Genomic DNA, 57,671 nt, shown 5'->3' on the forward strand with positions numbered 1-57,671 from the left:
AAGGCAATGGGATTTGATGGCTTTGAAATTGATGGCAAGCTCCTGGTCAATCACCTGGAAGAGGTGAAAGCGGCAATAGCCCAAACCGGCCTGCCGGTGACCACCGCCTGTGGCGGCTATGACGGCTGGATTGGCGATTTTATTGAAGAGCGTCGTCTTAACGGTTTACAGCAAATAACCCGCATCCTTGAAGCACTGGCGGAAGCAGGCGGTAAAGGCATCGTCGTACCCGCCGCCTGGGGCATGTTTACTTTCCGCCTGCCGCCAATGACGTCACCCCGGAGTCTGGCAGGCGATCGTAAAGCGATCAGCGACTCGCTGATCTACCTGGATAAGGTCGCAGAACGCACCGGAACGGTGGTCTATCTGGAACCGCTCAACCGCTACCAGGACCATATGATCAACACCCTCGCTGACGCGCGCCGCTATATCGTGGAAAACCAGCTGCAACACGTGCAGATCATCGGTGATTTCTACCATATGAACATTGAAGAGGACGATATAGCGCAGGCGCTGCATGAAAACCGCGATCTGCTCGGCCATGTGCACATTGCGGATAACCATCGTTATCAGCCGGGTAGCGGCTCGCTGAATTTCAGCGCACTCTTTGACCAGTTGCGTCAGGATAACTATCAGGGGTACGTGGTCTACGAAGGTCGCGTAAGAGCGGATAACCCCGCCGAAGCGTATCGTCAGTCGCTGGCCTGGCTGCGTACCTGCTAAGAGGGATCCCGTGAAAAGTGCAACGATAACTTCGCCGCTGCGCGTCGCCATTATCGGCGCCGGGCAGGTGGCGGATAAGGTTCATGCTTCTTACTACAGCACACGTGCGGATCTGCAACTGGTGGCTGTCTGTGACAGCCGTCTGGAGCAGGCCCAGGCTTTCGCGCACAAATACGGAATACCACTGATCCGGGACGATGTTCAGGCGATGCTACTTGAGGCGAAGCCGGACATCGTCAGCGTCTGTTCCCCTAATCGTTTTCACTATGAACACGTCATGCAGGCCTTAAAAGCTGGTTGCCACGTCATGTGCGAGAAGCCACCGGCTATGTCACCCGACGAAGCGCTGGAGATGCGTAATACCGCGCGACGGATGAATAAGGTTCTCGCTTATGACTTCCATCACCGTTTTGCGCTGGATACGCGAATACTGCGTGAAAAGGTAATGGATGGTGCACTGGGTGAAATCTACGTGACGAACGCCCGTGCCTTGCGTCGATGTGGCGTACCTGGCTGGGGCGTGTTTACCAGTAAAGCGTTACAGGGGGGAGGCCCGCTCATTGATATTGGTATTCATATGCTGGATGCCGCCCTGTATGTGCTGGGATTCCCGGCGGTAAAAGGCGTTTACGCCCACAGTTTTCAAAAAATAGGCACACGCAAGAAAAGCGGGCAGTTTGGTGAGTGGGACCCCGCCGCTTACTCCGTGGAAGATGCCTTATTCGGCACTATTGAATTTCGCAATGGCGGCATTCTGCGCCTTGAAACCTCATTCGCGCTCAATATTCCTGAGCAGTCCATCATGAACGTGAACTTTTGTGGTGAAAAAGCGGGCGCAACGTTATTTCCCCTTCAAATCTATACCGACAACGACGGGCAACTGGACGTGCAGTTTCAGCGCGAGGCGGCGGACGATAATCGCCATTTTCAAAGTATGAAAGCCTTTGTCGATCACCTTTACGGCGAACCCATTGCGCTGGCTGATGCGGAGCAAGGCTTCCTTATCCAGCAGTTGGTAGCCGCGCTTTATCAGTCCGCTGAAACAGGAAGATATGTGGAATTATGAATAAGCCAGTAAAGCTGACTGAGCCGGCCTTTTGCCTCCACAGTCTTAATAAATATGCCTCGTTGATGACCACGGGTAATGGCTATATGGGCATCCGTGCTACTCATGAAGAAGCCTACACTCAGCAGACACGCGGAATGTATCTGGCTGGTCTTTACCACCGGGCAGGTCAGGATGAAAGCACCGAACTGGTCAATCTCCCGGACGTGGTGGGGATGGAACTTACCCTTAATGGCGAGGTTTTTTCCCTGCAACGCGGTGTTATTGAAAGCTGGCGGCGAGAGTTAGATGTCGCCACCGGGGAACTGTCACGCGCGGTAATCTGGCAATCGCCAGACGGGGCAAGGTTTGCGCTGGAAAGTCGGCGCTTTGCCTCGGTTGAGAAGCTGCCCTTACTGGCACTGGAGGTGTCCATAACCCCTCTGGATGCGGATGCCAGCATATCAATCACCACCGGAATCGATGCCACCATGACCAATCATGGTCGCCAGCATCTTGATGAAGTGCAGGTGCGGGTCTTTGGTCAACATCTTTTACAGGGCATTTACCGCACCCAGGACGGACGAAACGATGTCGCCATCTCCTCTTATTGCCATCTCGATGGCGACGTCCAGCGTAGTTTTACCGCAAAGGAGCGCCGTCTGCTGCAGCACAACAGCGTGCATGCACGGGCCGGGCAGCGTATCACCCTGCAGAAGATCAACTGGATTACGTGGACAGAGGAGCGTCTGGTCTCAGTTGAGACCTGGGGTAAACAGTCGCTGGCAAAACTTGAAGCCAGTGTGCAGCAGGGTTACGACGCGTTGCTGGAGGAATCTGCTAACAACTGGGGTGAGTGGTGGAAACGCAGTCGCGTAGAGGTGACCAGCGTCGCCGCCACCCGGGATCAGCAGGCGCTGGATTTTGCGCTTTACCAGCTTCGGGCCATGACCCCAGCTCACGATGAACGCAGCAGCATAGGGGCTAAGGGGCTGACGGGGGAAGGGTACAAAGGTCATGTTTTCTGGGATACCGAGGTGTTTCTGCTGCCGTTTCACCTGTTTACCCGCCCGGATATCGCCCGACGCCTGCTGCGCTACCGCTGGCATAATTTGTCTCAGGCCCGGGAAAAAGCCCGTCGCAATGGCTGGCAGGGGGCACTGTTTCCGTGGGAGAGTGCGCGTAGTGGTGAAGAAGAGACGCCTGAGTTCGCCGCCATTAACATCCGCACCGGGCTGCGGCAGAAAGTGGCCTCAGCGCAGGCGGAACACCATCTCGTGGCCGACATCGCGTGGGCCGTGGTGAGTTACTGGCATGCCACCGGCGATATGGGCTTTATGGCTCATGAGGGAATGGCGCTACTGCTGGAGACGGCGATGTTCTGGATCAGTCGTGCCGTAATGGTGAAGGGGCGGCTGGAGATCCACGATGTTATTGGCCCGGATGAATACACTGAGCATGTGAACAATAATGCGTTTACCAACTACATGGCTTACTACAACGTCGAGCAGGCACTCTGGTTCGCGCGCTTTCTGAAGTGCAGTGACGAAGCCTTTATCCACCGCGCCGGGCACTTTTTACAGCACCTGTGGCGACCCGAGCCAGGGGAGGATGGGATCCTGCCTCAGGATGACGCCTTCCTCAGCAAGCCCACCATTGACCTGGCGAAATATAAAGCGAACGCCGGCAAGCAGACCATTTTACTGGATTATTCACGGTCTGAAGTCAATGAGATGCAGATCCTGAAGCAGGCGGATGTGGTCATGCTGGCCTACATGTTGCCCGAGCAGTTTAGCCGACAGGCGTGCCTTGCGAATCTGCGTTTTTATGAACCGCGAACTATTCATGACTCGTCGCTGAGCAAAGCGATTCACGGCATTGTGGCCGCACGCTGTCAGGAGCGTGAGATGAGCTACAGATTCTGGCAGGAGGGGGCACTTATCGATCTTGGTGTCGATCCGCACAGTTGTGATGACGGTATTCATGCTGCTGCAACCGGCGCTATCTGGCTGGGGGCAATCCAGGGATTTGCCGGAGTGAGCGTACGCCACGGTGAGCTGCATGTGGATCCGGTTTTACCGGTGCACTGGCAGAGTCTGAGGTTCCCTCTTTGCTGGCAGAACAGCGATCTGCTCATCACCATAAATGAAACGGAGATACGGATTAACGCCGGGGCGGTAGTGCATCTTTGGGTCGAGGGAAAAAAACGCATCCTCCAAAGGGGGGATACTGTCATTCAACGCGCATTTTTTTCGCTTGATAATGGGACCGCTACCACATGGAGGGGAGACGAATGAAAAAGCAACCACAGGCCATTATTTTTGATCTGGACGGTGTCATTACCGATACCGCACACCTGCATTTTTCTGCATGGCGGCAAATTGCCGGCGATATCGGCATTGAGATAGATGAAGCATTTAACGACACCCTAAAAGGGATCAGTCGCAGCGAATCACTCAGACGCATCCTGCAGTACGGCGCTAAGGAGAGTGCATTTAGCGAGGAGGCAAGGGCCGCTCTTGCTGCCCGCAAAAACAGCCTCTATGTCGGGTCGCTCAGGCAATTAACGGCGCAGTCGGTACTGCCCGGTATTCGTGAACTGCTCTCCACCTTAAAAGCGTTAACGATCCCGACTGCTCTGGCGTCGGTATCGCTCAATGCGCCTGCGATTGTGCAGGCCCTGGAACTCGACACTTATTTCGATTTTTGCGCCGATGCAGCTCAAATCAGCCATTCGAAACCGGATCCAGAAATTTTTCTCGCCGCCTGCAAAGGCCTTGGGGTGGATCCACGTGACTGTATCGGGGTAGAGGATGCGCAGGCAGGGATCGACGCTATTAATGCCTGTGGCATGCGTTCCGTGGGGATTGGCCGGGGGCTCATTCATGCAGATTTACTGCTTTCAGGGACCGAATTACTGACGTGGCCGCGCTTATCGGCTTTCTGGCAAAACGACAAGTAAGGGATTCAATATGGCACAGCTTTCTTTGCAACATATTCAAAAAATATACGATAACCAGGTACAGGTCGTGAAAGACTTCAATCTGGAAATTGAAGACAAAGAATTTATTGTTTTTGTCGGGCCGTCAGGCTGCGGAAAATCAACCACATTGCGCATGATTGCCGGGCTCGAAGAGATCAGCGGCGGCGATTTACTGATAGATGGTAAGCGAATGAATGATGTACCGGCCAAATCACGCAATATTGCGATGGTGTTTCAGAATTATGCGTTATATCCGCATATGTCCGTCTACGACAACATGGCTTTTGGCCTGAAGATGCAGAAAATCAGCCAGCAAGTCATTGACGAGCGGGTTAACTGGGCAGCGCAAATCCTGGGGCTACGTGACTACCTGAAGCGTAAGCCCGGTGCGCTCTCCGGTGGTCAACGTCAGCGTGTGGCGCTGGGGCGGGCGATTGTCCGTGAAGCGGGGGTATTCCTGATGGATGAACCTCTGTCCAACCTCGATGCCAAACTGCGAGTGCAGATGCGGGCGGAAATCAGCAAGCTTCATCAGAAGCTTAACACCACCATGATTTATGTTACCCATGATCAAACCGAAGCCATGACCATGGCGACGCGCATTGTCATCATGAAGGCCTGTATTATTCAGCAGGTTGGTGCACCTAAAGACGTTTATAATCACCCGGCAAATATTTTTGTCGCAGGTTTTATTGGCTCACCCGCAATGAACTTTATTCGCGGCACGATTGATGCAGACCAGTTTGTTACGGAAACCCTTAAATTAACAATTCCGTCATCCATGCTGAGTGCATTAAAGACGCGCGGATATGAACATAAAGCCGTAATCATGGGTATTCGTCCCGAGGATATTCATCCTCGGCAAGATAATGTTCAAGGTGTGATAGCAAAAATAAGTGTTGCCGAATTAACGGGTGCAGAATTTATGCTTTATACCACTGTTGGGGGGCACGAACTGGTTGTTCGTGCCGGTGCAATGAATGATTTTCATGCGGGGGATACTATTCAGATTCATTTTGATATGGAAAAAAGCCATTTCTTTGATGCTGAGTCCGAGATTGCAATTCAATAATTTCACACTCCACAAACGCCTGTTTTCGGAGTGAGGTGCATTTTTTAGTGATTTAACAAGGAATAAAAATGAAAAAATTATTGTCCTCTACTGCGCTGGTCATGTGCGCGGGAATGGCCTGCGTACAGGCTGCAGAAAACAATGACTGGCATTTTAATATCGGTGCCATGTATGAAATAGAAAACGTCGAGGGTTACGCCGAAGACATGGATGGTCTGTATGAGCCCTCCATCTGGTTTAATGCGTCCACCGGCCCCTGGAAAATCGCGCTGGCTTATTATCAGGAGGGGCCTGTTGATTACAGCAGTGGTACACGAGGCAGCTGGTTTGATCGACCGGAACTGGAAGTTCGGTATCAGTTTACCGAAAGCGAGGATTTTGCTTTCGGTTTAACGGGCGGCGTGCGTAACTACGGTTATCATTTCAAAGATGAGCACGGCGCTGATGCAGGAACAGCAAATATGCAACGCTGGAAAATTCAGCCTGACTGGGATGCAAAAATTAATGATGAGTGGCGTTTTAGTGGCTGGCTTTCCATGTACCGTTTTGCCAATGATTTAGATAAAACCGGTTATGCCGATAGTCGCCTGGAAGGCGAGATGGGTTTTTCATATAAAATAAATGAAACCGTCTCGGTCACCACAAATTATTATTTTGAACGTGGTTTTAACATGGATGACTCAAAAAATAATGGTGAATTCTCAACCCAGGAGATCCGCGCCTATGTTCCAGTCTCATTAGGCAACTCAACAATAACGCCCTATGGACGCATTGGGCTTGACCGTTGGTCTAACTGGGACTGGCGGGATGATATAGAGCGTGAAGGCCATGATTTTAACAGGGTCGGACTGCTCTACGCGTACGACTTTCAGAACGGCTTTTCTGCCTCACTTGAATACGCCTTCGAATGGCAGCACCATGATGAAGGGGATAGCGATAAGTTCCATTATGCGGGAGTGGGAATTAACTACGCATTCTGATAAACCGTGGCGCCCTCTGGGCGCCTTTGCGCTTAAATTGATTGCGATAGAAAAATGTGGGTGTCAATAATCGTGTTTTTCTGGGTGAGCTTGCCGGCAATAAGCTGGAATAAGGTTTCGCAACTTTTTACGCCGAGCGCTTGCGTGGGGATTTCAATTCCCCCAGGTGGAGGATTCAGGATGAAGGAGAGCATCTCATTACCATAACCGACAACGGCAAGTTGTTTAGGTATGTTGATTTTTTTATCCGCCGCCACTTTGTATAAACTCACCAGTTTTAATCCATCAGTAGCGAATACCGCATCGGGTAGCTCAGGAAGACTAAGCAATTTATTTGCCGCGACCATAGCGCTTTCGTGGGTATAACCGCCATCCATTATCCAGTCATCATTTATTGAAAGAACATGGGCTTTGAGGCTTGCTTTATAACCATTTACCCGATCCACCGAAACATGATAATTCAAAGGCGCATGCAGACAGGCAATTTTTCGATGGCCGCTCTCAATCAGGGTGTTTGTCAGAATAATACTGTCCTGATAATTGTCAGTATCGACTGAATATACGTGCTGGTACTCGCCTTCAACTTTGCCGATGACAACAACAGGAACTTCATATTTATCAAGTCTGGCAAAAAAAGATTCATCAGCCGGTGAGCTAAGCAGAATAATGCCTTTAATCATTTTTTGCTTAATTTTACTCTCGCATTTCTGCAGATCATCTTCGGTACTTCGGGAGGTTTGTAATATGACGTCAAAGCCCTTCTCCTCAGCTTTAGCCATAATAGCGTGCAGCACTTCAGAGAAAAAAGGATTGCCTGCGGTGGTTTTTGCCGAGCGGGTGGAGATGACCATTATGGCATCGAAGCCTGAAGATGTCAGGGCGCGGGCTAATTTATTGGGCTGATATTGTAGTTCGTCTATTGCGCGCAGCACTTTTTCACGGGCTTCTGGTGAAATATTGGTTTGCTTATTGAGAACCCGCGATACCGTCGATTTTGATACGCCTGCAATACGTGCAATATCATAAATGGTTGGTGACATAATCCTTGAACCCCGCAGAAGCTAATGCCGCATATCTTAAGAAGTTAGATTGGGGATGACAACACAAGTTAATTGATTATCAGCAACCTGACCCAATATCTTACCCTGTAGGTTATAATTTTTGCGAACTTCAGGCATAACGGGATGGCAATGAAGCGATTTAAAAATGAACTGAGTGCGCTCGTCAACCGGGGCATGGACCGTCATTTGCGGCTGGCAGTCACCGGTCTTAGCCGAAGCGGGAAAACGGCCTTTATTACGGCGATGGTTAATCAGTTATTAACCCTTCACGCCGGGGCGAGGTTGCCTTTACTTAGCGCCGTTCGCGAAGAGCGACTGCTGGGTGTGAAGCGCGTGCCGCAGCGGGATTTTGGTATTCCACGTTTTACTTACGACGAAGGCCTGGCGCAGCTCTACGGTACGCCGCCCGCATGGCCGACCCCCACGCGCGGTGTGAGCGAAATTCGCCTCGCACTGCGTTTTCGCCAGCAGGATTCGCTGCTTCGCCACTTCAAAGATACTTCCACGTTATATCTCGAAATTGTGGATTACCCTGGCGAATGGCTGCTGGATCTGCCGATGCTGGCTCAGGACTATTTAAGCTGGTCAAGGCAGATGACCGGCCTGCTGCAGGGGCCGCGTAGCGACTGGTCAGCAGCGTGGCGGGAACTGGCTAACGGCTTAGATCCGCTGGCCCCAGCTGATGAAAACCGACTCGCTGAGATTGCTGCCGCCTGGACTGATTATCTGCACCAGTGCAAACGGGAAGGGCTTCATTTCATTCAGCCCGGCCGTTTTGTGCTGCCGGGGGAGATGGCCGGCGCGCCCGCTCTGCAGTTTTTCCCGTGGCCGGACGTGGAGGGCAGTGGGGAAGCCAGGCTGGCGCAGGCAGGAAAACAGACCAACGTCGGCATGTTGCGTGAACGTTTCAATTACTACTGCGAACACGTGGTGAAAGATTTTTATAAAAACCACTTCTTACGGTTTGACCGTCAGATTGTGCTGGTGGACTGCCTGCAGCCGCTGAACAGTGGCCCCCAGGCCTTTAATGATATGCGTCTGGCGCTTACGCAGCTGATGCAAAGCTTCCATTACGGTCAGCGTACCCTCTTCAGGCGACTGTTTTCTCCCGTGATAGACAGGCTGCTGTTTGCAGCGACCAAAGCCGATCACGTGACGGTGGATCAGCATGGCAACATGGTGTCACTGCTGCAGCAACTGATTCAGGATGCCTGGCAAAACGCGGCCTTTGAAGGTATTCGCATGGAGTGTGTGGGGCTGGCCTCGGTGCAGGCCACCCAAAGCGGTCTGATTGATGTGAACGGTGAAAAGATCCCGGCGCTTCGCGGTCACCGCCTCAGCGATGGCGAACCGCTAACGGTTTATCCCGGCGAAGTACCCGCCAGACTACCGGGTCAGGCGTTCTGGGATAAACAGGGTTTTCAGTTTGAATCCTTCCGTCCTCAGGCGCTGGACGTGGATAAACCGTTGCCGCATATCCGGCTGGATGCCGCGCTGGAGTTTTTACTGGGAGATAAATTGCGATGACCGAACCACTAAAACCGCGTATTGATTTTGCCGGACCGCTGGAAGAAGAAAGCCATGTCCAGTTTAAGGCCGCACAGACTTTTGGGGCGGAGCAGGCTGAACATTTTTCTCCCGTTCGCGCTGAAGAGAGATCGGAAGAGGGGCCGGCTGAGGCCATCGTTGCCTCTGCGCTTCGCCCCAAACGCAGCCTGTGGCGCAAAATGGTCTTTGCCGGTGTGGCATTGCTGGGGGCAAGCGTCGTCGGGCAGGGGGTGCAGTGGGCAATAAATGCCTGGCAGACGCAGGACTGGGTGGCGATGGGAGGATGTGCCGCCGGGGCATTGATCATCGGCGCCGGGGCGGGTTCCATTGCAACGGAGTGGCGACGCCTGTGGCGTTTACGCCAGCGGGCGCATGCGCGGGATGACGCCCGCGAACTGCTTCATAGTCATGGGAGCGGAAAAGGACGTGCTTTTTGTGAACATCTGGCGCGCCAGGCGGGTATCGATCATGCTCACCCGGCACTGCAACGCTGGTATGCCGCTATCCATGAAACCCAGAACGATCGTGAAGTCGTCTCGCTTTATGCCCATCTTGTTCAGCCGGTGCTCGACAGTCAGGCACGGCGGGAAATCAGTCGTTCGGCCGCTGAGTCAACCATGATGATTGCCGTCAGCCCGCTGGCGCTGGTCGACATGGCATTTATTGCCTGGCGTAATTTACGCCTCATCAACCGTATTGCTGCGCTTTACGGCATTGAACTTGGCTACTACAGCCGACTGCGATTGTTCCGCCTGGTACTGCTGAACATTGCTTTTGCGGGTGCCAGTGAGATGGTGCGTGAGGTGGGACTGGACTGGATGTCGCAGGATCTGGCTGCACGATTATCTGCCCGTGCTGCGCAGGGGATCGGTGCCGGATTACTCACCGCACGGCTGGGTATTAAAGCCATGGAGCTCTGCCGACCGCTTCCCTGGATGGACGATGATAAACCGCGTCTGGGCGATTTCCGGCGCGAGCTTATCGTGCAGGTCAAAGAGACGTTACAGAAGAGTAAGAGTACATAAGCCGCGGCGCTGCCCATTTCACTTTACGGCGCAGCGCCCGTTTTTCCAGCAAACTGTCAATATTTGTTGACAGACATCTTCCTGCCAGCCTGTAACTGACATATCATCGCGGCATCAGTGGTTAATGTAGGGTGAAATTTCCATGCGTCTTGAAGTATTTTGTGAAGACCGGCTGGGTCTGACTCGCGAACTCCTTGATTTACTGGTGTTACGCGGTATCGACTTACGTGGCATTGAGATCGATCCTATCGGGCGAATCTACCTTAATTTCGCGGCGCTGGCCTTTGATGCATTCAGCAGTTTAATGGCTGAAATCCGGCGCATCCCTGGCGTCACTGATGTGCGCACAGTCCTCTGGATGCCCTCCGAACGTGAGCACCGCGCCATGAGTGCGGTACTTGAAGCCTTACCGGAGCCGGTACTGTCGCTGGACATGAAAAGTAAAATCGAACTGGCTAACCCCGCCAGCAGCCAGTTGTTTGGTCAGGATCAGGATAAGCTGCGCAACTTTAACGCCACACAGCTTATCTCGGGTTTTAACTTTACCCGTTGGCTTGAAAGCAATCCTCACCTCTCCCAGAGCGAGCATGTCGCGATTAATGGGCAGAACTTCCTGATGGAGATAACCCCGGTGCACCTGGAAGGGGAAACCGGTGAATCCGTACTTACAGGTGCGGTGGTGATGCTGCGTTCTACCGCCAGGATGGGTCGCCAGTTGCAGAACCTTTCTCAGCAGGATCTGAGCGCTTTCAGCCAGATTGTGGCGGTCAGCCCAAGGATGCGTCAGGTACTTGAGCAGGCCCGTAAGCTGGCCAATCTTACTGCGCCTTTGCTCATTGTAGGCGATACCGGTACCGGAAAAGATCTGCTTGCCCATGCCTGCCACCTCGCCAGCCCGCGCGCGGCAAAACCCTATCTCGCCCTGAACTGCGCCTCAATTCCGGAAGATGCTGTTGAAAGCGAGCTTTTTGGTCATGCGCCGGAAGGCAAAAAGGGATTCTTTGAGCAGGCAAACGGTGGTTCCGTGCTGCTTGATGAGATCGGTGAAATGTCACCGCGGATGCAGGTTAAACTACTGCGTTTCCTGAATGACGGGACCTTCCGCCGGGTAGGTGAAGATCATGAAGTCCACGTTGATGTGCGCGTGATTTGCGCGACCCAGCGTAATCTGGTGGATCTCGTGCAAAAAGGGGTGTTCCGCGAAGATCTCTATTACCGTCTGAATGTCCTGACCCTCAATTTACCGCCTCTGCGTGACCGTCCGCAGGACATCATGCCGCTGACGGAGCTGTTTGTGGCCCGTTTTGCTGATGAGCAGGGCGTACCGCGTCCGAAACTTGCGCATGAACTGAATCAGGTCCTGAGCCGTTATAACTGGCCGGGTAACGTTCGTCAGCTGAAGAACGCTGTCTACCGTGCGCTGACCCAGCTCGAAGGCTATGAACTGCGACCCCAGGACATCCTGTTACCGGATTACGATGCCGCGACCCTGGCCGTCGGCGAGGAGGCGATGGAAGGCACGCTGGATGAGATAACCAGTCGCTTTGAGCGCTCGGTCCTTATTCAGCTTTACAGTAATTTCCCAAGCACGCGTAAACTGGCAAAACGTCTGGGCGTGTCGCATACGGCGATTGCCAATAAGCTGCGGGAATATGGCTTAAGTCAGAAGAAGGGCGAGGAGTAAAACTGTGCCCGGTAATGGCTTACCGGGCAACGGGTGAGATTACGCCTTCAGCACGTTCAGTGCAGAGGCGTAGTCTGGTTCATTAGTGATTTCATTAACCAGTTGGCTGAAGATCACATTGTCATTCTCATCAATTACCACCACGGCGCGCGCGGCAAGGCCTTTAAGTGCGCCTTCGGCGATGCCAACGCCATAGTCTTCGAGAAACTCCGGGTTGCGCAGGGTAGAGAGAGTAATGACATTGCTCAGGCCTTCAGCGCCGCAGAAGCGGGACTGGGCGAACGGCAGGTCTGCAGAAATGCACAGCACTACGGTGTCATTAATTTCGGTCGCCAGTTCGTTGAACTTGCGAACGGAGGCGGCGCAGACGCCGGTATCGATGCTTGGGAAAATATTCAGCACTTTACGTTTACCGGCAAACTGACTTAATGCAACGTCTGACAGATCTTTTGCGACCAGTGAAAACGCGGCAGCTTTGCTACCGGTTGCCGGGATCTGGCCTGCGACGGAAACTGGATTACCCTGGAAATGAACAAGCTGTGACATATATCTTCCTGTTTACATATAGTTAACTTCGGCGCTAGTTTATGCTGAAAGCAAGGAACACGGCAATGCCATTTTCGCCACTATACTCGTAAGGACAACGCCACAGGAGTAAGGGATGAGAAGTGTGAAGGTGTACGAAGAAACCTGGCCGTTACATTCGCCATTTGTTATCTCGCGCGGCAGCCGTAACGAAGCGCGGGTAGTGGTTGTGGAGCTGGAAGAAGATGGCGTAAAGGCAGTGGGTGAGTGTACACCCTATCCCCGATATGGTGAAAGCGAGGCCTCGGTTATCGCGCAAATCATGACCCATATTGCTCGTCTGGAAAACAACCTCAGTCGTGATGAATTGCAGACGTTATTGCCGCCGGGTGCCGCGCGCAATGCCGTTGACTGCGCGCTCTGGGATCTGGAGGCCCGCCGTCTCAATCAGTCTCTGGTTGCCCGTACAGGGGTGGTATTACCCCCGGTGGTGACGACGGCGCAAACCGTAGTCATTGGCACGCCGGATCAAATGGCGGCAAGTGCTGCAGCGCTGGTGGAAACCGGTGCCAGGCTGCTTAAAGTCAAACTTGACGATCACCTTATCAGCGAAAGAATGGTGGCTATCCGCGCCGCTGCCCCCGATGCGACAATAATCGTTGATGCGAATGAAGCCTGGCATAGCGAGGGGCTGGCCGCGCGCTGCCAGCTGCTGGCGGATCTGGGGGTGGCGATGCTGGAGCAGCCACTGCCGGTGGCTGAAGATGACGCGCTGGCGAATTTCATCCATCCGCTTCCCATTTGCGCTGATGAGAGTTGCCATACACGCGCAGACTTACCGCGACTGGTGGGCCGTTATGACATGGTCAACATCAAACTCGACAAAACCGGCGGGCTTACGGAAGCACTGGCGCTTGCCGACGACGCTCGCGCCCGCGGGTTCGGTTTAATGCTCGGCTGCATGATCTGCACTTCACGCGCCATCAGCGCTGCGCTTCCGCTTGCTGCTGATGTTCGTTTTGCCGATCTTGACGGACCGACCTGGCTTGCGGTGGACGTCGAGCCCGCGCTGCGCTTCACGCCTGGTCAGCTTCATCTGTCGGCGTTGTGATGTAAGAGGGCGATCATCGCACCGAGATATTTCTCGCTGGCTTCATCAGCCGAAACCGGCGGGAACTCAAGGGTAATACAGTGCAGTTGCATATCGGCACACCAGCTGCCGAAGGAGCCTGGGGTTTCGTAGCCAACGCTGGTCACCAGTGGCAGGGCAAACTGTGTTGACAGCCACTGGCCGAGTGCACTGCGGCGGGGATCTTCCACACATCCCAGCGGATCGTGAAAAGAGACCACCCAGGCCGGGCGGATGCGATGGATAAGCCGGCAAAGGGCCTGCGTTTCAGGCTCTGAACCGGGATGTTCACCCGTTGATAACACGACATCCCGTTCGGTTGCCGCACTGTTCCAGCGGTAGACGGTCTCACCCGCTTTCCAGTTTGCCGCCGGGAAGTTTCGGTTCAGGTCAACACCGCTGGCACTGGCTCTTAGTCCTAACTGGCAGCCATCGGGATTAACGGCCAGTACCACATGATGGCGTCGAAGTTCTGGTTTGAGTGTCCGCAGGGCGCAGGAGAGGGTGACCACAGACGAATTTTCGTCACCGTGAGTACCCGCAATAATCAGCCCACTGGCATGCGACGCCTCTGCAGCCGGGAACCAGATAAGGGGGGCCCCTAACAATGAGTGGCCATAGATATCGCTCCCCGAAGGGAAAGCACCGCGTTCCTGACGTGGTCGTGAGACGGGCATAGGTTTCCTTGAGTTAAGTGCAGTCATAGTAAGTGTTAAGCATTTTGTTCAACCCGGCAACGTGCAGGGCGGGTATAAACAGGATTACTGTCAACATTCCGTTGACTTGAATTTGCATTCCTTCTTTTTAAAACAAATAATTACCGCATCTTTCGCTTTGCTACAAAACTAAAAGGGGATCACATGAAGCATCCTGTGACGCGGATCGGTTGTGCGCTTTATTTGTGCGGTTTCACTTCACTGGCCTGGGCTGCCGACGTGCCAAAAGGTACTGAACTTGCGCAGAAGCAGGAGCTGGTTCGCCACATCAAAGATGAGCCCGCAACCCTTGATCCGGCAAAAGCCGTGGGATTGCCTGAGATTCAGGTGATACGCGATCTGTATGAAGGGCTGGTGAACCAGGATGAGAAAGGTGAGATTGTGCCTGGTGTCGCCACGAAGTGGCAGAGCAGTGATAACCGTAGCTGGACATTCACCCTGCGCAGTGATGCCAGATGGTCAGACGGTACGCCGGTTACGGCGCAGGATTTTGTCTATAGCTGGCAGCGTCTGGTAGATCCCAAAACCACCTCTCCCTTTGCCTCTTTTGCCTCGCTGGCGGGCATCGCGCAGGCACAGGCGATCATTGATGGCAAAGTATCGCCCGAAAAACTTGGGGTGACCGCGGTAGATGATCACACGTTGCGGGTTCAGTTAGATAAACCGCTACCCTGGTTTGCCAATATGGCGGCAAGCTTCGCCTTTTACCCGGTTAAAAAGGCAAATGTTGAGAGCGGGCAGGACTGGACGCGTCCCGGTAATCTGGTCGGTAATGGCGCCTATGTGCTGGCCAACCGTGTTGTGAATGAGAAGCTGGAGTTCACGCCGAATACGCATTACTGGGATAACGCTAAAACCGTTATTCAGAAAGTGACCTTCGTGCCGATTAACCAGGAGACGGCGGCCACCAATCGTTACCTGGCAGGGGATATCGATATTACCGAATCCTTCCCGAAAAGCCTGTACCAGAAACTTTTGAAAGATATTCCCGGTCAGGTTTATACCCCGCCGCAGCTGGGAACCTACTATTACGCGCTGAATACACAAAAAGGGCCTACGGCTGACCCGCGCGTGCGCCTCGCGCTGAGCATGACCGTCGACCGTCGCATCATGGCCGAAAAAGTGCTGGGGACCGGCGAGAAACCGGCCTGGCGCTTTACCCCGGATGTCACGGCAGGATTCAAACCTCAGCCTTCAATACTGGAACGTCAGAGCCAGGCAGAGCTCAATGCTCAGGCTAAAACCTTGCTTCAGGCGGCAGGTTATGGGCCCCAGCGTCCTCTGAAACTGACGCTGCTCTATAACACCTCTGAAACGCACCAGAAAATTGCCATTGCGGTGGCATCCATGTGGAAAAAGAACCTGGGCATTGATGTGAAGCTGCAAAATCAGGAGTGGAAAACCTATATCGACAGCCGCAACACCGGCAATTTCGATGTAATCCGGGCCTCCTGGGTTGGCGATTACAACGAACCTTCCACCTTTTTGTCCCTGCTGACTTCGGGTCATAGCGGTAATATCACCCGCTTTAACGACCCGGCATATGACAAGGTGATGAGTCAGGCATCAGTGGAAACCCAGGCCAGCGCCAGAAATGCGGATTACAATGAAGCTGAAAAAATCATTGCCGAGAAGGCCCCTCTTATTCCTATTTATCAGTACACCAATGGCCGCCTGATTAAACCCTGGCTTAAAGGCTACCCCATTAACAACCCGGAAGATGTGGCCTACACCCGCACCATGTATGTGATTAAGCATTAAGACGCAAGGGCGCATGCCGTGCATGGTTTCGGTTAGTCTTTTTTGCAGTTCATAAAGAGGAAGGAAGAATGTTAGAAGAATATTTTGGTACCGCTGCGACGGATGAAGAAAAGAAGCGACTTCTTGCTGTACAGGCGGCCTTAGAAATTTCCAAAGCGGCGGTTTCTTCATCCACCTCGAACACAGGTATCCGTAGTCAGATGGACCTGCGTAATGTTTCACAGGAAGTGTCGGCGCTGGCGGATGCCATCCAGGATGCGCTGGAAGACTATGCCTGACCCGCTGAAAAAAAGCCCGCTTCAGTGAAGCGGGCAAGTCATACTGGAAGCAATGTGAGCAATGTCGTACTGAATACCAGACTATTTAAGTCAACTATTCAGTAATGAGAAAGATAATCTTTATCATCCCTTCGATCAACCCCTTTTTATCTGCGCCAACCGACCCGGTTGCGGGTAACAAAAAATCCTCTGTGTATTCCCGTGGTTGGAAATGCATTTTTAACTTATTGAAGGTAAAGCTTTGTTGTGTGAATCCACTCCTGAACAGGCGTAACGGTGACCCTGCGGGAAACTGGCTAAGGTCAAAAATTGTGCAGCATTATGTGTTATAGTGGTTATTCCTTAACCACAAAAGAGGATGTTATGCAGAGTGAATTAGACCCCACCCAACTGGCCATCGAATACTTACGCCGTGACAAAAGCGCCATGACCCCCGCGCAATATCTGAAGAGATTAAAACAGCTGAGCCTGGAATTTGCCGACCTGCTCACCCTGTCGCACAATGAACTGAAAGAAGAAATCGATTTTGCCGGGCGGTTGGGCATCCACTGATCCCTCAAAGGCAAAAGACGCGCCCCTGCAGGGCGCTTTTTTTTACCTCTCTTCAGGGCAGAACCACCCTGTAAGCGCTTCGTCAATACGCTTATCCCTACCCTTGTGGGGCAGGCGCAGAGCATAATAAGTACGCCCGTTGCTTTCGGGCTGTGTATATTGGCCGAATATCCCCGTTGCCGCTCAGTTGTTCAGAAGGTCAGCAGGCAGCGTGAGCGCGCATTCGCCTATACTGAGTGCGCGCATTATCGCAGCGGATTTAATAACCAAAAATAATGGCTTCCCTCATACATAAAACAGAGTGCTGACACGTTAAAGATGCAGCGAACAACATCCTTACGTTTTAACTATCAGGCGGAATTAAAAAATGCCGGTTAAATATAATTCTTTTCTGGCGATTATTTATAATTACGCATAATGGTTATCGACCATTATGGGATGAACTTTAAAAAAATCTCGATTTAAGCTGCGCTTAACTATAATTTAGGACCTGTCATTTAATGATGCAGCCGTTTATTAAGGGGCGTTTTTATTATTTTGTTGTTTAGGTTTTTTATAAAAAACATAGTTTTTTATGCTAAAATATTTGGTAAGTGATTATTTTAATCTACATTATTTACACTTAAGCTAAACTTGCAGTGTCATCGCCTAAAGATGCTCGGCCGTTATTTTGGTAGTGAAAAAGTGTATTCCGAATGCTATAAGAATATTACCTCTCTGAGTTGTAATTCTGGTGTCGCTATGTTTAGAAATATGAGTGTAAGAACATTTTTATTAGTGTTCCTGCTGTCTTTTTTTGTAATTATCGATATTTTAGTGACAGTCGTCGCAAAAAATATGGCGCTCACTGTGGCGGTCACAGCTCTCTTATTGGCTACGCTAGGATTTCTTTGGTTATATTTAACCTGGTATCTGGTGACGCCTATCAACACGGTTAAAAAAAGTATTGAAGAGGTGACCTCCGGTAATCTCTCAATAACTATTCCGTTATTTGGTAACAACTGTGCTGGCAGATTAATACCTGGCATCAATAGCCTGTCGGAAAGTATTGCTATTCTGGTGAAAGAGATCCGTTTGTCGTCGCAAAACGCGCTTGATCTCTCTGACGAGCTGGCTTCCCGCAGCGGGGAGCTTTCGGTAAAAACGGAAGAGCAATCAGCAGCCCTGGTTCAGACGGCAGCCAGCATGGAACAGATGGCCAGCAGCACGAAAAATAATGCCGAAAACACGCGTCTTGCCAGCTCGCGTGCGAGCGATGCCAGTATCAGCGCCCGTAAGGGCGGCGATCTGATGGGGCAGGTAGCCCATAACATGCAGTCGATTACAGACTGCGCTAACCAGATGACGGACATTATTGCCATCATCGATGGTATTGCCTTCCAGACGAATATTCTGGCACTGAATGCCGCAGTGGAAGCTGCCAGGGCCGGAGATCATGGTAAAGGTTTTTCTGTGGTTGCCGGAGAAGTGCGTAGCCTGGCCCACCGAAGCGCAGAAGCCGCCAAAAATATTAAATCCCTGATCGCTGTCACCACCAATAACGTGACTCAGGGGGCGACGGTCGTGTCTGAAGCCGAACGAAATATGCAGGAAATTGTCTCCGGTGCGAGCGTAGTGAGTAAGTTAATGGATGAAATTGCGGTGTCGACGCTTGAACAGGAAAAGGGCATTTCGCAAATTACTCTTGCGCTTTCGGAGCTGGAAAAAGTCACCCAAAGTAACGTCAGTATGGTAGATGAGCTGGCGGGTTCGTCAGACATTCTTAAAAATCGGGTCCTTGAGCTGCAGCAACGCACCGCTAAATACCGTCTTGCTACAGAAACGCCCACCGCGCAGGTAAATCCGGAGCCTCGTGGCCTGCAGCACAAGGGCTCATCCCGCCCGGCAAGACCCGTTTTGCCAAACCAGGAAAATTACTGGCACTCGTTCTGAACCGGTTCTTCGCTTTTCTTTTCTTATCGGCCCGTTTAGCGGGCCTTTTTTACATTTATTAATGAATTCAGCATGATGGTTGATTAACCCGTGCGGAGAGCTAGACTGACACCATGCCTGAGTGGAGTGTGGAGTCTTTGTGGAAGCGATTAAAGGGTCAGACATTAATATCCCGGATGCCGTGTATGCGTGGCAACTGGATGGTAAAGGCGGCGTTAAGCCGCTTGAGGATGAGGATATTATTGATGCGCAGCATCCCTGCTGGCTGCACCTTAATTACACAAGTCCGGAGAGCGCAGAATGGCTGGAAACCACGCCTCTTTTGCCCAATACCGTCCGCAATGCGCTGGCAGGCGAGAGTCTGCGTCCCCGCGTGTCGCGTATGGGGGAAGGCACCCTCATAACTCTCCGGTGCATCAATGGCAGCACCGATGAACGCCCGGATCAACTGGTCGCCGTTCGTCTGTATATGGATGAGCGCATGATTATCTCAACGCGTCAGCGCAAAGTGCTCGCGCTGGATGATGTGGTCTCTGATTTAGAGGAAGGAACCGGCCCTACCGACTGCGGTGGCTGGCTGGTGGATGTGTGCGACGCCCTGACCGATCACGCCAGTGAATTCATCGAAGTGCTGCACGATAAAATTATCGATCTGGAAGATAATCTGCTGGATCAGGAGATCCCGCCGCGCGGCTTTTTAGCCCTGCTGCGAAAGCAGTTAATCGTGATGCGTCGCTACATGGCTCCTCAGCGTGATGTGTTTGCACGCCTTGCCAGTGAGCGGCTGCCCTGGATGAATGACGATATGCGGCGCCGGATGCAGGACATTGCCGACCGTCTCGGACGGGGACTGGATGAAATCGACTCCTGTATTGCCCGTACCGGCGTAATGACGGATGAAATTACTCAGGTGATGCAGGAGTCCTTATCGCGCAGAACCTATACCATGTCGCTGATGGCCATGGTTTTTCTTCCGAGTACCTTCCTGACAGGGTTATTTGGCGTGAATCTGGGCGGCATTCCGGGAGGGGAGTACCGATTCGGCTTTTCACTCTTCTGCATTATGTTGGTTGTTCTGATAGGTGGTGTTGCCTGGTGGTTACATCGCAGTAAATGGCTGTAAAATTTCACTTTTTTAACAAAAAATGAACATAATTTCGCGGTGTAAATTGAGCAATATCAATATAAGCAGCCTCAGGAAAAGGCAATATTCATCTCGCAGGTGAATGCAACGTCAAGCGATGGGCGTTGCGCTCCATATTGTCTTACTTCCTTTTTTGAATTACTGCATAGCACAATTGATTCGTACGACGCCGACTTAGAATAGTCGGCTTTTTTTTGCCTCCTGTTCAGCACGGACTACCCTTAAAGAACAGTAACCCTTTACTGGAGGCTAATATGTCGAATGCTAACACTCTGCGAGTGAGTGACCCGATTCCTTCCGATCCCGTTCCGGTTCCTGACCCGATCCCGCAGCCCCAACCGTTACCCGATCCGCCGGACCCGGACCCGCATCCTGTTATCGATCCCCCACAGCATCGCTAAAAAAATCCCTCGTATTACGAGGGATTTCGGTTATTTGATTTCCAGAATGTCCAGTCGACTGGCGGTAAAATCGCCGTCGTCTTCATCCGGTAGCCATCCGGCAGGCTGCAACGGGAGGGTTTCGCGGTCAAACGCCAGATCCCCGCCATCCACCACGGCCGAACCATGCTGAATGCCTTTAAAGTCAAACAGCGTGGTGTCGCTGAGGTGAGAAGGCACTACATTCTGCATGGCGCTGAACATGGTTTCGATGCGTCCGGGGTAGCGTTTATCCCAGTCGCGCAACATGTCGCCGATGACCTGACGTTGCAGGTTGGGTTGAGAGCCGCAGAGGTTACACGGAATAATCGGGTATCCCTTGGCCTCGGCAAAGCGCGCAATGTCTTTTTCACGACAGTAGGCCAGCGGACGAATGACGATGTGCTTTCCGTCGTCACTCATCAACTTCGGTGGCATGCCTTTCATTTTGCCGCCGTAGAACATGTTCAGGAACAGGGTTTGCAGAATATCGTCGCGGTGGTGCCCCAGGGCGATTTTGGTAGCACCCAGCTCCGTTGCCGTGCGATACAAAATGCCGCGACGCAGGCGTGAGCAGAGCGAACAGGTGGTTTTCCCTTCCGGAATTTTCTCTTTTACAATGCCGTAGGTGTTTTCTTCGACAATCCTGTACTCAACGCCAATGGATTCCAGATAGGCGGGCAGAATGTGTTCCGGGAACCCCGGTTGTTTCTGATCCAGGTTGACCGCGACCAGTGTAAAGTTGATCGGTGCGCTCTGTTGCAGGTTGCGCAAAATATCCAGCATGGTAAAGCTGTCTTTACCGCCGGAGAGGCAGACCATGATGCGGTCGCCTTCTTCAATCATATTAAAATCGGCAATCGCCTCGCCCACATTGCGGCGCAGACGCTTCTGAAGCTTATTCAGGTTGTACTGATCTTTCTTTGTAGTTTCTTGATTTTGCGACATTTATTATTTACTCAATGTTCAAACGGGGCACGGATGAGGTGGCGGCACCTTAATGCGCCTGTCCGGTGGACAACACAACCTCATGTTCACCCTTAATCACTTCAACCCGGTAGCATAAGTTCTCTACACCCTCTGCGCATCCTTGTGCCCCTCTGGTAAGCAACAAAAGAGAGGTTGGCGCCAGTGACATAAAGCCCTATGCGAAAGTGTGCCGTGTATGGTACGGATTGCGGCGACGAATGCCAACGTTTTACATCAGATACCCGTGATGCACTGTCCTGCTCAGGCGCTGGGACAGCGTTCAACCGGTGTTGACCGCTAAAAGAGTGTGGATTCTGCCCTGAATCACCCCACCGCGCCTGTCAGCCCGGTGTGGCATAGCCTCCAACCACAAACCAGGTCAGAAACGCCACGGCAACGATAAAAACTATAATCGGGAAGGCAATACCAATTCTCATAACAGCTGAATTCCTGACGGCATAAGAGGTAGGGTCTCTCCTTTTATCCGATACCGGCAAAAATCACCAGCAACTTCTCAGGATGCCATAAAAATGGCGAGCGATATAAGATGACTGGTTAAAAACGCGGCATTGATGGCAGGTCAGTGCAGGTCATGCCCTGCGGTTGGTTAATACCAGGCTGAATTTTTTCCATTCCTGATTATCACGCTTACGTTGCAGGCTCCAGTGGATCTGCATTGTGCGACGGTTTCTGCTTTGCTTCATAGGATCATCTCAATGGTTCGGGAAAAGCGTTAACGAAACGCATGACCTCAGTTTTACGCAGAACCTTTACAGTTTTATAACAGTGAGATGGCAGAACGACTTTCTGCAAGATGGGTGAGGTGACACTCAGGCCACTTTCTTTTCCGGGTATTTGCCTTTTACTACACCATCGTAATACCGGCCTTTAGACACCACCGTCAGAAAGACGGTAAAAATGCGTGGCGGCACATTGCGATACTGAAAGGTGCTTTTATCGTGAAAACAAATTTCCAGCGTGCGGGTACTTTCCTCATAGGCAACAGATAAAATGCGTGATGATTTAACAGGATGGTGTAGCATGATGAATGTCCTTTACAGCCCGGCGCGAGGAAAGAGCATCATCCACCAGGACGGCGGGTGATGGCAAGCCGCACAGAGATAAAAAAGCCTGCAGGATTGCAGGCTTTTTGGCATCGTATCTTATTATTCAGACGGACTTTTTTCCGCTTTGCCTGCCATCCGCGCCAGGAAGTCATAGCGTTTTTGCAACTCGGCCGCCGCATCCTTCCACAGCTGGTCTGCCACTTCCGGTTGCTGGGCATTCAGCCGACGGAAGCGCTGTTCGTTCAGCAGGGTATCGGCCAGCGCATCGGAGGGTGGGCGGGAGTCCAGCGCCAGCGGCACTTTCCCTTCCGCTTCGCGGCGCGGATCGTAGCGGTACAGTGGCCAGAAACCAGTAGCGGTAAGCTGGCGCATCTGGTCATGACTGAGCGCGAGATCGTAGCCATGCTCTTCACAGGGACTGTAGGCTATGATCAGTGAGGGGCCGGGGTAGGCTTCCGCCTCCTGAATCGCCTTCACAGTCTGGTTAAGCTGGGCACCGAGCGAAATCTGCGCCACATACACATGGCCATACATCATCATGCTGACACCGAGATCCTTACGGGCCTTGCGTTTGCCATGCTCACCAAACTTAGTGACCGCACCCAGAGGTGTGGCTTTTGACGCCTGACCGCCGGTGTTGGAGTAGCACTGCGTGTCGAGCACCAGAATATTGACGTTCTCGGTCAGACTCAGGACGTGGTCAAGACCGCCAAAACCAATATCATAGGCCCAGCCGTCCCCCCCAATCAGCCAGATGGATTTTTCCACCAGCGCATCGGCATCGGTTAACAGTGCTTTCGCCTCTTCATTCCCTGCCAGATGCTGGCGCAGCGCCGCAACCTGTTGACGGCGTACCTCCGGTGTGGCGTCTGTATGCAGCGCCTCGTTGAGTTCAGGCGGGATCTTATCAGCAAACTGCGACAACATTCGCATCACCCGTTTACGGTGCTGATCCACCGTCAGACGGAAGCCCAGGCCAAATTCGGCATTATCTTCAAACAGTGAATTGGCCCACGCCGGCCCGCGCCCGTAGGCATCCGTGGTGTAGGGCGTGGAGGGAAGATTACCGCCATAAATTGATGAACAACCGGTAGCGTTAGCGATCAGCATTCGGTCGCCGTACAACTGCGTCAGCAGCTTGATATAGGGGGTTTCACCACATCCGGAGCAGGCACCGGAGTATTCAAACAACGGACTTATCAGTTGAGAGGTGCGGATATCAATACGCTCCAGCGAGCTGCGATCGATCTCCGGTAAATTGAGGAAGAAGTCATAATTCACTTTTTCCTCTTCCACATGCTCAAGGCGGGACATCATATTAATGGCTTTGATGTCAGGATCCTGGCGATCTTTTGCCGGGCAGACCTCCACACACAAATTACAGCCGGTGCAATCTTCCGGCGCAACCTGCAGTACATATTTCTGACCGCGCATATCGCGGGATTTCACATCAAGTGAATGCAGACTGGCCGGGGCGGTTTCCAGGGCTTGCGGCTGAACCACTTTCGCGCGGATGGCTGAGTGTGGGCAGGCTGCCACGCAGTGGTTGCACTGGGTGCACAGCTCCTCTTTCCAGATAGGGATCGCTTCAGCAATGTTGCGTTTTTCCCAGCGCGTGGTGCCCACAGGCCAGGTCCCGTCCGGCGGCAGGGCAGAGACGGGAAGGGCATCGCCCAGCCCGGCAAGCATCGCCGCGGTTACGGTTTTAACGAAATCGGGTGCCGCGTCTGACACCACCGGAGGACGCGGTGCGCTACTCGCGTTAACCGGTTGCAGGGGAACCTCAAACAGCGATTCACGTGCCATTGCCAGCGCCTGCCAGTTACGCTCCACCAGCTCCTGACCTTTACTGCTGTAACTTTTGGCAATCGCACCCTGCAGGGCGGTCAGGGCGCTGTCACCAGGCAGAATGTGCGTCAAATGGAAAAAGGCCATCTGCATAACGGTATTAATACGCGCGCCAAGTCCGCATTCACGGGCAATTTTCGCCGCGTTAATCACATAGAACCGGGCTTTTTTATGATTCAGTGCGGCCTGGACATCCTGCGGCAGACGATCCCAGACTTCATCAGCACTATAAGGGGTATTGAGCAGGAAGATGCCGCCAGGTTTTAGCCGCTCTGCCATCTCATACTTATCAATAAACTGCAGTTGGTGACAGCCTACAAAGTCCGCCTGAGAGACCAGATAAGCGGAGTTAATGGGCTGCTCACTCACCCTCAGATGCGAAACGGTCAGGCCACCCGCTTTTTTTGAATCGTAGACAAAGTAACCCTGTGCATACCACGGCGTGGCGTTACCAATAATCTTGATGTTGTTCTTGGTAGCCGACACGCTACCGTCACTGCCAAGGCCATAAAAGAGTGCCTCAAGTTTAGCGCGTGAGGGCAGGGTATTTTCCGGTAACGGCAACGACAGCGACGTGACGTCATCATAAATACCAACGGTAAAGCGCGGCCTGGGTTTTGTCGCGTTCAGCTCGTTAAACACTGCCAGTACGCAATCGGGACCAAACTCCTTAGAGGAGAGGCCATATCGCCCGCCGATGACGCGCGGCAGGATCTCACGCTCGCCCTGACTGAACGCTTCCGCGAGAGCAGTCATGACATCAAGGTAGAGCGGCTCAGCGAGCGCACCCGGCTCTTTGGTACGGTCAAGGACGGCGATATTTTTGACGGTTTCTGGCAGAACGGACAGTAAATGTTGCGCACTAAATGGACGGAACAGCCGTACCTTCAGCACGCCTACTTTCTCGGCACGCGTCAGCAGCTCATCGACCACCTCTTCACAGGTCCCTATTGCCGATCCCATTAACACAATCACCCGCTCCGCCTGCGGATGGCCATAGTATTCAAAGGGCTTGTACTGACGTCCCGTGGCGGCGGCAAAATCATCCATCGCCTGCTCAACGTGGTCATACACCGCGTTGTACCAGGGATTTGTCGCTTCACGTGACTGGAAGTAGGTGTCCGGGTTAGCGGAGGTGCCGCGAATAACCGGATGCTCAGGATTGAGCGCGCGAGCGCGGTGGGCATCGATCTCAGCCTGTGGGAGCAGGCTGCGGATCGTATCGTCCGACAGCGGCACAATTTTGTTTATCTCGTGAGAGGTGCGAAAACCATCGAAGAAATGAATAAAAGGCACCCGACTTTTCAGGGTGGCAATGTGTGAGATGAGGGCAAAATCCTGCGCTTCTTGTACGCTCCCGGCAGACAACATAGCGCAACCGGTCTGACGAATCGCCATCACATCGGAGTGGTCGCCAAAAATTGAGAGCGCATGGGTGGCAACGGTGCGCGCCGCCACGTGCAGGACGAACGGCGTTAACTGACCGGCCAGTTTATAGAGCGTTGGGATCATCAGCAGCAGACCCTGCGATGAGGTGAAGGAGGTGGAGAGTGCGCCGGTTTGTAGCGCCCCATGCACCGTCGCAATCGCACCCGCTTCGGACTGCATCTCAACGACACGCGGTGTGTCACCCCAGACGTTAAGTAATCCGTTTCCGGCCCAGGCATCAGCCTGTTCCGCCATCGTGGAACTTGGGGTAATGGGGTAAATGGCGATAACTTCACTGACACGGAACGCTACCGAAGCGACCGCGCCATTACCGTCAGTAGTAATCATATTGTACTCTCATTGCTCAACGATAAGTGGGATAGCGCCGTTGTTTGCCAGAGGGTTGCAGCAAGCCGGTTCGGGCTTGTTCACTTTTTGTTCTGGTCCGGCAAACCGGCCATGTATTGACTCACGCTGCACTCTGAGCCTGGTGCAGTTTGTATGTGCCCGGACGGCTTCAGCCCGCCCGCTTAAGGCCTCTTATGACAAAGATAACCTTCAGTATAGACATCCCCTGGCCGGGGGATTTTGATCTCATGGCGCGTGTCGGCATTTATCGGTTTCGTAAATACTTATCGGGGATAAATAGCCACCGGCAACAGCGCTGTAAGAAAAATACAACAGATGGCGATGGCGCATTTTCCCGTTAGTAGCACTCCCGTCGTGTCTGGCGCAACGACTTGCCCCTACTGTATCCGGAGTGGGTGTCAGCGCGCAGGTTTAGGTAATCGTCTGAAAAAACAAGTGCATCTGCCGCTAACGTTGCTGAATTGACTTATCTTAAGTGCAATTACTAAAAAAATTTAAATCCAGTCAGCCGTGGAAAGGGACAATGCCAATCAAAACCTATCAGGCGTATGCCGAACATCTGAAGAGAGTGGTGGAAGACGAGCGCGAAGCCTGCGTCGTGGACAAAAAACTGGTTTTAACTGCGGCGGCGGCGATCGAGGAGCTGGTTAACGTCGTCATTGAACAAGAGCATGCGTTAACCGAAGACAAAGCGATTATTGAAGAACTCCAGCAAGGAATAGCAGAACATAAACTCGCGTAAGCGGCAGCAAAACGCCGCGTGGGCGTGCCTGGTCGATCTATCCCCTTCCGATTCCTTTACATACCTTCCGGCGCTGACAGCGTGCAAAAAAATCGCATCAAAATGTTGCGAAAGCGCATAAAGGTGCGTTGCGACTCTCGACGTGCCGTCCTGCACTGCCTATGATGCTTAGGTTTTGCAAATTCACAGGGGGATGAGAAATGCGTTCAGCGTTTTGGGTGGGATGTGCTGCACTGTTACTGTCTGCATGCAGCAATGAGCCGGTTCAACAGGCAACGGCGGCGCACGTCTCGCCGGGTCTGAAAGCGGCTATGTCCAGCGGGGGAGAAGCCAACTGCGCGATGATTGGCGGGGCGTTATCTGTCGCACGTCAGCTTGATGGCACTGCGGTGGGAATGTGTGCGCTACCTAACGGCAAACGTTGCAGCGAACAGTCGCTTGCCGCAGGAACGTGCGGGAGTTACTGAGCCGGTTCCGTCTGCTTATAGATGAGTGTCTGATCGGCGGTGGTCAGCGTCAGCTGACTGTCAGTTAAATCGACCTGCGCGCCGGTATTGAGCATCGTGGCGAGGACGTTATCCAGCGCGTTGCGCTGTGCGTCTGTACACATCATGCGCGTCATCGCCATGTTCTTCACCGTCAGCTTTCCTTCTGAGAGTTTGCCCTGTCCGGTAAAGCGGTTACACATGCCGCCAGAGATTTTCATTTCTCCATCGAAATGAATGTCTGCCGGCTGCTCACCGGGTTCAACCGCCTGCCCGTTTGCCGTTTCCAGCACAAAGCGGTGATTGACCAACTGTTCGGCCTTTACCGACACATCATTGGCGCCGCTGCGCACACATCCGGTCAGCAACACGCTCAATGCCACCAGGGTAATCAATTTATTCATTTATTCCTCAAAGGCTTTCCTGATATATCGGCGGGATTTTAACAGGCGAGGCGCGGTTGTCATCGGAGATTTTCTTAAAAGCATTCCCCTCCAAAGAGGGGAATTAGGCGATTAAAAGAGGGCGTTGGGGCAGGCTTCACCGCGCTCCAGCTGGCGCAGATTCTCAAGTGTTGTCGCGGAAATGCTAATCAACGCCTCCGCCGTGAGGAAGGCCTGATGACCGGTAAAGAGCACGTTGTGACAAGCTGACAAACGGCGGAAGATATCGTCCTGGATGACATCGTTGGATTTATCTTCAAAGAAGAGATCGCGCTCGTTCTCGTAAACGTCCATCCCCAGCGCGCCAATTTTCTGGTGTTTCAGTGCTTCAATGGCCGCCTGAGAATCAACAAGCCCACCACGACTGGTATTGATGATCATGACGCCATCTTTCATCTGATCAAATGCCGTCTGGTTCAGTAAATGATAGTTTTCAGTCGTTAGCGGGCAGTGCAGGGAAATAACGTCTGACTCAGAAAACAGGGTTTTCAGGTCAACATATTCCACACCCAGTTCAAGTGCCGCTGCGGCTGGATAAGGATCGAACGCCAGCAGGCGCATGCCAAAGCCCTTCAGGATGCGCAGAGCCGCTACGCCAATTTTGCCCGTGCCAATCACGCCCGCCGTTTTGCCGTACATCGTAAAACCGGTGAGCCCCTCCAGAGAGAAGTTAGCATCACGGGTACGCTGATAGGCGCGATGAATACGACGGTTCAATGCCATCATCATACCTACGGCATGTTCTGCAACGGCCTCAGGGGAGTATGCTGGAACTCGCACCACCTGCAGGCCCAGCTCTTTTGCCGCGTCCAGGTCAACGTTATTAAAACCCGCACAGCGCAACGCGATGAATTTCACGCCATGTTTTTTCAACTCTTCGAGCACGGGTCGGCTGCCGTCATCATTGACGAAGATGCAGACCCCGTCACAACCAATAGCGGTTTTGGCTGTTTTCTCAGTGAGCAGAAAGTCGAAAAATTCAAGATCATAGCCAAACTTATCATTCACGTGCTGCAAATACTTTTTATCGTATTGCTTTGTGCTGTATACCGCGAGTTTCATAAGACTTTCTCCATCAGGGTTTATATCCACATTAGCATGAATCAAATATTGAAGTAAATTCTAAAAAATATTTTATAAACAGAGACATATAGTTCATTTTAAACCATCTACGCTTAAAGCGGGCGGCAACTTTTTTTGTCAGACCAAACATGCAACAATAATGACCAGGAACGGCTGAATCACATGCAAAATCAGGATATTAACTGCCCATGAAGGGTAAATACAAAGCCGCACTCGCGCTGATACTGCTCTTTATACTGCTGCCCCTGACGCTGCTGCTCACGCTCGCATACTGGGTGCCTACGCTTGCGGGCATCTGGCTGCCGTCCGGGACGCGTATCTCGATGGAGGAGAGCCCGCGTTTCACACGCCATGCGCTCCATATTCCCGATCTGAGTTATCTCATCGACGATTGTCCCCTGGCGTTGATAAAAGGGGCAGCGCTGACGCACCCGAGCAGGTGGCAACTGGATATTGCTTCGCTGGATCTCAATACCACCTGCCTGAATAAGCTTCCCGAAACGGCATCGTCACCTGCGGCACCCAGGACGCTCGCCCAGTGGCAATCTATGCTGCCCAAATCCTGGGTGAATATTCATCGAATGACGATTTCGCCCTGGCAGGAGTGGGAGGGAGGTGTGTCGCTGGCCCTGTCTGAAGCGCATCAGGCCATTCACTACCGGGGCAAACGGATTACGGTTAGCGCTAACCTGCGCGGTCAGGTACTGACGATTGATCAAATGCAATTGAGCCTGCTGGATAACCAACCGCCCGTTACCCTGGGCGGGCAGTTTACCTTACCCCTGGTGCCGCAAGGGGTTCCGGTTAACGGACATGCACAAACGACCCTGACGCTGCCCACCGCGCCGGGGCTGGTAGATGCTGACATTGAATGGCGTGATAACGAAGGACAACTGGTTGTGATGGCACGGGACAACCCGGACCCGATCCTTGACCTGCCCTGGCAGGCCACCGCAGGGCGGTTAACCATCAGCGACGGGCGCTGGAACTGGCCTTATCAGGGATTTCCGCTCAGTGGGCGCGTCGGCTTACGCATCGACGACTGGCAAAAAGGGCTGCAGAATGCGCTGGTAAGCGGCCGTTTAAACGTGCTTACCCAGGGCGATGCGGGTAAAGGTAACGCGGTACTGACCTTCGGGCCGGGGCGTCCTGGCAGGCTGAATAGTGAAATGCCCCTACAGCTGACCGGCGAGGCCAAACAGGGCGAGATGATCTTTTACGCCGTACTGCCCGCCACCCTTACCGGCGGCATAAGCGAACCACAACTGGCATTTACCCCCGGCGCACTGCTACGCTCCCGCGGCCGCGTCATCGATAATCTGAACATTGACGAAATCCGCTGGCCGCTGGCGGGGGTAAAAGTTACCCGACGCGGCGTCGACGGCAGACTGCAGGCGATTTTACGCGCTCATGAAAACAGCATGGGGGATTTTACCCTGCATCTTGATGGCCGCGCTCAGGACTTTTTACCCGATGCCGGCCTGTGGCAGTGGCGCTATTGGGGAGACGGGCACTTTACGCCGATGGACGCGCGCTGGGATGTTGCCGGGCGCGGGGAGTGGCGTGATAAAACCATCGAACTTCGCGAGCTCTCTACCGGTTTCGATCAACTGCACTACGGCACCATGCGTATCACCACCCCCCGACTCAAGCTCCATGAGCCGGTACGCTGGCTTCGTGATGATGAGCATCCCTTCTTTGGTGGCGCACTGACGCTCGATGCAGGGCCGACGACCTTCAGCGGCGGTAGCGTATTACCCCCATCAACCCTGACGTTTAGCGTCACGGGCAGCGAGCCGACGCTGTTCCAGTTTAAAGGCGATCTGCATGCCGACAGTATTGGTCCGGTTCGGGTAAACGGGCGCTGGGATGGGGTACGTTTACGTGGGCAGGCATGGTGGCCTCGCCAGTCTCTGACCGTCTTCCAGCCGCTGGTGCCTCCTGAGATGAAAATGAATCTGCTGGACGGCGAGCTTTATGCGCAGGTGGCTTTTTCCGCCGCAGCGGGGCAAGGCTTTGACGCGGGTGGTCATGGCGTATTGCGCGGCGGCAGCGTATGGATGCCGGATAATCAGATTTCCGGCGTCGATTTTGTCCTGCCGTTCCGCTATCACGAAGGGACATGGCAGCTCGGTACCCGAGGACCGGTTTCTCTGCGAATTGGCGAAGTGGTCAATCAGGTCATCGCGAAGAACATTCGTGCAGACTTACAGGGTAGCTACCCCTGGGATGATGCACATCCACTGCAACTGAGCGATGTCAGCCTGGAGGTACTGGGAGGGAAAATGACAATGCGTCAGCTGCGTCTGCCCCAGCACGATCCGGCCCTACTGCGGCTACAGAATATGTCGTCAAGCGAGCTCATCAGCGCCATCAATCCAAAACAGTTCACCATGTCCGGTCGCTTTGACGGCGCACTGCCATTATGGCTGGACAATAATCATGCGTGGATCATTAAAGATGGCTGGTTAAACAACCCCGGACCAATGACGCTGCGTGTGGATAAAGATACCGTTGATGCGCTACAGAGAGATAACGTAGCCGCGGGCTCCGTCATCAACTGGCTGCGTTATATGGAAATATCGCGGTCGTGGACAAAGCTCGACCTGGACAGTCAGGGTTTGATGAAGATGCAGGCGGCCATCAGCGGCACCAGCGTCGTCGATGGCAAGCGTAATAGGGTGAATCTGAACTATAACCATGAAGAGAATGTCTTTGCCTTGTGGCGCAGTTTACGGTTTGGTGACAACCTGCAGTCACTGCTAAAGCAGAACACGACATTGCCAGGGGTCTCCTGTGCGAACGGAAAAGTGTGTGAGGAAAACCAATGAAAACGCTGCCAGTGATACTGATGGCCATGACGCTGGCGGCCTGCACGCCGCGCATTGAGGTCGCGGCCTCAAAAGAGCCTATCACCATTAATATGAATGTGAAAATTGAGCACGATATCCATATCAAAGCAGACAAAGAGGTGGAAGCGCTGCTGGAAAAACAGAATCGCTGATGGGGAAAAGGTGGGTTAACGTTGCGGTTGGCACCCTCCCCAACAGGAGGAGGTAAAAGCGGAACACCCTTCCGCCGAAACGGAAGGGGAAAATCTTACGCAGCCACCAGGCTGTCGATGGCGGCTTTGGCGTCTGAGTGAGCCTTAGTCGCTACTTCCGGGCCATATGCAATGCCTTCTGCGAACACGAAGTTCACGTCAGTAATGCCAATGAAGCCGAGGAAGAGTTTCAGGTAAGGTGCAACCAGGTCGCTTGGGGTATCTTTATGAATGCCACCACGGCTGGAGACGATAACGACACGCTTGCCGGTCACCAGACCTTCAGGTCCTTTCTCGGTATAGCGGAAGGTCACGCCAGCGCGTGCTACCAGATCGAAGTAGTTTTTCAACTGCGTCGGGATGTTGAAGTTGTACATCGGGGCGTTGATGACAATAACGTCATGGGCATTCAGCTCGGCAATCAGTTCATCGGAGAGCGCCAGCGCTTCCTGCTGACGTGGCGTCAACGGCGCATCGGAAGGACGCAGTGCCCCTACCAGTTCGCCATCCAGCACCGGAACCGGATTAGCGGCAAGATCACGAACGGTGATCGCATCTTCGGGGTGTGCTGCTTTCCACTGATCAACAAAATAGTCAGCCAACTGACCAGACTGCGAGTACCCTGCCAGAATACTGGATTTAAGAACTAATACTTTGCTCATGGGTGTATCCTTATTATTAGAGAAGGGGCAATGCCCCGTTTTTCAGGTGACACTCTATTCACAAAACTGCGGGATGAATAGCGCAATATATCGAATCCTCTGTTCGAATTTCTTGAACAAGAAATGCAACAATGCGTTGTGCTATTCTACGCCCAATCCAATTAAGAGAAGTTTTCCGGCAGTGCTCTGCCCGATAAGATTATGACAGAACAACAGAAACTGGCCCTCACCGATCTTCATCGTCAGCTTGAACTGCTGATGCTGCGTGACAGGCAGCGCTTCGCCCGCCGTCTGCACGGGGTGAAGAAGGTTAAAAATCCTGAATCACAACAGGCTGTTTTCCAGACGATGATGCGCGAGATGGGCGAAGCGGCGCAAAAGGTGCAGCTACGCGAAGCGTCGCGTCCTGCGATTACCTACCCCGAAAACCTGCCGGTAAGTCAGAAAAAACAGGCGATTCTTGAGGCGGTTCGCGATAATCAGGTCGTGATCGTTGCGGGTGAAACCGGCTCCGGTAAGACCACCCAGTTGCCAAAAATCTGTATGGAGCTCGGGCGCGGGGTCAGAGGGCTGATTGGTCATACTCAGCCGCGTCGTCTGGCGGCGCGCACTGTGGCTAACCGTATTGCGGAAGAGCTGCAAACGGAGCCGGGCGGCTGTATTGGTTATAAAGTGCGCTTTAGCGATCACGTCGGTGACAACACGCTGGTCAAGCTGATGACCGACGGTATTCTGCTGGCAGAAATTCAGCAGGACAGGCTGCTGATGCAGTACGACACCATCATTATTGATGAAGCGCACGAGCGTAGCCTGAACATTGATTTCCTGCTCGGCTACCTGAAAGAACTCCTGCCGCGCCGCCCGGACCTGAAAATCATTATTACCTCAGCGACCATCGACCCGGAACGTTTCTCAACGCATTTTAATAACGCCCCGATTATTGAAGTCTCTGGCCGGACGTATCCGGTAGAGGTGCGGTATCGCCCGATTGTTGAAGAGGCAGAGGATACCGAGCGCGACCAGCTGCAGGCCATTTTTGATGCGGTCGACGAACTCGGCCGCGAAGCGCCGGGTGACATCCTGATTTTCATGAGCGGCGAGCGTGAAATTCGCGATACCGCAGATGCGCTGAACAAACTAAATTTGCGCCACACCGAAGTGCTGCCACTGTATGCGCGTCTCTCGAACAGCGAGCAGAACCGCGTGTTCCAGTCCCACAGCGGGCGGCGCATTGTGCTGGCGACCAACGTCGCCGAAACCTCCCTGACGGTGCCGGGCATTAAATATGTCATTGATCCCGGGACCGCGCGTATCAGTCGCTACAGCTACCGCACTAAAGTGCAGCGACTGCCGATTGAGCCGGTTTCTCAGGCCTCGGCCAACCAGCGTAAAGGGCGCTGTGGTCGTGTTTCTGAAGGGATCTGTATTCGTCTCTACTCCGAAGATGATTTCCTCTCGCGCCCGGAATTTACCGACCCGGAAATTCTGCGTACCAACCTGGCCTCGGTTATCCTGCAGATGACCGCACTGGATTTGGGCGATATTGGCGCCTTTCCCTTCGTCGAGGCGCCGGATAAACGCAACATTCAGGATGGGGTGCGTCTGCTCGAAGAGTTGGGCGCAATCACCACCGATGAACAGCACACGGCATATAAACTGACGACTCAGGGCCGTCAGCTGAGCCAGCTGCCGGTCGATCCGCGTCTGGCGCGGATGGTACTGGAAGCGCAGAAACACGGCTGCGTGCGTGAAGCGATGATCATCACTTCCGCGCTCTCGATTCAGGACCCGCGTGAACGACCGATGGATAAACAGCAGGCGTCCGATGAGAAGCACCGCCGCTTCCATGATAAAGAGTCGGACTTCCTGGCCTTTGTTAACCTGTGGAATTATCTCGGCGAACAGCAAAAAGCGCTCTCCTCAAATGCGTTCCGTCGCCAGTGTCGCGTGGACTATCTGAACTATCTGCGGGTGCGCGAATGGCAGGATATTTACACCCAGTTACGCCAGGTCGTAAAAGAGTTGGGTATCCCGGTGAACAGCGAACCTGCGCAGTACCGTGAAATTCATATCTCTCTGCTGACCGGACTGCTGTCGCATATCGGGATGAAAGACACTGACAAGCAGGAGTTTACCGGCGCACGCAACGCCCGATTCTCCATTTTTCCAGGGTCCGGGTTGTTCAAAAAGCCGCCAAAATGGGCAATTGTTGCGGAACTGGTGGAAACCAGCCGTCTGTGGGGGCGCATCGCCGCCCGTATCGACCCGGAATGGGTCGAGCCGGTGGCGCAACACCTGATCAAACGCTCCTACAGTGAACCCCACTGGGAACGCTCGCAGGGGGCGGTGATGGCGACGGAAAAAGTCACGGTGTATGGTCTGCCGATAGTGGCTGCCCGCAGCGTGAACTACAGCCAGATCGATCCGGCGCTGTGCCGCGAGTTGTTTATCCGCCATGCGCTGGTGGAGGGTGACTGGCAGACGCGTCACGCCTTCTTCCGTGACAACCTCAAGCTGCGGGCGGAAGTGGAAGAGCTGGAGCATAAATCCCGCCGTCGCGACATTCTGGTTGACGATGAGACGCTGTTTGAGTTTTACGACCAGCGCATCAGTCACGACGTTATTTCTGCCCGGCATTTCGACAGCTGGTGGAAAACCGTCAGTCGCGAGACGCCCGATCTGCTCAACTTTGAAAAGAGCATGCTCATCAAAGAGGGCGCAGAGAAGATAAGCAAACTGGACTACCCGAACTTCTGGCATCAGGGCAATCTCAAGCTGCGCCTGAGCTACCAGTTTGAGCCGGGTACTGACGCAGACGGCGTGACGGTCCATATTCCGTTGCCGCTGCTCAACCAGGTGGAAGACACCGGGTTTGAGTGGCAAATTCCTGGGCTGCGCCGTGAGCTGGTTATCGCGTTAATCAAATCGCTGCCTAAACCGGTGCGGCGAAACTTTGTTCCTGCGCCAAACTATGCCGAAGCCTTTTTAGGACGCGTGACACCCCTTGAACTGCCGCTGCTCGATTCACTCGAACGCGAACTGCGGCGCATGACCGGCAATACCATTGACCGTGAAGAGTGGCACTGGGATCAGGTGCCCGATCACCTGAAAATGTCGTTTCGCGTGGTGGATGACAAGAACAGGAAACTTCAGGAAGGTCGCGATCTGACCGCACTGAAAGAGGCGCTGAAAGGCAAAGTTCAGGAAACGCTCTCGGCGGTAGCCGATGATGGCATTGAACAGAGCGGGCTGCATATCTGGAGCTTTGGCACCCTGGCAGAGAGTTACGAACAGAAGCGGGGCAATTATAAGGTTAAGGCCTGGCCTGCGCTGGTGGATGAGCGCGACAGTGTCGCCATTAAATTATTTGATAATCCGCTTGAGCAGCAGCAGGCGATGTGGCGGGGGTTACGCCGTTTACTGCTGCTCAATATTCCTTCGCCGGTGAAATATCTGCATGAGAAGCTGCCCAACAAAGCCAAGCTGGGACTCTACTTTAACCCCTATGGCAAGGTGCTGGATCTTATCGATGACTGTATCTCCTGCGGTGTCGATAAGCTCATCAGTGACGCAGGCGGTCCGGTATGGACGGAAGAAGCTTTTACCGCGCTGCATGAAAAAGTGCGTGCCGAACTGAACGAAACCGTGGTTGAGATTGCAAAACAGGTCGAGCAGATCCTGACGGCGGTGTTCAACATTAATAAACGGCTGAAAGGGCGCGTGGACATGACGATGGCACTGGGGCTGTCAGACATTAAAGCGCAAATGGCAGGGCTGGTTTACTGTGGCTTCGTCACCGGCAACGGTTTCCGTCGTCTCGATGACACGCTGCGCTATTTACAGGCCATTGAAAAACGTCTGGAAAAAATGGCGGTCGACCCCCATCGCGACAGAGCACAGATGTTGAGGGTGGAGCAGGTGCAGCAGGCCTGGCAGCAGTGGTTACATAAACTGCCACCGGCGCGACGTGACGATGACGATGTGAAAGCGGTTCGCTGGATGATTGAAGAGCTGCGCGTCAGCCTTTTTGCCCAGCAGCTGGGCACGCCCTTCCCGGTATCCGATAAGCGCGTCATGCAGGCGATGGAGCAGATCACTGCCTGAGACGTTCTGCCGGGCGGAGCAGCGTGAGCCGCCCGGCAGAGTATTCTATTTGCAGCAGTGGTTAATGGACGTCCTCTTTGCGGGTAAGTTTTCCCCTCAGGGGGTTATCAGCATCTTCCTTGTCTCTCGTTCTCTGGCCGGACGCTGACCAGCCGCCTCCCAGCGCTTTATACAAATCGATTTGCGCCAGTAACAGATTGCGCTTCACTTCCACCACGCTCAGTTGTGCCGAGAAGAGCGTGCGGCGGGCATCCAGTTCATCAATATAGGAGGAGTAACCATTACGGTAGCGCTTTTGTGCGATGCGCAACGTCTCCTGAGCCACCCCGACCTGCGCCTGCAGTTCATCGAGTTGCTCCTGCAAACGGATGATAGCGTCCAGACTGTCATTCACCTCTTTGAAGGCGTTTCTGACCGTTTTCTCATAAGAATAGAGCGCCTGGTTACGTTGTGACGTTGTCACGTCAACCTGCGCGTTCAGCGCCTGACGATTAAGCAACGGCGCAAGTATGCTGCCGCCAATGCTCCATAGCTGCAGGGGGTTGTCGAGCAAACCCGGCAGGGTGCGATCCTGGATATTGCCCGTTGCGGTGAGATTGAGCGACGGTAACAGACTGGCGCGGGCAGAGGAGAGTGTCGCGTCGGCGGCGATCAGTTGCTGTTCTGCCTGGGTAATATCGGGGCGGCGATTAAGCAGTGAGGAGGGCAGCGAAGCCGGCAGCGTAAGCGGTGTGAGCGTATCCAGCCCTCCCGTGCGGGTAATCGCACCCGGATTGGCCCCCAGCAGCAGACTCAGCGCATTTTCCTGTTGGCTAATCTGATGACGTAACCCTGGGATCTGGGCGCGGGTGGCACGCACTTCGGAATCCGATTGCATCAGTTCAAGGCGGGAACTGTATCCCGTCTCAAACTGCCGCCGCGCCAGTTTGAGAGCCTCTTCCCGTGCCTGGAGCGTTGATTGCGTCACTTTTAACCGATCGTCCAGCGACAACAGCGTGATGTATCCTGAGGCAACGGATGAGGCCACGGTGAGATCAGCGGCAGCGGCAGCCGCTTTTTGCGCAGCTAACGAGGCCCGCGCGGCGTCGGCGCTGCTGCGGTTTACCCCCCAGATATCCACGTCATAGCTGGCCGTCAGGCTGCCCTTATAGAGTGAACTGTACACCGGAAGACCCGTGGCAGCAGAGGACGAGCGGGCGCGCGTTGCGTTTAGCCCGGCATCCAGCGACGGGAGCAGGCTGCCTTCTGCGCCGTAGACCCGGGCCTGATACTCATTGACACGCTCACGGGCGATGAGAACATCGCTGTTGGCACTTAGCGCCTGATCCACCCGGGCATTCAGCGCGGGGTCATTAAAACGGTGCCACCAGGCTTTATCCACACTGCCGGTCGGCCCGGAGGCCGAGCGCCAGGCGGCTGGGATCTGTAATGAGGGTGTGGCAGGTTTAACGTTAACCGACTGACAACCCGACAGCGCCAGACACAGGGCGATGAGAGTGGGGCGAAAGATCATGGCCGGGTCTCCCGGGTGTCAATATTAACCTGCACTGACATCCCCGGCCGCAGACGGGCAATGTCCTCCGCTTTCCCCTCCACCTCAATACGCACCGGAATGCGCTGGGCGATTTTAACGAAGTTGCCGGTCGCGTTGTCCGGTGTGATGGCACTGAACTCCACACCGGTTGCTGGCGAAATGCTTTGTACGCGTCCCTGGAATGCTTTGCCATCGAGCGCATCGACGGTAAAGCGCACCGGCTGACCAATGCGCAGATTCGCCAACTGCGTCTCTTTAATATTCGCGATGACCCAATGTTGCGCGGGCACCAGTGAGGTCAGGTGAGTCCCGGCGGAAACATACGCCCCAAGCCGGACGCTAATCTGCCCCAACTGGCCGTCACGCGGGGCGAGGATGCGCGTATTTTGTAAGTCTATCTCCGCCAGTTCCAGCGCCGCCTTCGCGCTTTGCACATCGGCCTGTAACGACGCACGGTTCACAATAACGGTTTGCAAATCCTGTTTTGACATCTCCAGGGTCGCCTGCGCCTGGGCGATGCTGGCGCTCCCCTGCGCGGCGGTCGCCAGCGCGGCATCTCGTTCACGCACCGAGAGAGAGCCGTCAGACGCCAGCGCTTTCACTCGTTTTAAATCTGCCTGCGACTGCTGACTCAGCGCTCTGGCGCTCGCCAGAGCCGCCTCATTACGCTTAATTACGGCCTCTGCGCTTTTGCGCTGCTGAATATTGTTATTGAGCGCCGCGACTTTCATCGCCAGCTGTGCCTGCGCCTGGTGCACTTTCTGACGATAGATCCGGTCATCAATCTGCATGATCAGATCGCCTTTCTTTACCTGGGCAAAATCCTGCACCGGCACCTCAGTGATATAGCCGTTGACCTGAGGACTGATAAAGGTCGTCAGCCCGCGCACATAGGCGTTATCGGTAAACTGGGTGTGACGGGTAAAGGGCGGCAACTGCCAGGCGAAAAGAATGACCAGAACCCCGACGATACCGATCGCGGCCGCGGCAAAAATCGACACAATGCGCAGGTTACTGCGGGTAGTGGCCCGCTCTTTAGCGGCGTCCTGCTGACTCATATTTGCTCCAGTAAAAATGTCACGCGTGTTACTTCGTTCCTGTTGCCCGACGCAGAGCGATGCGTGCGGTAATGCGTAAACGCAGCAATCGCCAGAGGATCCATACCAGGGTGGCGGCGGCCACCGAGGCGGTTAAAAGGTAAGTATCGTTGTAAGCCAGAATATTCGCTTCCAGTGTGCTGACACTTTGCAACTGAAGGACCGCCTGGGTAGCGAGCAGCGCCGTGTCGCCAGTCATGTGCTGGTAGAGCTGGGTATAGGCCTGCAATCGTTCAGTGACAGCGGGATCCAGTGTGGTCAGCTGTTCGGCCAGCAGTGCCGAGTGGTATTTCTCCCGCCAGGTCTGGAAGGTTCCGAGAATGGCCGAACCTAACAGGCCGCCAATATTCTGGCTCATCCCAAATAGCACCGAAAAACTCACCAGGTTGCGGGGATCGGCAACCACGCCGCCAATGCCTGCCAGCATCGCTGGCGCAAGGAAGAAGGCGCTGCCAAAGCCCAGCAGGAACTGGCTTATCATTAGCTGATCGGGGCGGGTGAGACTGGTGGAGTGGCTGTCCATCAGGGAAGCCACGATCATCAGCATCAGGGCGGTGACAATGGGCCAGGCCAGCCGCTGGGGTTTAATCGTCAGACAGCTGGCGATGATTCCTGAGACGATGCCCGCCAGGATAGACCAGGCCAGATGGCTCATCTGTTCATTCTGCAAACCAACGTACTGTAGCCAGCCGTACACGCCAGTGTTTTGCTCCGCAAGCACAATGCGGATAAGCAGCATGATAAGCCCCAGGCGCAAAATGCTGCCGCTGGACAACCAGCGGGTGTTCAGCAAAGGGTTACTCCGGTTGTGCTCAAACACCATTGCGCTCACGATAAGCACGACAGCCAGTGCCAGCGACCAGCCAATCCACAGGGCTTCAAACCACCAGTAAAGCCGACCGAATGAGAGCACCGCACACAGAAGCGCCATGCCGGGGGCCAGTAAAAAGAAGGTAATAAAGTCTTTTTTCTCAAACACTTTTTTACGATCCCCTGGCGGTAATTTCAGTAACACCACGCAGGCGAGGGAGATGAGGGCCAGCCCAAGTTCAAAGAAGTAAAGGCCGCGCCACTCGTCCATCTGCAATAACTCGGTGGAGAAGAGGCGGGCGATGGGGATAGCCAGCGATGACCCCGTTATCCCGATGGTCAGCGCTTTGAGGCGATGTCGTGCCGGCCACGCCTGAATCTGATAATAAATCCCCAGCGAACTGAGCGCGGCGGCCACCATGCCATGCGCCGCGCGAACCAGTATGGCCGAGCTCAGATCGTTCACAAACAGGTGGAAAAAGGTCACCAGCACATAAAGCACCAGAAATCCTTCGGTAAACGCCCGCAGGCCAAACTGCTGGCGGAATTTAACCAACAATAAATTAATGGAAACGTTGGTCATCACATAAACCGCCGGTAGCCAGGCAATTTCCGTAGACCAGGCGGCGAAGGTGCCCTGCAGATTTTGCAGGTTCGCGGTGACCATCGCGTTTCCGAGCGCGCCGGTCATACAGACCAGCAGGCCAACGATGCCGTACGCGATACGGCGGGGGGTACTGTGAAAAGGCGTAGAGGGGGACCCCAGCAGCATCGGTTTCTCATGGGGTGCCCATTCACGCGGCGCGTAGGGATCGCTTTTCGGCAGGCGCATTACTTCTTCTCGACCTCGCGCAGAAGCTTTTCAAGAACCCGACGTGTGTCTGCCTGCTCCTGGGGGGTAATGACGGAGAGTATTTCTTCCCGCAGCGTGTCCGCAACGGTTTTGACCTGATGGTACAACGCCATGCCTTGCCCGGTTGCCACCAGCAGACGTTTACGTTTGTCCTGCGCGGTCAGTACGCGCTCAACAAGCTGTTGTTCGACCAGACGATTAAGCAATGGCACCAGAGTGGCATTTTCGACGCCAAGCTCACAGGCCAGCTCGCTCTGCGATAGCGGCGTGTCGTGACGGGCAATGGCCGACACCGCGACCCAGCTGGCCTGACTCATTCCCAACCCTTTCAGGCGACGGTCGACCGCCAGCCGCCAGTGGTGCGCGGTTAAATAGAGCAGATGAGAAAAGGTGAGTTCACGATTATCCATTCATTATTCTGATAATTAGTTAGAGCTCTAACGAGTTTAGCGTCAGGCTGCGGAATAATACAAGTCGGGAAGAAGGCGCGTCGTTTGGCAGAACAGGCATGTCAGATAAGCGTTTTGAGGAGGAGTCCTCGGCATAAGCCGGTCAGCAGGGCATTTTCTGCCACTTTACGATGTAGTAGGGCTTAACTATGCTGTGAGCTTGCTTAAAACAAGGAGACCGCTGCCTATGATGAACTTCCTTGCGTTATCCGAAAAGACGCTTAACGCCGCCAACACCCTGGGTCAGTGGCTTGCGCAGAATGCATTTGAGGGCAAGCCAGAACCGGTGCATGCAGAGGCGGTGATCCTCGCTGGCAATGCGGTGATCCCGGTCATTGATGCCGCCTGTGATATCGCCTCACGCCATAATATCCCGCTGATTATCAGCGGAGGCATCGGTCACTCCACCACTTTTCTTTACCATGCCGTGGCAAGCCATCCCAGGTACAACACAATCCAGACCACGGGGAAAGCCGAAGCGACGATTCTGGCCGAGATTGCCCGTCAGTACTGGTCTGTCCCCGCCCGCAACATTCTCATCGAAGACAGGTCATCGCACTGCGGGGAAAACGCACGTTTCAGCATCGATCTTATCTGCTCGCACGGTTTGAACCTCGCCAGCGTCTTGGTCATGCAGGATCCGACCATGCAGCGCCGGACTATGGCGACCTTTGCCCGTGCGAGTCAGGGTGTCGCCAGCGCCCCTCACTGGCTGAGTTATCCAGGGTTTACGCCCCAGCTGACGCAATCCGATAAGGGATTAACATTTACTCCTTTCACAAGTGGGTTATGGCCGACAGAACGCTATCTCTCCTTACTCCTTGGCGAAGTGCCACGCCTGCGTGATGACGCACAGGGCTACGGCCCGAACGGGCAGGATTTCATTGTGCATGTTGATGTACCTGACCACATCGAAGCCGCCTGGCAACTGATGCGCGACGATGAGGTTTTGCAGTCAGTTATCACTCCCCGCGCGCTGCGTTAAGGCCATGCCCGTTTGCGCTATGACAAACGCAAACGGGCAGGTGGCTGGCAGGCAATGTTATCTTTCTGTTGCCAGAATGCCTTTCTTTTATGATTTGACTCACAAATTCCTGCTGTCACCCTGGGAAATACCCTGAACGCTTGTAAATTTTTAACAACGAATTTACTTGTTAAAAACAATGTTATTACAGGAGCAGTTCATGACAGCACCCGTACAGCACCCGATGTATATCGATGGTCAATTTGTTACCTGGCAGGGCGACGCCTGGATTGACGTTACCAATCCGTCGACAGAAGCATTGCTGTCGCGCATTCCTGACGGCACGGCAGAAGATGCCCGTCGCGCGATTGACGCCGCTGATAAAGCGCAGCCTGCGTGGGAGGCGTTGCCGGCTATCGAACGTGCTGGCTGGTTGCGCAAGATAGCTGCGGGTATTCGCGCCAGAGCAGGCGAAATCAGCGCCCTGATTGTGGCTGAAGGCGGCAAAATTCAGCAGCTGGCAGAGGTTGAAGTGAACTTCACCGCCGACTACATCGACTATATGTCCGAGTGGGCTCGCCGTTATGAGGGTGAGATTCTGCAAAGCGACCGCCCTGGCGAAAATATCTTTGTATTTAAACGACCGCTCGGGGTAACGACCGGGATCTTGCCGTGGAACTTCCCGTTCTTTCTGATTGCCCGCAAGCTCGCGCCAGCGCTACTTACGGGTAACACCATTGTGATTAAACCCAGTGAATTCACTCCCAATAACGCCATTGCCTTCGCCCAGATAGTGCATGAAATCGGGCTGCCGAAAGGGGTGTTCAATCTGGTGCTGGGGCGTGGTGAAACCGTTGGGCAGGAGCTTGCCGGCAACCCGAAAGTGGCGATGGTGAGCATGACGGGTAGCGTGGTTGCCGGTGAGAAAATCATGGCTGCTGCGGCAAAAAACATTACCAAAGTCTGTCTGGAGCTGGGCGGCAAAGCGCCTGCTATCGTCCTTGATGACGCCGATCTGGAACTGGCAGTGAAAGCAATTGTCGATTCGCGGGTGATCAATACCGGGCAGGTCTGTAACTGTGCTGAGCGCGTCTATGTGCAAAAAGGGATCTACGACCGCTTTGTTAACCGTCTCGGCGAAGCCATGAAGGCCGTACAGTTTGGCGACCCGGCAGAGCGCAATGATATTGCTATGGGGCCGCTGATTAACGCGGCGGCCCTTGAGCGTGTGGAAGCCAAAGTGGCGCGTGCGGTAGAGGAAGGTGCACGCGTGGCGCTTGGCGGCAAGGCGGTGGAAGGCAAAGGTTATTTCTACCCGCCCACACTCCTGTTAGATGTACGCCAGGAGATGTCCATCATGCACGAAGAGACCTTCGGTCCGGTTTTGCCGGTGGTCGCGTTTGACACGCTTGAAGAGGCGCTGGCAATGGCGAATGACAGCGACTACGGGCTCACCTCCTCTGTCTACACGCAAAACCTGAACACCGCCATGAAGGCCATTAAAGGGCTTAAATTCGGTGAAACCTACATCAACCGTGAGAACTTTGAAGCCATGCAGGGCTTCCATGCGGGCTGGCGTAAGTCAGGTATAGGCGGGGCCGACGGTAAACATGGCCTGGAAGAGTATCTGCAAACCCAGATGGTCTATCTGCAGGTATAATTTTCTTCCGCCGCCATCCTGTCAGGGTGGCGGCACTCCCCTTATACCTTCGTCGCAATCCAGTTCATCATCAGTGTCGGCCAGAGGGCGGCGGGCAACCCCTGGGCATCACGGATACCAAAACCGTGCGCACCCTGCTCAAAAAGATGCATCTCAACGGGTATGCCACGCTTGCGCAGGGCGGTGAACATCACCACGCTGTTTTCCACTTTCACCGCCGGGTCATCAACCGCATGGAGTAAAAAGGTCGGCGGCGTCTCTTCATCCACCCGCTCTTCGAGTGAATAGTGCATAATCTGCTGCTCCGTTGGTGTATCACCAATCAGTTCATGGCGCGAGCCGGGATGATCGATAGCGTTATGCATGGTGATCACCGGGTAGACCAGCGCCATGAAGGCGGGGCGGGCGCAGAGGGCGTCAGTGTCATCTTTCGCAGGGTAAACGGACTCGTTAAACCGCGTGCCGAGACTGGCTGCGGCATGGCCTCCGGCTGAGAATCCCATCACGCCTATGCGCGCTGGATCGAGGTGCCACTCCGGGGCCCGCGCCTTTAACGTGCGGATTGCCCGTTGCAGATCGGCCAAAGGCGCATTGGCACCCTCAGCATGTCCGTCCCCCGGCAGGCGATAGGTCATGACAAACAGCGTATATCCCCTGGCATTAAAAAACGGAGCCAGCGCGCTACCTTCTTTGTCCAGCACCACCCGGCGATAAGAGCCGCCCGGAGTCACCAGGATACCGACGCCATTAGGCTCTTTTGGTGCGTAAACGGTGATATGGGGGGCGCGAACGCCGGTGACAGAGCGGTCAAAATCTGACGGGCCGGTATGATTTTCCTCCAGCCGAAAGGAGACGAGGCTGGTGGCGGCGCCCGGTGCCTCTCCATCGGGCCAGACGGAAAAGGAGAGCGAATTCGCCACGGCGGCCTCCATCATAGTGATGAGTTCCGGCTCACTTATTGATTTCACTGCAAATCTCCACAAAATTGAAACAGTGGTTTATAGCATAGGCGCTGGCGGGAAAGTGTGGAGAAAGTAGTAATAACGGGCAGGCAGGCTACCCGTCAAGGGTCACTCGTAGCTGGCAAGAATTTCAACTTTGCCGTTCGCTTTACCTGCCAGTAGCGGCGTTGCGGGAAGGCGAACATAGCGTGCTGACAGCCTGATGGTGCTATCCGCGCCAACGGGCAGGGCACGGTTACCCGGCAGTCTGCCGGTGTAGTCAGCCTGGTAAAAGTTGCTGTTAAGCTCACTTGCTTTCACGCGTGCGCTGAAATTGACGGGCTTTAACGGCGGTTCGCTCTGGCTGGTGCTCTCTCCCCACGCCAGTTGAATGCCATACCCTGACGCGCTGCCGGGGATTGCATCAAGTTCCATCGTGCCGGGTACCGTCGCGATGGGGGGATTTAATGGGTTAATCTGCAGAGTGACAGGTTTGTTTCTCAGCCCGGCAAAGGATTGATAGCCGCCGGAGAGATCGTACGGGCCTGTGGCGCCACTGTGCATCGCACCGTATCCATAACCAGGAGGGCAACTGAGTTTAAAACTGGCATCTTTCCAGGGCGAGTGTTGTCCGGCTGAGCCATCATGTGAGCCGAGATAGACAATTTTGTTTTGTTGGTCGAGATCGCAGGTGCCGAGCCTGAGCCTGGCAGAAATAACCACCTGGCGCTTAAAAATCACGCAGGTTTTGTCATTATCTCCGGGCATTCTTTCACTACCGGCAGGGCAGTCGCTGATGGTATCGCCGCCGCCAGCAGGGGTAATAAAGGCAACAAACGTAGGGCCGGTATAGGTTACCGGTCCCCCAGGATGAATAAAGTCAGGCGTCGACCACAAACGCATATGTACGAGTATCGGGAAGGTAGAGAGGTAACCAGGCGTAGCGGCGAGTATCGTCTGCATATAGTGTGAGGAGGGCCAGGCCTGAAAGCGCATTTTGCCGCCCGTTGTCGCTTCGTTAAATGACATTCCCATTCCGTCAGAAGAGGTAGGGTATATATCATTGATTTGGCCTGAGTAGTTGTAACCGGTAATAAGCGCTGCGCCTGCATCCAGTAATGAATAACGCAGTTGGATGGCTTTATTACAACCGGCTTTGACGCCGTTACCGATCTTTGACCCGTCAACATTAAACACTAACGTATATCCGCTTGCTGGCGCCCGGGGCATCGTGATGTCTATATTTGGGATCATATAGGTTCCCCCTACGCTAACGGTAGCTCCTGCTAAATTACAGTCTATGGCTACGGCAAAAGTTTGACTCATCCATAGCGTAAAACATACAGGGACAGATAAAAACGAGTGCTGCATGATCGCATCCTTTCCTCCAGAGTGTGTTGAGTAAAATAGCGAGGAAACCTGTCGGTCAGGAGGATATTAGATCTTCCGGAATGGATACCCGCAGCGTGAAGTACAACCTGGCTGCTACGAAGTAAAGACACTATTTATCAACAGTTAATATTATGCAAGGTCAGACGGGGTGCGAAAGGGAAGTTACTTCACTGTGGCGGCTTTTATTGTCAGGTAATGACCCGGTGAGGCGATGTTTGCCGTTTTTATTTATTCCGCAAGGCTATGCCAGTCTCTTATTATGACAATCTCGCGAGCGCAGGCTGAAATAGCGGGTGGACAAGCCACCCGCAGAGAATTACAGCGTGCGGTATTTCTCAAGTACGCGAACCAGTTGGGTCACAAAACCATATTCGTTATCGTACCAGGAGACAGTTTTCACCAGTTGCAGATCGCCCACCTCAGTGATTTCCGTTTGCGTGGCGTCGAAGAGAGAGCCGAAATGGCTGCCAATGACATCGGAAGAGACAATTTCCTCATCGGTATAACCAAAAGATTCATTGTGCTCCGTGGCTTTTTTTAGCGCCTGGTTCACCTCATCGACGGTGACTTTTTTATTCAGAATGGAAACCAGTTCGGTCACGGAGCCGGTTTTGACCGGCACGCGTTGCGCATGGCCTTTTAATTTGCCGCTCAGTTGCGGAATAACCAGCCCAATGGCTTTTGCTGCACCGGTAGTGTGAGGAATGATGTTTTCTGCCGCCGCCCGTGACGCGCGCAAATCCTTACCGCGCGGGCCATCCACCAGCGCCTGTGTACCGGTATAGGCATGGATGGTGGTCATGGTGCCCACGTTAATACCGAAACTGTCATGCAGGGCTTTGGCCATAGGCGCAAGGCAGTTAGTGGTACAGGATGCCACCGAGATGATGGTGTCCTGCGCGTCGATGGTGTCGTCATTGACGTTGAAAACCACGGTTTTCATGTCGCCGGCCGGGGCCGAAATCAGCACTTTTTTAGCGCCGGCATCCAGGTGGCCCTGCGATTTCTCAGCAGAGGTATAAAACCCGGTGCATTCAACAATGATTTCGGCGCCTGCGGTCCCCCAGGGGATGTGCTTCGCCTCTTTTTCGGCATAAACCCTGATGCTTTTGCCGTCGACAATCAGGGCGTCTTCGGTGAAATCCACACTCCATTTAAAAGGGCCATAGTTCGAATCATACTTCAGCAGGTAGGCCAGCACTTTTGGGGAGGTCAGGTCGTTGATTGCCACGACATCGGCATCACTGCCGGTTTCCAGTAAGCGACGTAACACCAGACGGCCGATACGCCCAAATCCGTTAATGCCAATTTTACTCATTATGCTACTCCTGTCAGGAACGGTTTTTTGCACTTCACCAGGCATAGCCTGGGTTGAACACATCAGCAAATGAATGCATTTCACCACCGGCTAAGCGCTTGAAAATGGATAAAGAAAAGTTAATGAATTTTTAAGGAAAGCCAGGTATGTTGAGGTTTTCGCAGACATTTCAGGATTATCTAATGCGCAGTAAATATTCCGGGCTTCAAATAGCCATACACTGGCTGGTTTTTCTGCTGGTCATTGTGACCTATTGCGCTATGGAGTTTCGCGGGTACGCTCCGCGCAGTTACCGCCCGTATTTCAATATTGTCCACGTCTCCTGTGGCATCACGATTCTGGTCCTGATGGTGGCACGGTTGCTGGTGCGCCTGAAATCCACCACGCCGCCTGTTATACCGAAACCGTCACCCATGATGACCGGCATGGCGCATCTCGGGCACCTGGTGATTTATCTGCTCTTTATCGCGTTGCCGCTAATCGGCATGGTGATGATGTATAACCGGGGGGGAAACTGGATTGCCTTTGGCATCCCGATGCCGCATGCCGCAGAAGCTGATTTTGATCTGGTGGATACGCTCAAAACGTACCACGTTACGCTGGCGATGCTTGGGTATTACGTTATTGGCCTGCACGCGCTGGCCGCCCTCGCGCACCATTACTATTTTAAAGACAATACGCTATTACGCATGATGCCTAAAAAGCATCACTGAATGAATCAGCCTCGCCGCACGCGAGGCTTTTTTTACTCCGTCGCACGGGTTAATTTGCGCTGAACAAGGCGTTCACGCAGCAGGTCATAACACCAGTTAAAAAGCATCGTATAGGGCAGGAAGAAAAGGAAAAATCCAATTTCCAGTAAGAACGCCGCCACAACACCGATGCCGAGTACCAGCGAGACGAGCGTCACCCCAATCAGGATAAATCCACCCTCAAACCCCAGTGCATGCCAGACGCGCACACGTGCTGTACGGGCAACCCGATGCACAGGCCAGATGCGGTCAACGATGGCGTTGTAAATGACGTTCCAGATCATGGCGGCGGTGGCCAGTATCAGCGTGAGCCCACCCATTTCCAGCACCGGACGCTGCATTATCCAGGCGCTTGCCGGGGCACAAATGGCGGTGGCGATGACTTCAAAACTTACCGCATGGAAAACTCGCTCGGGTAAACCGCGACGCTGTAAGGCATGCTCTTGCATGGTTAACTCCTCTTTTTACTCATTGCAATTTGCTAAAGCGGGAAAAAGGCGATTTTCATCGCTTAATGAGATAAATTAAAGTTATTACCCATCGATAAAAGCGATACTTTCATGCGTTACTCCCCCGAAGCCCTCACCGCCTTTGTGGAAACCGTTGCCTCGGGCTCCTTCTCTGCAGCTGCCCGTAAGCTGCGTAAAAGCCAGTCGACTATCAGCACGGCGATTGCCTCTCTGGAGGCAGATCTTGGGGTAACACTGTTTGATCGCTCATCGCGTCATCCCACGCTGACAGCGGAAGGCGAAAGGGCGCTCAGCTATGTTCAGGCGATTCTGGCCGCCAGCGACAGGCTGGACGAACTGGCCGTCTGGCTGGCGGGTGATATGGAAACCCGGCTGACCTTTGTCCTGTCCGACACGCTTCATCCCGATATTCTTGCGGACCTGCTCGGGGCATTTGATAAACGCTACCCGCATACCGAGTTTGAGTGTTTGATCGGTGAAAATGAGGACGTCATCGACCTGCTGCAAAAAGGGCGCGCGCAGCTGGGGCTGACGGAGGCACAGGCCGACTATCCCACCGACATCGGTTCCATGCGCCTGCCGATGCAAAGTGAGATGGACATTTACGTGGCGCATAACCACCCGCTGGTGCACGAAGGCATGCTGCTCGAAGAGCAGCTACGCAGCTGGCGCGAGCTACGACTTAATACCTACCTTGAACACAACAACATGATAGCCAGAGGCCCGGTCTGGTCCGCACCTAACTATCTGATGTTGCTCAGTATGGCAGAGCAGGGTTTTGGCTGGTGTGCACTGCCCTGTGCCCTGGTGGAGGAGTTTTCAGGGGCAAAAAAACTGACGCGGCTTAATGTGCCAGGCTGGCCGCGAAGCATACTGATAGATCTTCTCTGGAACAAACGCACACCCCCCGGCGTCGCGGGTAGCTGGCTGCGTCACTATCTGCAACAGTGGGGAGAGAACTCCGCGCATCGCGGAGAACAAAACGCCCGCAGCAGCGGGCGTCGATAGCGAGGAGGCCTGGCGGTCAGTCGTCCTCGTCGTCATCCAGTGCGACAGGGGACTGGTAATCGTCGGGTTTGATGACCAGCAGGTCACAGCGCAAATGGTCGATAACCTGTTCTGCGGTATTACCAAGAAATGCCGCGGAAATGCCGGTGCGTCCAATGGTGCCGAGCACCACAATACCGGCCTGTAAGTGTTCGGAAAGATCCGGGATCACCTCTTCAGGCAGCCCTTTCTCTACGTGAGTCATTTTTTCATCGATGCCGAATTTCTGACGCAGTGCTTTCATGGCAATCAGGTGTTGGCCTCGGATGGCATCGTTGTAAACGCTGGGGTCAAATTCCGGCAGTTCAATGGCAATATTGATAGGTGTAACCGGATAGGCGCCCACCAGATGCACCTCGGTGTGGTTGACCTGTTCTGCCAGCTGCAGCGTCTCCTTCACCAGTTTTTCATTCAGGGAGTTGTGGTAAAGCTCCTCGCTTGCCAGATTGACGGCTACCACTGCTTTACCGGCCTCGGGCCACGGCTGATCTTTAACCATCCAGACCGGACATGGACATTTGCGCAAAAGGTGCCAGTCGGTAGGGGTAAAGATGACGGACTCAAGTTTCTCGTGCTGGTGTGTCATCTTCAGAAGTAAATCATGCCCACCGGCAAGCACTTCCTGGATAATGGCCTCGAACGGGCGATTGTGCCACACCACTTTAATATCAATAGGAATACCGCTGTCCAGATAATATCTGGCCTGCTCGCGGATCCAGGCCGTACGCTGGCTAATCACACCTTGTCGCATGGCAGTACGTTCGTCAGGGGACAGAAGGGTGGTCATTTCATAAGAGAAGTCATAGATGGGCAAAAAGGCTTTTATGCGCCCACCAATCCGTTGATGCAAATACACGGCACGTCGCAGTGCGGGCTGATCGTCCTGATTAGGATCGATGGCGACCAACATATTTTGATATCTGGCCATACAGGGTCTCCTTACATCTGTCACCACAGTCTGTAATTACAAGATAACCCATAAGCAATGAATGAAACAGAGGAAACCTTTTGCCAGATCAATAAATCAGAAAAATTTAGCGACCGGGCAAAAGGGATAAAAAGGGAGGTAAATCAGGCTACGTTGCGGGAGTGCCCTGCAAGCTGCGACAGAATATCGCTGTTTTCGATGGTGATGTATTTGCCTTTGACGGCCAGCATTCCGCTTTTCTGGAAACGGCCCAGCAGGCGGCTGATGGTTTCCACCGTGAGGCCAAGATAGTTACCGATATCACCACGGGTCATTGTCAGACGAAACTCTCGCGGCGAAAATCCACGCTGCGCAAAGCGACGTGACAGGTTGTAAATGAAGGCCGCCAGACGCTCTTCCGCATTCTTTTTCGACAACAGCAGAATCATGTCCTGGTCGCCTTTGATCTCGCCACTCATCAGGCGCATCATCTGTTGACGCAGGTTGGGCATTTTGCCGGATAAGTCGTCCAGGGTTTCAAAGGGGATTTCACAAACCATAGAGGTTTCGAGCGCCTGCGCAAAGCTCGGGTGATGGCCGGTGCCAATGGCATCAAAACCCACCAGATCGCCTGCAAGGTGGAAGCCGGTAATCTGTTCATCACCCTGTTCTGTAATAGTGTAACTCTTGATCGTGCCGGAACGGATAGCGTACAGCGATTTCAGTTCATCACCCGCTTTGAACAGCGTCTGGCCTTTTTGGATCGGTTTCTTACGCTCAATGATGTTGTCAAGCTGATCCAGCTCGTGCTCATTGAGTGTGAAAGGGATACAAAGCTGGCTGATACTGCAATCCTGGCAATGGATAGCACATCCGCCTGACTGAATGCGTCGTATAATTCGCTTTTCCGGGATCATAGGTCTACTCAAGCCTTAATTGATTTTGGTCAATTTTAACACCTTTTTATGGTGTACGTAAGCCTGGCGAAACCTCAATTCAGTAGAATTAAAACGGTTATTGGAAACATGAAAGGTGCGCCGTTCAGCATCCTCTTGATATTCCAGAGTTTTAGTGGGGATTTAGATAGCGAACGGCACGATTAAACGCACTAAATGGCGCCTGTTCCTACAATAGCAAATAGCCTTCATGACGCAAAAGCCACTCTTTACGCTGCACGCCGCCGGCATAGCCGGTCAGGGTGCCGTTGCGCCCGATAACCCGATGACAAGGAACCACGATACTGACCGGATTGGAACCATTGGCTGCCCCTACTGCACGGGCGGCACCGCTTCGGCCTAACATTTCCGCCAGGTGCCCGTAATGCAAAACCTGCCCGCAGGGGATGCTGCGCAGCGCTTTCCATACCTCTCGCTGAAACGGGGTACCGGCGGTGGCAGTAGGTAACGTGTCAATTACCGCGACATCGCCATCGAAGTAATCCTGCAGTTTCTGGCTAAGGCCGCCGGGATTGCGGCTGGTTACGCGCTGGTAGCCTTCACGGCGATAGTGGATATTCAGCAGTTGATCCATACGGTCGCTGTGCTCTTCCCACTCCACAGCGCGCAGGTGAAAGGTTTCGTCGCAGATAATCCACAACGGGCCAAGCGGCGTATCGATTTTATCTTCGAGGAGGGTCAGCATCTCGCATCCTTTTAAGCGCTATCCGGGAACACACCCGCGGGAAATCTAGCATGATTAGCGGGCACGCACTATACCTCAAAAGGGAGTTATTTGATATATTTATTACGAATTATCAGCGCGCTAATCTAATTTCTTTAATATTGGTTTATAAAAATTAAAAGGAGTTCTTTTTAAGAAATAAAATATAAAAAAATAGAGCCCGCCGACATCGTCAGGCTCTATAGTGCACACAGCAGCGCATCCGTTCGATTATTTTTGTGAGTTACATCCTTACCTTGATAATATAGTTATAGCGCACCCATAAACTATTTCCAGTCGAATTAGTGATAGGTTTCACGATTGTTAACCTTTATATCAGTATATTAATGACAGTTAACCCGAAGTTAAGTGAGATTAAATAACACGAAAGGGGTAGGGGCTATTACGCGTCGCCGTCGGAACCGTAGCTGCATTATTATCTTCAGCATACGGAACGCTTGCGTTGTGAGTCCTTGACGCGCCCGCTATAGTATCTGCTCAGAGGTAGCGAGAGGACTGACCATGAAACCTGACGACAAATCGTTGTTCCTTGACGCCATGGAGGATGTCCAGCCACTGAAAAGCTGTGCGGATGTCCACTGGCAACCGGGACGTAAAACCCGCACACCGACGAAAATCGATACGCTGCAACTTGATAATTTTTTGACGACCGGTTTTCTCGACGTTCTCCCCTTAGCGACCCCGCTGGAATTCAAACGCGAGGGGGTTCAGCAGGGGGTGGTTGATAAGCTGCGCTCGGGAAAATATATGCAGCAGGCCACATTGAGCCTGCTTCGCCAGCCCGTAGAGCAGTGCCGTCAGCGACTCTTTAGCTTTATGCATCAGGCAAGTCAGGATGGGCTTCGAAACGTGCTGATTATTCATGGAAAAGGGCGCGAGGAGCGCTCCCATGCCAACATCATTCGCAGTTATCTTGCGCGCTGGTTACCAGAATTTGATGAGGTGCAGGCATTTTGCGTGGCCCAGGCGCATCAGGGCGGAAGTGGTGCCTGCTATGTTGCGCTGCGTAAATCTGAGCAGGCAAAACAGGAAAACTGGGAACGACATGCTAAACGTAGCCGCTGAATGCGGCTATTTTTTTAGCTTTTCCACTGCCTCATCGCCTGTTCTCAGAGCACCCTGGCCGTCAGTGCCTGAGGCCGTCACCTGGCCTCTACCTGATTTCGCGCCAGCGAGACAAAGTGACAGGGTTATCCACAGAAACGGGGGATAACCATGTGGATACCGACGGTGAAGGGGTGAATGAATGCGCCCGTTGCTTTGCTGTCCACCCTTATGATGTTTTTGTGACCTTCGCGGCATCAGGTTTACACGGTCAATGCAGGACAACGTATTGACCTACCAATCCTGGTAGGTCAAATCGTTGCGCCTGACCAACAGCGATCAGCGTTTTCAAATGAGGTATTAAAGGGTAAATGCGGTTCAAAAAAGCATTAGCAGAGCTTCTTATACAGGCAAATAAACTCATTTCATTGCTTAACTAAAATATATCCCTTGTAAATAACAGGCCTATTCTGAAGGAATAAAAATGCTGTAACATTTCTGTTTCTGTTTCTGTTTCTGTTTCTGTTTCTGTTTCTGTTTCTGTTTCTGTTTCAAAAGGTTTTTTGATAAAAGGTGTGGCAGTGTCGTATCCCTATAAATAGCAGAGAACAACGCTTCCCGGTTAACGCCGGACTGACACCTTACTCACCACGATATATCTCGACGAAGGAAAAATATTGTTATGGCGTGCCTGATTACATTCTGCCCGTAATAAAGCCGCATCTGGGCATAATGATGCTGTGCTAAACAATCATTCAGATTTCGCTGAAACGTTGGCCTGGTCATTAAAGCCACTTCTGTTATTTTACGGTGCAGTGGCCGCAACGGTCGTAGCAATCGTCGTTGCAGATGATGGTGGTAATGGATATCCACCGCGCGCCGAATCAACCGTTACGTGGCGTGGTGGTGGTTGACGGTAAAGCGGCATCACGGTTTACGCGTCTCTGGCGACGCATTGCTGTATTGAGAATTCGGGAAAGCGGATTTTAAGGTAAAGGTGGGCTTAGCAAGCCCCTCTGCCGTTTGTGAGCTACGGTTTGTTCCTGCAAAGTTATCGTAAAGTTAATGGCCGCCGTGACGATACATATTGAGCAATTTCTACTCTCCCACGGACTAAGGTTATGCTCAAAAATATACGGGTTATTACCGGCATCATTATCGCGCTGTCGGTCTTTTGTCTTCTGCAACTGGTTACCGGGGGACTCTTTTACTCTGCGGTGAACAATGACAGAGTAAATTTTCAGAACACCGGCGTGCTCAGTGCGCAGCAGGAAAATCTGGGCGACAGCGTTAATACGCTCATCAAAACGCGTGTGACCGTTACCCGCGTGGCCATCCGCTTTCTGAAAAACCAACGCGATCCGGCCTCCCTGGCGAGTATCGAAAAACTGCTGACCGCTGCCTCGGAATCACTGGTCAGTGCGGAAGGCTACTTCAACAATTATAAAAGTACGCCGCGCGTAGCGGGCCAGGATGCTGCGCTGTCGGACGATGTCGCGCAGAAAATTACCAAAATGCATGATGTGCTCCAGCAATCTATCACTTTCCTGCGTGCCAACAACTATGAGGCCTACGGTAACTTAGATGCGCAGCAGGCCCAGGATGAGATGGATGCCAGCTACACAAAATGGCGTACGGAGAACAATACCTTCCTGCAGGCCGCCGCGCAGGAAAACCAGAGCAGTTTCACCAGCATGCAGTGGACGCTGGGGGTGATACTGCTGGTGGTGATTGCGGTCATGACCGTCATCTGGCTGGGTCTGCAACATCTGTTGCTTAAACCGCTGCACAGCGTAATGGGGCATATCCGGGCTATCGCTGGCGGCGATTTAACGCAGACCATCTCCGCGGAAGGACGCAACGAGATGAGCCAACTGGCTGCCGGCCTTCACGACATGCAGCACTCTCTGGTCAATACGGTGAGCGCGGTACGCAACAGCTCCGATTCCATTTACACCGGTGCGAGCGAAATTTCCACCGGTAACAATGACCTCTCTTCCCGCACCGAGCAGCAAGCAGCTTCGCTTGAAGAGACCGCTGCCAGCATGGAACAGCTGACCGCCACGGTAAAACAGAACACCGACAACGCCCGTCAGGCTTCACATCTTGCCAAAAATGCTTCCGATACGGCTGCCCGCGGCGGTGAAGTAGTGAGTGATGTGGTGCGTACCATGAGTGAAATCTCCAGCAGCTCCCAGCAGATTGCGCAGATCACAAGCGTTATCGACGGTATTGCGTTTCAGACCAATATCCTGGCGCTGAACGCCGCCGTTGAAGCGGCGCGTGCCGGTGAGCAGGGACGTGGGTTTGCCGTGGTGGCAGGCGAAGTTCGTTCCCTCGCCAGTCGCAGTGCGCAGGCTGCAAAAGAGATCAAAACCCTGATTGAGAACTCAGTTAACCGCGTCAACTCCGGTACAACGCTTGTGGCGGAAGCGGGCGATACCATGAAAGAGATTGTGAACGCCGTTACCCGCGTGACCGATATCATGGGTGAAATTGCTTCGGCGTCCGACGAACAGAGCAAAGGGATTGAGCAGGTGAGTCTTGCGGTTTCACAGATGGACAGCGTTACGCAACAGAACGCCTCGCTGGTACAGGAGTCCGCAGCAGCTTCTGCCGCCCTGGAAGAGCAGGCTGAACAACTGCGCCAGGCGGTGGCGGTGTTTCGTGTAAACAATGGCGCAGGCGTACTGCAAACCAAACCCGGTAAACCGGTTCAGGCACCGCGTGTGGCACTCGCCACCCCAGCGCCTGCGGCAAGCGACAGTAACTGGGAAACCTTCTGAGTCATCACTGCCGGCAGGGAGTATGCCTGCCGGCGTCGTTATCCATTGAGGAAAGCCTGGAAGGGCGCAGGAGCGCGGTTGCGTTGCGTCTGGTCAACCCGCGTCTTATACCTCTGGCGGTGATTTTTTGCGGATCACTTTATTCGCCACTGCGGTTAACACGCCGATTAACGGCATCGCGATAGCACCGGCCATAAAATTGTGATGATCCGTTTGCTTATCCCGGCGTATATCGGAAAAACGCGCCAGCGCGCGTTCGCTGTTAACAGCATCGATTTCTTCAAACTGCTTTTCATACCCTTGCTGCGTCAGTCCTGATGCAGCAGCTGCGTCTGAACCTTTAACAGCGACGACATGTTTCCCTTTTTTATAAAAATGGTAATCGGGCATGAGAGGATCCTTAAAGTAAGGCGAGAAGCTTTACTATATAAGGCTTTAGCTTCAGCTGTATAGCGGCACCGTTAATACTTATCTTAAACCTTTCTGTGCCGTTACGATTCATACTGCACCACCCCTGTCATCCCTGCCGGGGTGCTGATGATGACAGCGTTCCTCCCGGCTTTTTTGGCCTCATAAAGGGCCAGGTCGGCCCGGCGCAATGCCAGAGTAAGATCGTTATCACAATCACTGAGTGCAGCCACCCCGGCGCAGAGGGTGACGTGCCCGGCAGGGGGGAATGTCGCACTTTCAACCGAGTCGCGGATCTGCTCTGCGACAGAAGCGGCGACCTCCCGGCTGGTTTCTGGCAAAAAAATAATAAATTCTTCTCCCCCGGCGCGGCATACAATATCGGCGTCGCGGGAACAGTGACGCAATTTTTTTCCGAGCGCGATAAGCACCGCATCGCCGCCATCGTGACCATAGCGGTCATTGATTTTCTTGAAATAGTCGATATCGATAGCAATCACGCAATGCTGCCTGGCATCGCGATGCTCACTGACCCGTAAACGAAACCCCTTGCGATTGAAGAGCCCGGTAAGAGGATCCTTCATGGCTTCATCGCTGAGCTTGTTTACCCGTCTGGTCATGCGCTGGAGATGATGACTGACCGCCTCACGAAGCCGTTCTGCCTCATCGTACCCTGGCCGAAGCCGGTTGAGCTGCCTCAGTGCGCTCTCGCTGTCGTTGGTTCGGGTAAATTTCGCCA

The 57,671-nt window shown here is 53.5% G+C and carries 51 protein-coding genes and 1 pseudogene (2 of these 52 running past the window's edge); 28 read left to right on the forward strand and 24 right to left on the reverse strand.

Going from position 1 to position 57,671, the window contains the following annotated elements; translation table 11 throughout:
* The 6 genes from KXR87_RS09385 to KXR87_RS09410 all read left to right on the forward strand — a co-directional run.
* A protein-coding gene (locus tag KXR87_RS09385; protein ID WP_437431998.1) for a sugar phosphate isomerase/epimerase family protein crosses the window boundary here: on the forward strand, positions 1-723 show its 3' portion. It extends 66 nt beyond the left edge of the window; the window shows 723 of its 789 coding nt (coding positions 67-789); its start codon lies off the left edge, out of view; the stop codon is at positions 721-723.
* A gap of 10 nt (positions 724-733) precedes the next feature.
* A complete protein-coding gene (locus KXR87_RS09390; RefSeq protein WP_437431999.1) occupies positions 734-1,789 on the forward strand; it encodes a Gfo/Idh/MocA family protein in 1,056 nt (351 codons plus the stop codon).
* Positions 1,786-4,065 (forward strand): glycoside hydrolase family 65 protein, encoded by a 2,280-nt coding sequence (locus KXR87_RS09395; RefSeq protein WP_437432000.1) that lies wholly within the window; start codon positions 1,786-1,788, stop codon positions 4,063-4,065. Before KXR87_RS09390 ends, KXR87_RS09395 begins: the two co-directional genes overlap by 4 nt.
* The gene (gene pgmB, locus KXR87_RS09400) at positions 4,062-4,730 is read left to right on the forward strand and encodes a beta-phosphoglucomutase (protein WP_437432001.1); all 669 of its coding nucleotides are present in this window, start codon (positions 4,062-4,064) and stop codon (positions 4,728-4,730) included. Before KXR87_RS09395 ends, pgmB begins: the two co-directional genes overlap by 4 nt.
* Before the next feature lie 10 nt (positions 4,731-4,740).
* On the forward strand, positions 4,741-5,823 hold the full coding sequence (locus KXR87_RS09405; protein ID WP_437432002.1) for an ABC transporter ATP-binding protein: 1,083 nt from the start codon (positions 4,741-4,743) through the stop codon (positions 5,821-5,823).
* A gap of 68 nt (positions 5,824-5,891) precedes the next feature.
* Positions 5,892-6,803: an OmpG family monomeric porin gene (locus KXR87_RS09410; RefSeq protein ID WP_437432003.1), complete on the forward strand. Its 912-nt coding sequence runs from the start codon at positions 5,892-5,894 to the stop codon at positions 6,801-6,803.
* Between the two features lie 32 nt (positions 6,804-6,835).
* Here the strand turns inward: KXR87_RS09410 and KXR87_RS09415 are convergent, their stop codons facing one another.
* Positions 6,836-7,843 carry a LacI family DNA-binding transcriptional regulator gene (locus KXR87_RS09415; protein ID WP_437432004.1) on the reverse strand — a complete coding sequence of 336 codons (1,008 nt, stop codon included), beginning with the start codon at positions 7,841-7,843 and terminating at the stop codon, positions 6,836-6,838.
* Between the two features lie 150 nt (positions 7,844-7,993).
* Between KXR87_RS09415 and KXR87_RS09420 the strand changes: the two genes are divergently transcribed.
* The 3 genes from KXR87_RS09420 (at position 7,994) to tyrR (ending at position 12,121) form a co-directional block, all read left to right on the forward strand.
* On the forward strand, positions 7,994-9,391 hold the full coding sequence (locus KXR87_RS09420) for a YcjX family protein (RefSeq protein WP_437432005.1): 1,398 nt from the start codon (positions 7,994-7,996) through the stop codon (positions 9,389-9,391).
* Positions 9,388-10,437 carry a TIGR01620 family protein gene (locus KXR87_RS09425; protein WP_437432006.1) on the forward strand — a complete coding sequence of 350 codons (1,050 nt, stop codon included), beginning with the start codon at positions 9,388-9,390 and terminating at the stop codon, positions 10,435-10,437. The genes KXR87_RS09420 and KXR87_RS09425 overlap by 4 nt, the downstream gene beginning before the upstream one ends.
* Positions 10,438-10,579: 142 nt before the next feature.
* Positions 10,580-12,121, forward strand: a complete 1,542-nt coding sequence (gene tyrR, locus KXR87_RS09430) for a transcriptional regulator TyrR (protein ID WP_437432007.1) — start codon at positions 10,580-10,582, stop codon at positions 12,119-12,121.
* Positions 12,122-12,160: 39 nt separating this feature from the next.
* Here the strand turns inward: tyrR and tpx are convergent, their stop codons facing one another.
* A complete protein-coding gene (tpx, locus tag KXR87_RS09435) occupies positions 12,161-12,667 on the reverse strand; it encodes a thiol peroxidase (RefSeq protein ID WP_437432008.1) in 507 nt (168 codons plus the stop codon).
* 115 nt (positions 12,668-12,782) lie between these two features.
* Here tpx and ycjG point away from each other — a divergent pair, with 115 nt between their 5' ends.
* Complete coding sequence (gene ycjG / locus KXR87_RS09440; protein WP_437432009.1) at positions 12,783-13,757, forward strand: L-Ala-D/L-Glu epimerase; 975 nt, start codon at positions 12,783-12,785, stop codon at positions 13,755-13,757.
* On the opposite strand, the gene mpaA is transcribed toward ycjG, so the two are convergent.
* Positions 13,739-14,452 (reverse strand): murein tripeptide amidase MpaA, encoded by a 714-nt coding sequence (gene mpaA, locus KXR87_RS09445; protein ID WP_437432010.1) that lies wholly within the window; start codon positions 14,450-14,452, stop codon positions 13,739-13,741. The genes ycjG and mpaA overlap by 19 nt on opposite strands.
* Before the next feature lie 183 nt (positions 14,453-14,635).
* Between mpaA and KXR87_RS09450 the strand changes: the two genes are divergently transcribed.
* From KXR87_RS09450 to KXR87_RS09475, 6 genes are all read left to right on the forward strand, one after another.
* Entirely contained in the window at positions 14,636-16,252 is a 1,617-nt protein-coding gene (locus KXR87_RS09450) for a peptide ABC transporter substrate-binding protein (protein ID WP_437432011.1), read from the forward strand.
* 68 nt (positions 16,253-16,320) lie between these two features.
* Complete coding sequence (locus tag KXR87_RS09455; RefSeq protein WP_437432012.1) at positions 16,321-16,530, forward strand: hypothetical protein; 210 nt, start codon at positions 16,321-16,323, stop codon at positions 16,528-16,530.
* Between the two features lie 363 nt (positions 16,531-16,893).
* Positions 16,894-17,082 carry a YdiH family protein gene (locus KXR87_RS09460; RefSeq protein WP_437432013.1) on the forward strand — a complete coding sequence of 63 codons (189 nt, stop codon included), beginning with the start codon at positions 16,894-16,896 and terminating at the stop codon, positions 17,080-17,082.
* Between the two features lie 837 nt (positions 17,083-17,919).
* On the forward strand, positions 17,920-19,014 hold the full coding sequence (locus KXR87_RS09465; RefSeq protein WP_437432071.1) for a methyl-accepting chemotaxis protein: 1,095 nt from the start codon (positions 17,920-17,922) through the stop codon (positions 19,012-19,014).
* A gap of 139 nt (positions 19,015-19,153) precedes the next feature.
* Complete coding sequence (zntB, locus tag KXR87_RS09470; protein ID WP_437432014.1) at positions 19,154-20,137, forward strand: zinc transporter ZntB; 984 nt, start codon at positions 19,154-19,156, stop codon at positions 20,135-20,137.
* Between the two features lie 275 nt (positions 20,138-20,412).
* A complete protein-coding gene (locus tag KXR87_RS09475; RefSeq protein WP_437432015.1) occupies positions 20,413-20,559 on the forward strand; it encodes a hypothetical protein in 147 nt (48 codons plus the stop codon).
* 30 nt (positions 20,560-20,589) lie between these two features.
* On the opposite strand, the gene ttcA is transcribed toward KXR87_RS09475, so the two are convergent.
* The 5 genes and pseudogenes from ttcA to nifJ form a co-directional block, all read right to left on the reverse strand.
* Complete coding sequence (gene ttcA, locus KXR87_RS09480) at positions 20,590-21,525, reverse strand: tRNA 2-thiocytidine(32) synthetase TtcA (protein ID WP_437432016.1); 936 nt, start codon at positions 21,523-21,525, stop codon at positions 20,590-20,592.
* Positions 21,526-21,671: 146 nt separating this feature from the next.
* Positions 21,672-21,769: pseudogene (locus KXR87_RS09485) on the reverse strand (site-specific integrase); the annotation flags it as partial.
* A 118-nt stretch (positions 21,770-21,887) separates the two neighbouring features.
* On the reverse strand, positions 21,888-21,983 hold the full coding sequence (locus KXR87_RS09490; protein WP_437432017.1) for a YoaK family small membrane protein: 96 nt from the start codon (positions 21,981-21,983) through the stop codon (positions 21,888-21,890).
* A gap of 393 nt (positions 21,984-22,376) precedes the next feature.
* Entirely contained in the window at positions 22,377-22,589 is a 213-nt protein-coding gene (locus KXR87_RS09495) for a KTSC domain-containing protein (RefSeq protein WP_437432018.1), read from the reverse strand.
* A 123-nt stretch (positions 22,590-22,712) separates the two neighbouring features.
* Entirely contained in the window at positions 22,713-26,237 is a 3,525-nt protein-coding gene (gene nifJ, locus KXR87_RS09500; RefSeq protein ID WP_437432019.1) for a pyruvate:ferredoxin (flavodoxin) oxidoreductase, read from the reverse strand.
* Between the two features lie 544 nt (positions 26,238-26,781).
* On the opposite strand from nifJ, the gene KXR87_RS09505 reads away from it, so the two are divergent.
* On the forward strand, positions 26,782-27,000 hold the full coding sequence (locus tag KXR87_RS09505) for a hypothetical protein (protein ID WP_437432020.1): 219 nt from the start codon (positions 26,782-26,784) through the stop codon (positions 26,998-27,000).
* A 200-nt stretch (positions 27,001-27,200) separates the two neighbouring features.
* A complete protein-coding gene (locus tag KXR87_RS09510; protein WP_437432021.1) occupies positions 27,201-27,467 on the forward strand; it encodes a putative hemolysin in 267 nt (88 codons plus the stop codon).
* Here the strand turns inward: KXR87_RS09510 and hslJ are convergent.
* Complete coding sequence (gene hslJ, locus KXR87_RS09515) at positions 27,461-27,889, reverse strand: heat shock protein HslJ (RefSeq protein ID WP_437432022.1); 429 nt, start codon at positions 27,887-27,889, stop codon at positions 27,461-27,463. The two genes, KXR87_RS09510 and hslJ, sit on opposite strands and share 7 nt — an antisense overlap.
* 111 nt (positions 27,890-28,000) lie before the next feature.
* Positions 28,001-28,990 (reverse strand): 2-hydroxyacid dehydrogenase, encoded by a 990-nt coding sequence (locus KXR87_RS09520; RefSeq protein ID WP_437432023.1) that lies wholly within the window; start codon positions 28,988-28,990, stop codon positions 28,001-28,003.
* Positions 28,991-29,199: 209 nt separating this feature from the next.
* On the opposite strand from KXR87_RS09520, the gene KXR87_RS09525 reads away from it, so the two are divergent.
* The gene (locus tag KXR87_RS09525; RefSeq protein WP_437432024.1) at positions 29,200-31,842 is read left to right on the forward strand and encodes a YdbH family protein; all 2,643 of its coding nucleotides are present in this window, start codon (positions 29,200-29,202) and stop codon (positions 31,840-31,842) included.
* On the forward strand, positions 31,839-32,015 hold the full coding sequence (locus tag KXR87_RS09530) for a YnbE family lipoprotein (RefSeq protein WP_437432025.1): 177 nt from the start codon (positions 31,839-31,841) through the stop codon (positions 32,013-32,015). Before KXR87_RS09525 ends, KXR87_RS09530 begins: the two co-directional genes overlap by 4 nt.
* A gap of 95 nt (positions 32,016-32,110) precedes the next feature.
* Here KXR87_RS09530 and azoR read toward each other — a convergent pair whose 3' ends face one another.
* On the reverse strand, positions 32,111-32,716 hold the full coding sequence (azoR, locus tag KXR87_RS09535; protein WP_437432026.1) for an FMN-dependent NADH-azoreductase: 606 nt from the start codon (positions 32,714-32,716) through the stop codon (positions 32,111-32,113).
* A 201-nt stretch (positions 32,717-32,917) separates the two neighbouring features.
* On the opposite strand from azoR, the gene hrpA reads away from it, so the two are divergent.
* The gene (gene hrpA, locus KXR87_RS09540) at positions 32,918-36,820 is read left to right on the forward strand and encodes an ATP-dependent RNA helicase HrpA (RefSeq protein WP_437432027.1); all 3,903 of its coding nucleotides are present in this window, start codon (positions 32,918-32,920) and stop codon (positions 36,818-36,820) included.
* A gap of 61 nt (positions 36,821-36,881) precedes the next feature.
* Here hrpA and KXR87_RS09545 read toward each other — a convergent pair whose 3' ends face one another.
* From KXR87_RS09545 to KXR87_RS09560, 4 genes are read right to left on the reverse strand one after another with little or no spacing between them, the layout of a single operon-like run.
* On the reverse strand, positions 36,882-38,333 hold the full coding sequence (locus tag KXR87_RS09545) for an efflux transporter outer membrane subunit (protein WP_437432028.1): 1,452 nt from the start codon (positions 38,331-38,333) through the stop codon (positions 36,882-36,884).
* Entirely contained in the window at positions 38,330-39,412 is a 1,083-nt protein-coding gene (locus tag KXR87_RS09550) for an HlyD family secretion protein (protein WP_437432029.1), read from the reverse strand. Before KXR87_RS09550 ends, KXR87_RS09545 begins: the two co-directional genes overlap by 4 nt.
* 28 nt (positions 39,413-39,440) lie before the next feature.
* Entirely contained in the window at positions 39,441-41,093 is a 1,653-nt protein-coding gene (locus KXR87_RS09555; RefSeq protein WP_437432030.1) for an MFS transporter, read from the reverse strand.
* Positions 41,093-41,524 (reverse strand): MarR family winged helix-turn-helix transcriptional regulator, encoded by a 432-nt coding sequence (locus KXR87_RS09560; RefSeq protein WP_437432031.1) that lies wholly within the window; start codon positions 41,522-41,524, stop codon positions 41,093-41,095. The genes KXR87_RS09555 and KXR87_RS09560 overlap by 1 nt, the downstream gene beginning before the upstream one ends.
* 226 nt (positions 41,525-41,750) lie before the next feature.
* Here KXR87_RS09560 and KXR87_RS09565 point away from each other — a divergent pair, with 226 nt between their 5' ends.
* Positions 41,751-42,548, forward strand: a complete 798-nt coding sequence (locus KXR87_RS09565) for a YdcF family protein (RefSeq protein ID WP_437432032.1) — start codon at positions 41,751-41,753, stop codon at positions 42,546-42,548.
* A gap of 199 nt (positions 42,549-42,747) precedes the next feature.
* On the forward strand, positions 42,748-44,187 hold the full coding sequence (aldA, locus tag KXR87_RS09570; RefSeq protein WP_437432033.1) for an aldehyde dehydrogenase: 1,440 nt from the start codon (positions 42,748-42,750) through the stop codon (positions 44,185-44,187).
* Positions 44,188-44,228: 41 nt separating this feature from the next.
* Here aldA and KXR87_RS09575 read toward each other — a convergent pair whose 3' ends face one another.
* The 3 genes from KXR87_RS09575 to gap form a co-directional block, all read right to left on the reverse strand.
* Positions 44,229-45,122, reverse strand: coding sequence for an alpha/beta hydrolase (locus KXR87_RS09575; protein WP_437432072.1), 894 nt, complete (start codon positions 45,120-45,122; stop codon positions 44,229-44,231).
* A 135-nt stretch (positions 45,123-45,257) separates the two neighbouring features.
* On the reverse strand, positions 45,258-46,382 hold the full coding sequence (locus tag KXR87_RS09580; protein ID WP_437432034.1) for a hypothetical protein: 1,125 nt from the start codon (positions 46,380-46,382) through the stop codon (positions 45,258-45,260).
* A gap of 454 nt (positions 46,383-46,836) precedes the next feature.
* Positions 46,837-47,838: a type I glyceraldehyde-3-phosphate dehydrogenase gene (gene gap, locus KXR87_RS09585; RefSeq protein ID WP_437432035.1), complete on the reverse strand. Its 1,002-nt coding sequence runs from the start codon at positions 47,836-47,838 to the stop codon at positions 46,837-46,839.
* Between the two features lie 182 nt (positions 47,839-48,020).
* Between gap and cybB the strand changes: the two genes are divergently transcribed.
* The gene (gene cybB / locus KXR87_RS09590; RefSeq protein ID WP_437432036.1) at positions 48,021-48,551 is read left to right on the forward strand and encodes a cytochrome b561; all 531 of its coding nucleotides are present in this window, start codon (positions 48,021-48,023) and stop codon (positions 48,549-48,551) included.
* A 32-nt stretch (positions 48,552-48,583) separates the two neighbouring features.
* Here the strand turns inward: cybB and KXR87_RS09595 are convergent, their stop codons facing one another.
* Positions 48,584-49,039, reverse strand: a complete 456-nt coding sequence (locus KXR87_RS09595) for a multidrug/biocide efflux PACE transporter (RefSeq protein WP_437432037.1) — start codon at positions 49,037-49,039, stop codon at positions 48,584-48,586.
* A 111-nt stretch (positions 49,040-49,150) separates the two neighbouring features.
* On the opposite strand from KXR87_RS09595, the gene KXR87_RS09600 reads away from it, so the two are divergent.
* The gene (locus KXR87_RS09600) at positions 49,151-50,068 is read left to right on the forward strand and encodes a LysR family transcriptional regulator (protein ID WP_437432038.1); all 918 of its coding nucleotides are present in this window, start codon (positions 49,151-49,153) and stop codon (positions 50,066-50,068) included.
* 16 nt (positions 50,069-50,084) lie between these two features.
* On the opposite strand, the gene uspE is transcribed toward KXR87_RS09600, so the two are convergent.
* From uspE to ogt, 3 genes are all read right to left on the reverse strand, one after another.
* Positions 50,085-51,035: a universal stress protein UspE gene (uspE, locus tag KXR87_RS09605; RefSeq protein ID WP_437432039.1), complete on the reverse strand. Its 951-nt coding sequence runs from the start codon at positions 51,033-51,035 to the stop codon at positions 50,085-50,087.
* 143 nt (positions 51,036-51,178) lie between these two features.
* Positions 51,179-51,931: a fumarate/nitrate reduction transcriptional regulator Fnr gene (fnr, locus tag KXR87_RS09610; protein WP_437432040.1), complete on the reverse strand. Its 753-nt coding sequence runs from the start codon at positions 51,929-51,931 to the stop codon at positions 51,179-51,181.
* A gap of 208 nt (positions 51,932-52,139) precedes the next feature.
* Positions 52,140-52,655 carry a methylated-DNA--[protein]-cysteine S-methyltransferase gene (gene ogt / locus KXR87_RS09615; protein WP_437432041.1) on the reverse strand — a complete coding sequence of 172 codons (516 nt, stop codon included), beginning with the start codon at positions 52,653-52,655 and terminating at the stop codon, positions 52,140-52,142.
* Positions 52,656-53,195: 540 nt separating this feature from the next.
* Here ogt and smrA point away from each other — a divergent pair.
* The 3 genes from smrA to tcp all read left to right on the forward strand — a co-directional run bounded on the left by smrA (position 53,196) and on the right by tcp (position 56,524).
* Positions 53,196-53,759 (forward strand): DNA endonuclease SmrA, encoded by a 564-nt coding sequence (gene smrA, locus KXR87_RS09620; protein WP_437432042.1) that lies wholly within the window; start codon positions 53,196-53,198, stop codon positions 53,757-53,759.
* Positions 53,760-54,599: 840 nt separating this feature from the next.
* Entirely contained in the window at positions 54,600-54,728 is a 129-nt protein-coding gene (locus KXR87_RS09625; RefSeq protein WP_437432043.1) for a hypothetical protein, read from the forward strand.
* A gap of 131 nt (positions 54,729-54,859) precedes the next feature.
* Positions 54,860-56,524: a methyl-accepting chemotaxis citrate transducer gene (tcp, locus tag KXR87_RS09630; protein WP_437432044.1), complete on the forward strand. Its 1,665-nt coding sequence runs from the start codon at positions 54,860-54,862 to the stop codon at positions 56,522-56,524.
* Positions 56,525-56,629: 105 nt separating this feature from the next.
* Here the strand turns inward: tcp and KXR87_RS09635 are convergent, their stop codons facing one another.
* Both KXR87_RS09635 and KXR87_RS09640 read right to left on the reverse strand, forming a co-directional pair.
* Positions 56,630-56,914 (reverse strand): hypothetical protein, encoded by a 285-nt coding sequence (locus KXR87_RS09635; protein ID WP_437432045.1) that lies wholly within the window; start codon positions 56,912-56,914, stop codon positions 56,630-56,632.
* Between the two features lie 101 nt (positions 56,915-57,015).
* On the reverse strand, positions 57,016-57,671 hold the end of the coding sequence (locus tag KXR87_RS09640) for a sensor domain-containing diguanylate cyclase (RefSeq protein WP_437432046.1). Its footprint extends 931 nt past the window's final position; 656 of the gene's 1,587 nt are visible here — the last part of the coding sequence; the start codon falls outside the window, past its right edge; it ends in the stop codon at positions 57,016-57,018.

It is taken from the genome of Yokenella regensburgei, from assembly GCF_051486985.1.
Lineage (GTDB): Bacteria > Pseudomonadota > Gammaproteobacteria > Enterobacterales > Enterobacteriaceae > CBFFRJ01.

Excerpts from the sequence above, each read along its gene's own strand:
- KXR87_RS09635 (WP_437432045.1), bottom strand. The coding sequence starts at position 56,914 with ATGCCCGATTACCATTTTTATAAAAAAGGGAAACATGTCGTCGCTGTT.
- KXR87_RS09450 (WP_437432011.1), top strand. The coding sequence starts at position 14,636 with ATGAAGCATCCTGTGACGCGGATCGGTTGTGCGCTTTATTTGTGCGGT.
- KXR87_RS09580 (WP_437432034.1), bottom strand. The coding sequence starts at position 46,382 with ATGATCCCAAATATAGACATCACGATGCCCCGGGCGCCAGCAAGCGGA.
- tpx (WP_437432008.1), bottom strand. The coding sequence starts at position 12,667 with ATGTCACAGCTTGTTCATTTCCAGGGTAATCCAGTTTCCGTCGCAGGC.
- KXR87_RS09575 (WP_437432072.1), bottom strand. The coding sequence starts at position 45,122 with ATGATGGAGGCCGCCGTGGCGAATTCGCTCTCCTTTTCCGTCTGGCCC.
- KXR87_RS09510 (WP_437432021.1), top strand. The coding sequence starts at position 27,201 with ATGCGTTCAGCGTTTTGGGTGGGATGTGCTGCACTGTTACTGTCTGCA.
- pgmB (WP_437432001.1), top strand. The coding sequence starts at position 4,062 with ATGAAAAAGCAACCACAGGCCATTATTTTTGATCTGGACGGTGTCATT.
- KXR87_RS09415 (WP_437432004.1), bottom strand. The coding sequence starts at position 7,843 with ATGTCACCAACCATTTATGATATTGCACGTATTGCAGGCGTATCAAAA.
- KXR87_RS09465 (WP_437432071.1), top strand. The coding sequence starts at position 17,920 with ATGGCGCTCACTGTGGCGGTCACAGCTCTCTTATTGGCTACGCTAGGA.
- uspE (WP_437432039.1), bottom strand. The coding sequence starts at position 51,035 with ATGGCCAGATATCAAAATATGTTGGTCGCCATCGATCCTAATCAGGAC.
- cybB (WP_437432036.1), top strand. The coding sequence starts at position 48,021 with ATGCGCAGTAAATATTCCGGGCTTCAAATAGCCATACACTGGCTGGTT.
- KXR87_RS09595 (WP_437432037.1), bottom strand. The coding sequence starts at position 49,039 with ATGCAAGAGCATGCCTTACAGCGTCGCGGTTTACCCGAGCGAGTTTTC.
- KXR87_RS09505 (WP_437432020.1), top strand. The coding sequence starts at position 26,782 with ATGCCAATCAAAACCTATCAGGCGTATGCCGAACATCTGAAGAGAGTG.
- ycjG (WP_437432009.1), top strand. The coding sequence starts at position 12,783 with ATGAGAAGTGTGAAGGTGTACGAAGAAACCTGGCCGTTACATTCGCCA.
- mpaA (WP_437432010.1), bottom strand. The coding sequence starts at position 14,452 with ATGCCCGTCTCACGACCACGTCAGGAACGCGGTGCTTTCCCTTCGGGG.
- nifJ (WP_437432019.1), bottom strand. The coding sequence starts at position 26,237 with ATGATTACTACTGACGGTAATGGCGCGGTCGCTTCGGTAGCGTTCCGT.
- hslJ (WP_437432022.1), bottom strand. The coding sequence starts at position 27,889 with ATGAATAAATTGATTACCCTGGTGGCATTGAGCGTGTTGCTGACCGGA.
- KXR87_RS09525 (WP_437432024.1), top strand. The coding sequence starts at position 29,200 with ATGAAGGGTAAATACAAAGCCGCACTCGCGCTGATACTGCTCTTTATA.
- KXR87_RS09555 (WP_437432030.1), bottom strand. The coding sequence starts at position 41,093 with ATGCGCCTGCCGAAAAGCGATCCCTACGCGCCGCGTGAATGGGCACCC.
- KXR87_RS09625 (WP_437432043.1), top strand. The coding sequence starts at position 54,600 with ATGGATATCCACCGCGCGCCGAATCAACCGTTACGTGGCGTGGTGGTG.
- gap (WP_437432035.1), bottom strand. The coding sequence starts at position 47,838 with ATGAGTAAAATTGGCATTAACGGATTTGGGCGTATCGGCCGTCTGGTG.
- KXR87_RS09425 (WP_437432006.1), top strand. The coding sequence starts at position 9,388 with ATGACCGAACCACTAAAACCGCGTATTGATTTTGCCGGACCGCTGGAA.
- smrA (WP_437432042.1), top strand. The coding sequence starts at position 53,196 with ATGAAACCTGACGACAAATCGTTGTTCCTTGACGCCATGGAGGATGTC.
- KXR87_RS09565 (WP_437432032.1), top strand. The coding sequence starts at position 41,751 with ATGATGAACTTCCTTGCGTTATCCGAAAAGACGCTTAACGCCGCCAAC.
- KXR87_RS09420 (WP_437432005.1), top strand. The coding sequence starts at position 7,994 with ATGAAGCGATTTAAAAATGAACTGAGTGCGCTCGTCAACCGGGGCATG.
- KXR87_RS09405 (WP_437432002.1), top strand. The coding sequence starts at position 4,741 with ATGGCACAGCTTTCTTTGCAACATATTCAAAAAATATACGATAACCAG.
- KXR87_RS09475 (WP_437432015.1), top strand. The coding sequence starts at position 20,413 with ATGTCGAATGCTAACACTCTGCGAGTGAGTGACCCGATTCCTTCCGAT.
- ttcA (WP_437432016.1), bottom strand. The coding sequence starts at position 21,525 with ATGTCGCAAAATCAAGAAACTACAAAGAAAGATCAGTACAACCTGAAT.
- KXR87_RS09520 (WP_437432023.1), bottom strand. The coding sequence starts at position 28,990 with ATGAAACTCGCGGTATACAGCACAAAGCAATACGATAAAAAGTATTTG.
- KXR87_RS09545 (WP_437432028.1), bottom strand. The coding sequence starts at position 38,333 with ATGATCTTTCGCCCCACTCTCATCGCCCTGTGTCTGGCGCTGTCGGGT.
- KXR87_RS09600 (WP_437432038.1), top strand. The coding sequence starts at position 49,151 with ATGCGTTACTCCCCCGAAGCCCTCACCGCCTTTGTGGAAACCGTTGCC.
- KXR87_RS09395 (WP_437432000.1), top strand. The coding sequence starts at position 1,786 with ATGAATAAGCCAGTAAAGCTGACTGAGCCGGCCTTTTGCCTCCACAGT.
- fnr (WP_437432040.1), bottom strand. The coding sequence starts at position 51,931 with ATGATCCCGGAAAAGCGAATTATACGACGCATTCAGTCAGGCGGATGT.
- hrpA (WP_437432027.1), top strand. The coding sequence starts at position 32,918 with ATGACAGAACAACAGAAACTGGCCCTCACCGATCTTCATCGTCAGCTT.
- aldA (WP_437432033.1), top strand. The coding sequence starts at position 42,748 with ATGACAGCACCCGTACAGCACCCGATGTATATCGATGGTCAATTTGTT.
- KXR87_RS09460 (WP_437432013.1), top strand. The coding sequence starts at position 16,894 with ATGCAGAGTGAATTAGACCCCACCCAACTGGCCATCGAATACTTACGC.
- KXR87_RS09490 (WP_437432017.1), bottom strand. The coding sequence starts at position 21,983 with ATGAGAATTGGTATTGCCTTCCCGATTATAGTTTTTATCGTTGCCGTG.
- KXR87_RS09560 (WP_437432031.1), bottom strand. The coding sequence starts at position 41,524 with ATGGATAATCGTGAACTCACCTTTTCTCATCTGCTCTATTTAACCGCG.
- KXR87_RS09530 (WP_437432025.1), top strand. The coding sequence starts at position 31,839 with ATGAAAACGCTGCCAGTGATACTGATGGCCATGACGCTGGCGGCCTGC.
- KXR87_RS09455 (WP_437432012.1), top strand. The coding sequence starts at position 16,321 with ATGTTAGAAGAATATTTTGGTACCGCTGCGACGGATGAAGAAAAGAAG.
- KXR87_RS09410 (WP_437432003.1), top strand. The coding sequence starts at position 5,892 with ATGAAAAAATTATTGTCCTCTACTGCGCTGGTCATGTGCGCGGGAATG.
- tcp (WP_437432044.1), top strand. The coding sequence starts at position 54,860 with ATGCTCAAAAATATACGGGTTATTACCGGCATCATTATCGCGCTGTCG.
- tyrR (WP_437432007.1), top strand. The coding sequence starts at position 10,580 with ATGCGTCTTGAAGTATTTTGTGAAGACCGGCTGGGTCTGACTCGCGAA.
- KXR87_RS09550 (WP_437432029.1), bottom strand. The coding sequence starts at position 39,412 with ATGAGTCAGCAGGACGCCGCTAAAGAGCGGGCCACTACCCGCAGTAAC.
- azoR (WP_437432026.1), bottom strand. The coding sequence starts at position 32,716 with ATGAGCAAAGTATTAGTTCTTAAATCCAGTATTCTGGCAGGGTACTCG.
- ogt (WP_437432041.1), bottom strand. The coding sequence starts at position 52,655 with ATGCTGACCCTCCTCGAAGATAAAATCGATACGCCGCTTGGCCCGTTG.
- KXR87_RS09495 (WP_437432018.1), bottom strand. The coding sequence starts at position 22,589 with ATGCTACACCATCCTGTTAAATCATCACGCATTTTATCTGTTGCCTAT.